Below are 47,080 nucleotides of genomic sequence, written 5' to 3'. Positions count from 1 at the left end.
GGGGGGGGGGGGTGGGGGGGGGGGGGGGGGGGGCGGGGGGGGGGGGGGGGGGGGGGGGGGGGGGGGGGGGGGGGGGGGGGGGGGGGGGCCAGGTGGGGATGGTGATGGTGCGGGACTCGGTGCGGGACTGTTCGGCGGCGGCGAGGATGCCGACCACCTCGCGGCCGAAGCGCACGTCGCAGCGGTGGTCCCGGGTGCCCGACGCGATCTCCTCCAGCAACTGGTCGATCGCCACCCGGAAGGCGTCGGCCGCCGCGCCCTCCCCGGCCGGTACGGTCTCGATCCCGTTCTCCCCGTAGAACGTGAAGTCCCGGGTGACCGCCTCGACCGGTGCGTCCAGGGTCAGCGAGGCGCTGCTGGTGGCGCCCCCGTCGTGGGTGAGCAGCAGGTGGACGATCCCGCTGGGCCCGTCCATCGCGGCGACCCGGGTCACCCGACCCAGCACCGGCAGGATGATCGAGAGCGCGTGGGGGCCGATGTCCCACAGGGCGCCGTGCTCCCGGCGCCACGTCGAAGCGCCGTACGGGTTGCCCGGCTGGTAGATCGAGGCGAAGAACGTGGCGCGGGCGTGCTGCCACCCGCCCGCCGCGGCGGTCGCCGCGAGGAAGCCGGTCACGTTGGCGTGGAAACGCTGGGTGAAGAAGACCACCGAGGCGACCCCGGCAGCGCCCGCCGCGGCGACCACGCGGTCGGCGTCGGCGACCGTCAGGGCCAGGGGCTTGTCCAGCAGCAGGTGCCGACCGGCGGAGGCGGCTCGGGCCGCGATGTCGGCCTGAACGTCCGGCGGAAGGGCCACCGCGACGGCGTCGCAGGCGTCGATCAGCGTGTCGACGTCGTCGTACGCCGGCACGCCGTACCGGTCCGCCAGCACCTCCGCCTTCGCCCGGTCCCGCCCCCAGACGCCGGCCAGCTCGGTCCCCGGATGCGCGTCCAGCCCCGCGCCGTGCGTCTCCATCGCCCAGTGCCCGGTACCGAACAGCCCGAACCGCACCACGTGGAACCCCCACCCGTCGTCACCTCACGGGACCTGTCCGCGGGCCCCCGGGTCACGCTATCCGGCCCTCCGGCCGCCCGCCCGCGACACCACCGGTGCTGGCGGGCTCCGGACGCCGACCGGAGCCGGGCGGCGCGCGGACCCGGCGGTGACGGGTGTACTACGCGGGTTAGTAGAGTGTGCCGGTGACCGAAGCGAGCGCCGGACGGCGTCGATGACCAGCGCGGCAGCGGCCGGCTCCCCGGTGGACGGGCTCCTCGCGACCCTCTCGATCGTGCTGTCGCTCCTGGTGGCGGCGTGGGCCCTGGTGGCGACGCTGCGGCACCGCGCGCCGGACCGGGTGCAGTTCGCCGGTCTGACGGCGCTGGAGGTCGTCCTGCTCGGTCTCGCGGTGCTGGCCCTGGTCACGCTGGGCGGCGGAGACCGCCCCGACGAACCGGGGGCGTTCTTCGGCTACCTGGTGACGTTGGTGTGCCTGCCGCCGCTGGCCTGGGTGCTGGCCCGGATGGAGCCGACCCGCTGGGGATCGGCGATCGTCTGCGCGGTCTGCCTGGTCACGCCGGTGGTCGTGGTCCGGCTTCAGCAGACCTGGGAGGTGCTCGGTGGCTGAGCGGGTACGGGTACCGGAGCGGAGCCGCACCAACGCCGGCCCGGGTCGGCTGCTGATCGCCGTCTACATCCTGTTCGCCATCGCCGCCACCTCCCGCGCCGGCCTCCAGATCGCCACGAGGTTCGGCGAGGCTCCGGTGGCGTACACCCTCTCGGCGCTGGCGGCGCTGATCTACATCGTGGCGGCGGTGGGCCTGGCCCGCGCGGGCGCCGCCGGCCGGCGGGTCGCGCTGGCCTGCTGCACGGTGGAGCTGGTCGGCGTGGTCGGCGTCGGCGTGCTCAGCATCGCCGACCCGGAACTGTTCCCGGACGAGACGGTGTGGTCCGGGTTCGGCAGCGGGTACGGCTACATCCCGCTGGTCCTTCCGATCCTCGGCCTCGCCTGGCTCTGGCGCACCCGCACCTGACCCACCCCGGGCGACTGCGCCTGTCGCGGCCCCGTCACGCCGCGCGGTCAGCGGGAATGGCCACTGTTTCAGGGAAACAGTGGCCATTCCTCGGGCTGAGGTGGGTGAGGCGCGGCGCTTACGGTGGGCGCGGCGCGCGGATGGGACGGGGGTCAGTCCTTCGGGCCGCCGGCGACGTAGATGACCTGGCCGGAGACGAACGACGCGCCCTCGCTGGCCAGGAACGAGATGGTGTGCGCGACGTCTTCCGGGCGGCCGGGCCGGCGGACCGGGATCTCGGCGGCGGCGTGCTGCTGGAGCGCCTCGAAGTCCACCTTCATCCGGGCGGCGGTGGCGGCGGTCATGTCGGTGACGATGAAGCCCGGCGCGACCGCGTTGACGGTCACCCCGAACGGGCCCAGCTCGATGGCCAGCGTCTTGGTGAAACCCTGGAGGCCGGCCTTGGCGGCCGAGTAGTTGGCCTGCCCCCGGTTGCCCAGCGCGGAGGTGCTGGACAGGTTGACGATCCGGCCCCACTTCCGCTCGACCATGTGCTTCTGCGCGGCCTGGCTGAACAGGAAGGCCCCGCGCAGGTGCACGCCCAGGACCGTGTCCCAGTCGCCGTCGGTCATCTTGAACAGCAGATTGTCCCGGAGCACCCCGGCGTTGTTGACCAGCACGGTCGGCCCGCCCAGCTCGGCGGCGACCCGCTCCACGGCGGCCTCGACCTGCGCCCGGTCGGCCACGTCGGCGCCGACGCCGAGCGCCCGACCGCCGGCGGCGGCGATCGCGTCCACCGTCTCCTTGGTCGCCGACTCCTCGATGTCGACCACCGCGACGGCCAGGCCGTCGGCGGCCAGCCGCCGGGCGGTGGCCGCCCCGATGCCCCGCGCCGCACCGGTCACGATCGCGACGCGCTGCTCCTCCGACATACCTACCTCCCGGTAACTTGGCTGGATCGCCACACCCTAACCCACCTACCGGCCGCCTTCGATCCTCAGCAGTGCCGGCCCCGGCAGAGGCGGATCCAGCGGTAGCCGTAGCCGGCGACCTTGACCCGGTCGAACTTGCCGATGTCGTCGTAGTTGCGGTCGCTGAGCACGTCGATCGGGAAGTCCGCCTCGGCCTCCAGCATGCTCAGGTCCACCTCGGCGTCGGTGGTGCCCAGGTTGTGCACGAAGACCATCGTCCCGGTCGGTCCGTCGGCCCGGTGCGCGAGCACGCCCGGGGGCAGCGGCACGTCGATGTGGGTGGTGGAGCCCGAGCCGACCTCCGGGGCCTCCCGGAGCGTACGGATCATGCGCTCGAACCAGGCGAGCAGGGACTTCGAGTCGCGCCGCTGGGCGGTGACGTTGACCTTCTCGTAGCTGAAGTCACCCTTGTCGATGACCGGCCGCACCAGCTTCTCCGGGTCGGCGTCGGAGAAGCCCGCGTTCGGCTGGTACGACCACTGCATCGGGGTACGGATCGCCTCCCGGCCGGGCAGCGACAGGTCCTCGCCCATGCCGATCTCCTCGCCGTAGCGCAGCACCGGCGTGCCGCGCAGCGAGAACTGCAGGGCGTACGCCAGCTCGATGCGGCGGCGGTCGTTGCCGAGCATCGGGGCGAGCCGGCGGCGGATGCCCCGATCGTAGATGCGCATGTTCTCGTCCGGGCCGAACTGCGCGTACACCTCGTTGCGCTGCTCGGCGGTGAGCCGGGACAGGTCGATCTCGTCGTGGTTGCGCAGGAAGGTGGCCCACTGGCCGCCCTCGGGCAACGCCGGGGTGTCCCGCAGCGCCTCGATCACCGGTTCCGGGTCCTGCCGGGCCAGGGCCAGCATCAGCCGGCCGTTGAGCATGAAGTCGAAGAGCATGTGCACCCGGTTGGCCGACCCGCCGCTGTCACCGAAGAACGTCGGGAGCTGGTCGGGCTCGACGTTGGCCTCGGCGAGCAGCATCGCGTCGCCCCGACGCCACTGCACGTGCTGGCGCAGCTCGGTGAGGAACTCGAAGTCCTTGGGCGAGTTGGGGTTGCCCGGTTCGGTCTGCTCGATGATGAACGGCACCGCGTCCATCCGGAACCCGGAGACGCCCAGCTGGAGCCAGAACGACATGATCTTCTTGACCTCGGCGCGGACCGCCGGGTTGGTCATGTTCAGGTCCGGCTGGAACTTGTAGAACCGGTGGTAGAACCACGCCTTCGCGGTGCGGTCGTAGGTCCAGGTCTCGTGCTGCTCGCCGGGGAACACCATGCCCTGGTGGCGGTCGTCCGGCTCGTGGTCGGTCCAGACGTACCAGTCCCGGTACGGCGAGTCGGGCGACGAGCGGGCGGACTGGAACCACGGGTGCTGGTCGGACGTGTGGTTCACGACCAGGTCGATGATCACCCGGATGCCCCGGTTCTGGGCCTGGTGCAGCAGCTCGGCGAAGTCGCCGAGGGTGCCGAAGCGCGGGTCGACGTTGTAGAAGTCGGTCGCGTCGTACCCGTCGTCCCGGTTCGGCGAGGGGTGGATCGGGTGCAGCCAGAGGCAGGTCACCCCCAGCCGGGCCAGGTAGTCCAGCCGGCCGATGAGGCCACGGATGTCACCCACCCCGTCGCCGTCGGAGTCCGCGTACGTGTCGATGTCGAGGCAGTAGACGACCGCCTCCGAGTACCACCTGTCACCCATGCCTGCCTAATGTCTCCGATCGCCGCCGTGGGCAAACGTGAGCGGCGCGAACATCCGGCTGCGGTGTAAGTGGTGCGGGACCGGGTACCACTGTCCGATCCCCGGCCGCCCGCTGTCCGATCCCCGGCCGCCGCCCACGGAAGGACGACCATGGCAGTAGCGCAGGACGTCGACCCCCAGCAGTTCACCGGGCTCACCGGTTGGGTGGCCGACGTCATCGAGGCGCTCGGCCCGGTCGGGGTGGCACTGCTGGTCGCCCTGGAGAGCGTCATCCCGCCGATCCCCAGCGAGATCGTGCTGGCGATGGCGGGCTACCTCGCCTCCGAGGGCCGGTTCAACGTCGTGCTGATCGTGGTCGCCGCGACGGTCGGGTCGCTGGTCGGGGCGCTGCTGCTCTACTGGCTCGGCGCCGGCCTCGGCGAGGACCGGCTGAAGCGCTGGCTGGACCGGCTGCCGCTGGTGGACACCGACGACCTGGAGAAGGCGGACCGCTGGTTCGAGCGGCACGGCCGCTGGGCGGTGCTGTTCGGCCGGCTGGTGCCGGTGGTGCGCAGCCTGGTGTCCATCCCGGCCGGGGCGAACCGGATGCCGATGGGCGAGTTCGTCCTCTTCACCACGCTGGGCAGCGGCGTGTGGAACAGCCTGATCGTCGGTCTCGGCTACGCGCTCGGCTCCCGGTGGAAGGACGTCGACCGGTACAGCAGCTGGTTCAACTACGCCATCTTCGCCATCTTCGGCTTCATGATCGTCAGTTGGGCGATCAAGAAGGTGCGGCGTCGCCGGGCGCGGCGGGACCGCGAGCCGGTGTCCGCCGGCCGCTGACGGGCCGCGCACCCACCGACGGGGGTACGCGGCCCGCCGCGCCGGTCAGGGCAGGGTGTCCAGGTGCGGGCCGACGGTACGGGCGAAGCCGTTGCCGTTGCTCACGTCCCAGTTCACCGACCAGGTCATCGCACCGCGCAGCCCCGGGTAGGTGCGCGGCGGGCGGAAGCTGCCGCAGTTGGTGCCCCGGGTCAGGCAGTCCAGCGCGGCGTTGACCACGCTGGGCGCGACGATGCCGCCACCGGCCGCGCCCGGACCGGCCGGCAGGCCGAGCCCGACCTGGTCGGGGCGCAGCCCCGCCTCCAGTTGGATGCAGGCCAGCGCGACGATGAAGTTCACCGTCCCCTGGCCGTACGCGGCGTTCTGGTCGCAGCCGAGCATCGCCCCCGAGTTGTAGAACTGGGTGTTGACCACGGTCAGGATGTCCTTGATGTCCAACGCCAGCTTGAAGTAGCTGGTGGTCGGGTTCTGCATGTCGATGGTCTGCGGTGCCATCGCGATGATCAGGCGGGAGCCGACCTTGGCCCGCAACGAGCGCAGCGCCTGCCCCATGTAGGTCGGGTTCAGGCCGTTCTCCAGGTCGATGTCGACGCCGTCGAACCCGTAGCGCTGGATCAGGGCGTACACCGAATCGCTGAAGGCGGTCGCGGACGCCGCGTCGTTGACCGCGACCCGGCCGGTCTCGCCGCCGACCGAGATGATCACCTTCTTGCCCCGGCTCTGCAGGGTGCGGACGTCGGCGGAGAAGTCCGCGTCGGTGTAGCCGCCGAGCGCGCTGGACAGCCCCGGGTCGACCGCGAAGGCGACCGCGCCGGGGGTGGCGGTGGCGTCGGCGAACGCCACCGCGACCACGTCGTACTCGGCCGGGGTGTCCCGCAGCCGCAACTCCACCGCGGGGTTGTCGAAGTTGTGCCAGTAGCCGGTGAGGATGTGTTTCGGCAGTCCGGTGACCGGCGGCGGGCTGGTCGGGGGCGGGGTGGTCGGCGGTGCCGTGGTGGGCGGTGGCGTGGTCGGCGGTGGCGTGGTCGGTGGTGCGGTGGTGGGCGGCGGCGTGCTGGGGGTGGTGCCGCCACCGCAGGCGGCCCCGTTGAGTCGACAGTTCGTCGGGGAGCCGGGTCCACTCGCGATGAAGCCGAAGGAGACCGAGGCGCCCGGCGCGACGGAGCCGTTCCACGACCGGTTGGTGAACGTGTACCGCTGGCCGGACGAGGTCAGCAGCGCGTCCCAGTACGTCCCGACCGACGTGCCGGCGGGCAGGTCGAACGTGAGGCTCCAGCCGTTGATCGTGCTGGTTCCGCCGTTGGTGACGGTGTACTTCCCCTCCCACCCGCTGCCCCAGTCGGAGGTCTTGACGAAGGTCGCGCTCGGGCCGGCCGCGTACGCCGGCATCGCCACCCAGGCCGCCCCGAGGGCGGCGGTCAGCACGGTGACCAGGGACAGGACAAGGAATCTGGAACGCTTCATGCGGCCCTCCCCACCGGGACGTCATCCACGGACGTCGACGTTCCACTTATTATTAAGACTGTTAACTGTTGTGTCCAGGGCTGTGCGAGCGGCTGTTAAGAAGGGCCCCTTCTACAACGCGAGGCGTTAAGAGGGGGCCCTTCCTTGCACCTCAGCGGCGGAAGCTGAACCAGTTGACGTTGACGAAGTCGTTCGGCTGACCACTGGAGAAGGTCAGGTAGACCGTCCGGCGACCGGTCGGACCCGCGACGTTGCCGGGCACCGAACGCCAGCTCTGCCAGCCCCCGGTGTTCGCGATGGCGAAGCTGCCGATCGGCGGGCTGGTGGGGCTGTCCAACCGCACCTCCACCAGGCCACTCACGCCACTGGCCGCACCCGAGGCCACCCGGGCGACGAAGTCCCGCGGCGGCGTGGCGCCGAACTCGACGTTGTCGAAGCGCGCCCAGTCACCGTTGCGCAGCGCACCGATGTTCTGCCCGCCCTCGGCGCACGCCTCGACCAGCACCCCGTTCTGGGCGTTGAACGACTCGGCCTGGATGGTCGTGTACGCGTCCCGCACGCCGCCCGGCGGCGGGGTCGTCGGCGGTGGGGTCGTCGGCGGTGGGGTGGTGCCGCCACCCCGGTTGTAGACGGCGACGTAGTCGACCAGCATCGGCCGGCCGGGCACGGTCGCCGCCGTGGGTGTGGCACTGCCGGCCACCCCGTTCGGGAACGCCCCGCCCATCGCCACGTTGAGCAGGAGGAAGTAGCCGGCGTGGTTGGTCATCTGCGACCAGTACGGCTCGCCGATCCGGGACTGGCTCACCGTGTGGTAGAGCTGCCCGTCGACGTACCACCGCAGTTGCTGGGGGCTGATCGAGGCGTCCCACTCGAAGCGGTAGGTGTGGAACGCCGACTGGCAGGTGCTGCCGGGGCAGGCCCGGGAGGCGCCGATGCCGTTGAACTCGTCGCACGGGCCGCCGGGGGCGACGCCGCAGTGCAGCACCCCCCAGACCGAGTTGATCCCGTTGACGTTCTCCATCACGTCGAACTCGCCGATGCCCGGCCAGTTCTGGTAGTTGCCCCGGTACGGCGCACCCAGTGCCCAGAAGGCCGGCCAGTAGCCGGGCGCCTGGGCGCCGGTGACGTTGGGCATCTGGATCCGGCCCTCGATCGCCAGCACACCGCCGGCTGCCGGCTTGAAGTTGCTGCGGACGGTCTCGATCCGGGCGGACGTCCACCGACCCGAGCCGTCGCGCAGCGGCGTGATCCGCAGGTTGCCGCCGCCGTCGTGGCTGACGTTGGCCGTGCTGGCCGTGTAGGTCTGGATCTCACCCGTACCCCAGTTGGGCGGGCCACCCGGATAGCTGGTGCCGGTGTCGATGATCCAGTTCGCGGCGGACGGCAGCGTGCCGGCCGCGCCGGTGAAGTCGTCGCTCCACACCAGACTCCAGCCCGGAGCCGGCGCCGGCACTGCGGCGTCGGCGGTCGCGGTGACCCCGGCCAGGGCGGTGGTGGTGACGGTGAGCAGGGCGAGCGCCAGCGGAAGCCGGCGTCGGGCAGGCGGGGCGGCGGATGCCGCCGGTGCAGTTCGCATGGACGTGCCTCTCTGCGGGAACGGAGCGAGAGAGCGCTCTCTCACGAGTTGTACGTGCCGTCAACACAGTTGTCAACGTCGATGCGCCTCCACGCCGCCGGGCGTCACCAGGGGACGGCGCAGCACCACCTGCTCCAGCGCCGACCAGGCGGTGGTGGTGACCAGGTAGATCACCGCCGCCAGCGGCAGCACCAGCGCCACCAGCACGGTCACGTACGGCAGCAGGGGCAGCAACCGACCGACGGTTGCCGCACCCGGCCCCTCGATCGGCGTGCCGGCCACCGTCCCCGTCGCGGCCGCCGCGCGCCGCATCCGCCGCGACGTCCACCAGGCCAGGGCGAGCAGCACCGACAGCAGCACCCCGAACAGCGCCACCACCGGCACGCTCAGACCGTCGGCGAGGTGGTGGCCCAGCGCCACCCCGGCCAGTCGCTCGTCGAGCAGCCCCGTGCCGCCGTCGGCGGTGGTGAAGAGCCGGTACAGCACCAGCAGGACCGGTGCTTGCAACAGCAGCGGAAGGCAGCCGGCCACCGGGTTCGCGCCGGCGGACCGGTAGAGGGCGAAGAGTTCCGACTGGAGGCGGGCCGGGTCGTCCGCGTACCGCCGCTGGAGCTCGGCGACCTGGGGGGCGAGCGCCGCGCGACGCCGCTCCCCGCGGGCCTGCGCGACGCTGAGCGGTGCGATGAGCAACCGCACGGCCACGGTGAGGACGACGATCGCCGCGGCGGTGGCCGCGCCACCGGCCACCGGGGCCAGCAGGTCGGTGAGCCAGGAGAGCGCGGCGCCGGCGGCGCCGACGGCGTCGTGCAGTGGTGCGAAGGCGAGCATGGTGAACCCCTCGTTCCGATTCCGGAAGCGCCCCGGCGACGACACGCGTCGCGAGCGCGGATGACGGCGGAATCGGCCGCGCGCGGAGCTACGCGGCCGAGGGATGCGCCCCGGGGGCTCGCGGGCGGGGCCGGCCAGGCGCGTCCGGGTCGACCTGGCGGGGCACGCGGCGACGCCGCACCCACGCCCGCAGCCTGCTCGCGCGCCGCTCCGCGCGGGGGGCGAGGCCGGCGGCGGCCAGGTGAACCGCGAGCAGGGCGGCAACCAGCACCAGCGCCACGCCGGCGAGGAGATCGGCCGGGCGGTCCGCGAACACGATCAGCTGGGTGAGCGTCCCCGCCCACAACCCCAGCATCAACCCCGGCACTCCCGGCACGGCTTCAGGCTAGGCCGCGGTGTCACGTCACGCACCGTGATCCCGACACGCCGACGCCGCGTTTCCCGGCGTCGCCACGGTGGGTAACCACCGGGAAGCCCGGAGCGGACGGTCCGCGACCGGCGAGGAACGGACGGTGATGGCGATGACCGGCCAGGTGGCGGAGGCGCCCGACGTGGCAGCCGAACGGGCCGACCTGCTGACCGTGGGTGTGGAGGAGGAGTTCCTCCTCGTCGACCCGCACACCGGTGCCGCGGTACCCGCCGTCGACCTGGTGATGGAGCAGGTTCCGGCCGAGCTGCGCGGGCAGGTCGAGCGCGAGTTCCAGACCAGCCAGATCGAGATCGGCAGCCCGCCCGGGCTGGAGCTCAGCTCGATCCGGCACTCCCTCGGGGTGCTGCGCACCGCGCTGGCTGACGCCGCCGAGCGGGCCGGCGTACGCCTGCTGGCCATCGGCACCGGCCCGGTGGACGGTCCGGTGCCGCCGGTGGTCGACAAGCCCCGCTTCGACCGGATGATCGAGCGGTTCCGGCTGCTGGTACCCGGTCCCGGCAACAACGGCATGCACGTGCACGTGGGCGTGCCCGACCCGGAGACCGGCGTGCAGGTGCTCAACCACGTCCGGCCCTGGCTGCCGGTGCTGCACGCGGTCACCACCAACTCCCCGTTCTCCGCCGGGGAGGACACCGGCTACGCCAGCTGGCGGTCGGTGGAGTGGGAGCGCTGGCCGTCGGTGGCGCCGACGCCGTTCCTGGAGTCGCACGAGCACTACGAGCGGTTGATCCGGCAGCTCATCGCCAGTGGCGTGATGCTCGACGAGGGGATGCTCTACTGGTACGCGCGGTTGTCCGCGAAGTATCCGACGGTGGAGATCCGGATCGGCGACGTCTGCCCCTCCGTCGACGACGCGGTGCTGGTGGCCGCCCTGGTCCGGGGCATGGTCGCCACCGCGATGGACGACATCACCGCCGGCCGACCCCGCCTGCGCACCGACCACCACCTGCTGGTCGCCGCGCACTGGCGGGCCGCGCACGACGGGCTGGAGGGCAACGGCGTCGACCTCAACGACGGGGAGCTGCGGCCGGCGTGGGACCTGCTCGACCAGCTCGTCGAGCGGCTCAGCCCGGCACTGGAACGGCACGGCGACCTCGCCGCGGTGACCGACCTGCTGGGCGAGCTGCGCCGGCACGGCACCGGCGCCGCCCGGCAGCGGGCCGTCTTCGCCCGTACCGGCAGCCTGGTCGACGTGGTCGCGGACGTGGCGCGACAGACCCGCGGCTGATCTTCTCCGTGGCAGGATGGTGGACGTGGCGCAACGACTGATCGTCGTCGGCGGCGACGCCGCCGGAATGGCGGCGGCGTCGCAGGCCCGACGCCGCCGTGACCGGCGGGACCTGGAGATCGTCGCGTTCGAGCGGGGACACTTCACGTCCTACTCGGCCTGCGGCATTCCCTACTGGATCAGCGGCCTGGTGCCCGACCGGGACCAACTGATCGCCCGCGATCCGGAGACCTTCCGGACCGACTTCGACATCGACGTCCGGCTGCGGCACGAGGTCACCGGCATCGACCTGGACCGGCGCGAGGTCGTCGCCCGGGACCTGGCCGGCGGCGGCGAGGTCCGCGAACGGTTCGACACCCTGATGTACGCCACCGGTGCCGTCCCGATCAAGCCGGACTGGGCGCACACCGACGCGGGTGGCGTCTTCGGCATCCAGACCCTGAACGACGGGGCCGCGCTGCGCGACTGGCTGGAGGCCGAGCCGAAGCCCCGGCGGGCGGTGGTGGTCGGCGGCGGCTACATCGGCGTCGAGATGGCGGAGGCGCTGATCCAGCGCGGGCTCACCGTCACCCTCGTCGAGAAGGCCGCCCAGCCGATGTCCACCGTCGACGAGGACATGGCCGAACTGGTCGTCGGCGCGATGCGGGGCCTGGGCATCACCGTGCGCGCCGGCCTGTCGGTGACCGGCCTGGAGCAGCGCGACGGCCGGGTGTCCGCCGTGGTCACCGCCGAGGGGCCGATCCCCACCGACGTGGTCGTCCTCGGGCTCGGCGTACGCCCCAACGTCGCCCTCGCCGAGGCGGCCGGGATACCGCTCGGACCCAGCGGCGCGATCCGGGTGGACCGGCGGATGCGGGTGCCCGGCGTCGAGGACGTCTGGGCCGCCGGGGACTGCGTCGAGTGCCTGCACCGGGTCAGCGGCATGCCGGTGCACATCCCGCTGGGCACCCACGCCAACAAGCAGGGGCGGGTCGCCGGCATCAACATCGGCGGCGGGTACGCCACCTTCGCCGGGGTGATCGGCACCGCCGTGACCAAGGTGTGCGAGCTGGAGGTGGGACGCACCGGTCTGCGCGAGCGGGACGCCGCCGCCGCCGGCTTCGAGTTCGTCTCGGTGATCAGCGAGTCGACCAGCCGGGCCGGCTACTACCCGGGGGCCCGCCCGATGACCGTGAAGCTGCTCGCCGAGAAGCCCAGCGGTCGGCTCCTCGGCGCGCAGATCGTCGGCTGGTCGGAGGCGGCGAAGCGGATCGACACCCTGGCCGTGGCGCTGTGGAACGGCATGACGGTGGACGACATGACCGCCCTCGACCTGGGCTACGCCCCGCCGTACGCCCCGGTGTGGGATCCGGTGCTCATCGCCGCCCGCAAGGCCGTCGACGCCCTCGCCGCCCTCGGTCGCTGACCGGCGTCTCACTGTCGGGTGCAGGTGTTGTCGTCCACGGGACAACAGACGCACCCGCGGCGCGGTGCGGGATGATCAGCCCGCCTGGCAGGTGGGGCACCAGTAGAGGTTGCGTCCGGCCAGCTCACCACGGCTGACCTCGGTGCCGCAGACGTGGCAGGGCGCACCCGGCCGGCGGTAGACGTACACCTCCCCGCCGTGCCGGTCGACCCGCGCCGCGCGGCCGGTCACCTCCGGTGAGTGGACGTCGCGGACGGTGTCGATCCGACCTCGCGCCACCCCGACCCGCATCAGCGCCACCAGGTCCGCCCACAGCTCCGCCCACTCCGCCCGGCCGAGGTCCCGACCGGGCAGCAACGGCGGCAGGCCCGCCCGGAACAGGGCCTCGGTGACGAAGATCAACCCCGTGCCCGCCACCACCGACTGGTCGAGCAGCAGCGCCGCGAGCGGGGTCACGCTGCGGGAGATCCGGGCGTACGCCCGTTCGGGATCCGCGTCCGCGCGCAACGGGTCCGGGCCGAGTCGCGCCCGCAGTGCCGCCACCTCGGGCGGGGTGAGCAGCTCGCAGGCCGTGGGGCCGCGCAGGTCCAGCCAGTGCCGGTCGCTGGTGAGCCGGAGCCGCACCTGACCGACCGGCTCCGGTGGTTCACCTGCCCCGTCGGCGAACTTCCCGTACAACCCGAGGTGCACGTGCAGGGTCACCTCGCCGGCGTAGTGGTGCAGCAGGTGCTTCCCGTACGCCTCGGTCCCGTCGAGCACGCTGCCGGTCAGCCGCGCGGCCCCCTCGGCGAAGCGGCCCTGCGGGCTGGCGGCGTGCATCTTGTCGCCGACGAACAACTCGGCGTGCCGGGCCGCCAGGCGGTGGATGGTGTGTCCCTCTGGCACGGGTGCCAAGCATAGACACCGGTGGTCAGAAGTGCCGACTGGCCTGCGAGAACGTGACCGCCGTCAATCGCTGGCCAGACCTGGCATCTCGTGCCGATGTGGGGCCGATGTGGGGCCGGGGTCGAGGATGGGTCCACTTCCGTCGCGCGCTTGGTTCGGCCAGGTAGGGCCAGGTACGCTCGGTGCCAGCAACGCCCCGAGGCTCTGGGACTGCCCTCGGCATGCTGACCTCCCCGCACGGCGGGACGGAACAGCGGCATGAGGCACCGGCACGTCAGAGCCCGCTCGGTTGAGCCGCACCGGGATAGAACGCGGAGAGCACCGACGGGGACAACTGTCGTCACCATGCGTGGCGGGAGGAGTCCTTACGTCGGTGCTTTTGTCGTCTCTGGACTCCTCTCTGCCGGAGAGGGGCAAGCGTTGAGCAACTGGCATTCGTCGAAGGCGGTTGCCGATCGGCTGGGCATCAGCATTCGATCCGTCCGCAGGCTCGTGGACCGTGGCGAGCTGCGTAAGGCCAAGATCGGCGGACTCGTGAAGATCCACGAGGAAGACGTAGCCGCATTCGAAGCGCGCATCCGCCAGAGCTGAAGTCGCAACGGGCCGCCGGTCACGAATCGGCGGCCCCACCCCTCCCAAGAATCGACCGTCCGAAATGGACTGAGGGCTCATATGCTGTGGTGGCCAATACGGACAACACGGACAAGGAGCGCGTAATGGCACGAGGATTCAACACGGCGTCGGACGTCGTCACGCGGAGCGGGGACGGCACCGACCTTGCCACCATGTACCGCGAGGTCACGGAGGCCCTGCGGCTGTACAACGGCCAGCGGGACACCCTGCGCGGCCTGCTGAGCTACAACGTGACCACGGCCAGCGAGGACGTCATCCAGGCGATCTACTCCGAGGTCTTCGAGGAGGCCAGCGAGTACGGCGTGCCGGTGGGCATGCGCCCGGACGCGACGCCCCTGAAGCTGGGCTTCAACTTCAAGGACTTCGACACGGCCACCCGGTACACCTGGAAGTTCCTGCGGGACGCCAGCGCCGAGCAGATCCGCAACGTGCTCGACACGGTGATGGAGGCGGACAACCGGCAGGTCTTCGAAGCGGTGCTCGGGGCGCTGCTGAACAACGCCGAGCGCGTCAACCCGGAGGGCATGGCGGTCCGTCCGCTGTACAACGGGGACGGCACCGTGCCGCCGATCTTCGAGGGCCAGACCTTCGACGGCACGCACACCCACTACATCACCAGCGGCGCGGCCACGTTCGACGGGGTGGACCTGGCGGCGCTCATCAGCAAGGTCCGCGAGCACGGGTACGGCGCGGACGGCAGCCAACTGCTCGCCCTGGTCAACCCGCAGGAGGCGGAGGAGGTGCGCGGGTTCCGCGTGGGCGCTGACTCGCCCTGGGACTTCATCGCCGGGGAGAGCGCACCCGCCTACCTGACCGACCAGACGATCGTCGGCGACACCCCGCCCGCGCAGTACGGTCGGCTCGCGCTAATCGGAGGTTTCGGGCCTGCGTACGTGGCCGAGACGCACCTGATGCCCGCCGGTTACGTGCTGGTCGTCGCCAGCGACGGAGCCAACGGCACCCGCAACCCGGTCGGCTTCCGCCAGCACCCGCGCTCGGAGTACCAGGGTCTCCGCAGCATCCCCGGCCCGAGCCCGGACTACCCGCTCCAGCACAGCTACTACCAGCGGTCGTTCGGCACGGGCGTCCGGCACCGGGGCGCGGCAGCCGTCATGCAGGTGACGACGAACGTCAACTACGCCACCCCGGTCAAGTACGCGCGGGTCGTGGCCTGACATGGACGCGATCTCCACGGAGACCCACCGAGCCAGCCTGCGCGCGGCGATGGACGGGGACCTCGCGGCGAAGCGGTGGGCGCTGTGCGCCTACCCCACCAACGGACTCGCCAACCATGACCGGCGGGTGGATGAGCTGATCCGGGCTGCGCTGCACGGCGGGGCCGAGGCCGGGGAGTACCCGCCGGACGAACGCCTCTGGGGTCAGTCGTACCTGCTCGTCACCGGGACTCAGGTGCGGCTCGACCCTGCCGCCAAGCCAGCCGACCAGACCGACGCCACGGCGTTGGACGCGGTGATCCGGTCGGTGGCCACGGACGGCGACAAGTGCGACCGCTGCCGCAGCCTCGCCGCTCCGGTGGTGGCCTGGCTGCCCGTGCCCGCTCCTCCGCAGATCGTGGCGCTGGCGCTGTGCGGCGGGTGCGTGGCTGCCCTGGATCGGGCGGTCAAGCCGCTGCACTTCATCTTCACCCGCCCCACGCCGGACCACCCGGAGGACCGATGAACACCGAGACGACCGCCGACGTCCTGGCCCGAGCCAAGGTCGCGGCTGGCTGGCCCACCGTGGCCGACCTGGAAGAGGAATACGGCGTGCGCGGCCGGTACATCCGGCGCGCCATCGCCTCCAAGGAGCTGAACGCCTTCCGGCTCAACGTCCTGAGGGTTGACCCGGCGAGTTGGGCCGCCTGGCTCGCCAGTCGTCAGAAGTAGTCGCAATCGTCGGCGGGCCGGTTCCTGGGATGGGAAGACCGGCCCGCCGACGCGGAAGGAAGGTGCAAGATGGCCATCGCTGCCACGGCAAGCCTACCAACCTGCGCCCGGGATATACGCAGGATGAATCGTACTCACGGCGTCGTCGCATTGGCGCTGACCAGCGCAGGGCCGCTCAGCCGGGCCGCCGAACAACTGCGCCGGGACTACCGGGCCAAGTGTGTCTATCGGCCTGGCAGCCTTCTGGGCCTGCCGCACGGGCGCGTCTGGCCGCTGGCCGATGTGCGCCGCTGGGCTGCGAGCAACTGGTACGGGGCGCACGGCGATGATGTCGCGGCTGTGCTGCCCTATGTGGATGAGGCGCTATCCCGCCTGCTTGACGATCCCGACAACTGTCTGCTTCTCGTGCCATTGCCGCGCGCTAATAAATGACCGCCGGATGAGGGCTGCGGGCTCTGTAGCTTATTTAGCGGCAAATGTCCATTGAGGGAGAAGCAATGGCGGAAATCGAATTGACCGAACAGGAGCGGGCGGCGCTGAGCGCGCTTGGTCGCGCCGGGGCTCGTAAGCGCTGGGAGAGGGCCACCCCGGAGGAGCGCGCGGCGCAGGGTCGCGCTCTAGCTGAGGGTCGGCGCAGGGCTCGCGCGTCGCGCGAATTAGCCGGCCGCGATGCCCGCGAATAGCGAGAGGGGCGGCTGGCGGGCCGCCCCTACTCGGAAGGAAGAAGGTATCCGTGACACACGCTAGCACCCCTCGGCAACGGGCCAGCGGTCCAATCCCGCTGGCCCGGCCCACTCCCGCCCGGCTCATCAAGCGGCGCGGCCGACTGTTGGAGTTCGTCTGCGCGTATGACTTCCACAACCAGTACGGCGAGCTAATCTTTCAGAAGCTGCGGTACCGCCTGGTCGAAGGCGACGGCCGCGACAAGGAACTGTTCTACCGACAGCCACGTGGGGAGCGGTCGTGGTCGCCACGCAAGCCGTGGAACGCCGACGCGTACCTGTACCGGCTGCCGGACGTGCTGCGCGCCGTGCGGCAGGGGCGCGCGGTCTGGTGGGTGGAAGGCGAGAAGGACGCCGACGTAGCGCGTCAGCACGGGCTCATCGCCACCAGCCACCACGGCGGCGCAGGGAAGGTCTATCCCGAACAGTGCCGCTGGCTCATGGGTGCGGCGTACGTGTACGTGGTGGCGGACCGGGACATCCCCGGCTACTACGACGCGGCCTGCCGGTTGGACGGGCTGATGCAGTACGCCGGGCTCGCACGCGAACAGATCAAGGTCCTCCGCAGCCCTGCCGGTAACGACCTGGCCGACCACTACGCGGCCGGGCTCGGGCGGCGTGACTGGCGAGTGGTCAACGAGCAGCGGTTACGCGAGCAGGCAGCGCAGTACAGCGCGCAGATTGCCGCGCAGCACGGCTACGGCTGGATCGGTGCGCTGTGACCGCGCCCATCACTCCGAAGACCGACGGCCGGGTCAGGGCTCGCAAGCTGCGGCAGACCGCGCTGGAACAACTGGAGGCGCGGGAGTGGGCGCGGCGGAAGCACGAAGAGAAGAGAGCCGATGCGGAGTTCATCCCGCCGGACTCGGGCGGCACGCTGGCCGAGATGCTGGCCAAGCCGCAGGAGCCTTTGCAGTACACGATCAAGGAGCTACACCCGCGCGGCGGTAACGGGCTGATCGCGGCACAGTACAAGGTCGGCAAGACGACGCTCATCCTCAACCTGGCTCGCAGTTGGGCGGATGACGAACCGTTCCTGGACGAGTTCGAGATGAGCACGGATGGCGGCAACCTGGCCATCTTCAACTACGAGCTGACCGAACAGCAGTTCTTGGACTACGCCCGGCCGCTGGGCATCCGTCATCCCGAGCGTGTCTGCGTGTTGCACCTGCGCGGCAAGCGGTTCGATCTGCGCAGCCCTCGGGCGTTCGACTGGGCGGCGGACTGGCTGGCTGAGCGGGACTGCACCGGGCTGATCCTGGACCCGTTCGGCGCGGCTGCCCGTCTGCGCAACGAGAACGACAACAGCGAAGCCCGCATGTGGTTGCTCGACTGCGTGGACCCGCTCAAGGAGGCGTCGGGCGTCGTGGATCTGTGGCTGCCCGCCCACACGGGGCGCGGCGAGGCTGAGGAAGGCGGCGAGCACGTACGCGGCGCGAGCTCGGTGGACGACTGGGCTGATGTGCGTTGGCTGTACACGAAGCAGTTCGAGGTCAAGGAAGACGGTCGCAAGCACGGGCAGCGGTACCTACGGGCGGACGGCCGGGGCGTCGGGTTGGCCGAGCGGCAGATTGGGTTCTCCCCGGAAGACAACTCGCTGCACGTCGCCGCGATGGTTGGCCGCGCGCAGGGGCGGACCGACGGATTGGTGTCCAGCGTGGTTGCCCTCGTCGAGGCGAACCCCGGCATCAACAGCGGCAAGCTCCGCGAGCGGCTGCCCGGTGACACGAAGTACAAGAACCAAGCCATCCAGAAGGCGGTTGAGCTCGACCTGATCCGCGTGGAGCCGGGCAAGAACAACACCAAGCATCACTATCCGGCGGAATTGAAGCCGGGAGAAAGACGCCTCTTCCCCTAGCTTGTCTGGTTTGTCTGGCCCGTCTGCACACCAGACAGACAAGCCACCGCAAGCCTGTCTGTCTGTGTCTATACACAGACAGGCTGCGGGCTGGCCTTGGGAAACGAATCGAGGAGATGAGATGACCACCGAACCGAAGCGCAGGCGCGCTCGCCGCCCGCCCGCCGCCCCAGAATCGTCCACCCATGGACGCGACGTCCCCCTAGACACCAAGGGCCGGGAGATGTGTACCGATCATCAGAACGTGGCCAAGGAGCAGCCGTGCCCGACCTGCGGCAAGTGTCACGCTCACAGCTCCCAGACCGGCGACCCGTGCCGTAAGGCTGCTGTCCCCGGCACCGGCGTCTGCGTGTCCCACGGCGCGAGCGCAGCCAACGTCCGCAAGGCAGCCGCGCGGCGACTGCTGGAACTCGTCGACCCCGCTCTTTCTGCGCTCGGGGAGATTGTCCGAAGCACGCCGAAGGACTCCGACCGGACACGGGCGGCAACGGCCATCCTCGACCGCGCCGGCCTCGGTCCAAGCTCCAAGGTCGAAGTGGAGACGCCGAAGTGGGAAGGCGTCTTCGCCTACGTGGTCAACGGCGAGGGCGACGAGGTGCCGCCCTGGCGACACGACCGCTACGCGCAGCACGACGAGGACGACCCCGACGAGTAGACCGGCGTCGCGCGATGCGCCGGTAACGCGGACAGGTCACCAACTACGCACGGTAAGGAGAGGCATGGGCCGGGTCGCTCGCCGGTCGGACGCCAAACGGCGACGACGCATCGGACGACACCCGGCCCTGCCTCGCCCACGCCCCGGCCCCACGGCTCCGGCTGCCGCGCTCGCCTGCGGACACGTGACCTACTACGACCCGCCACCGCTGGCCGGTGACCTGGTCTGGTGCCACGGCTGCCGCGCCTATAGCCGCGCGCCGGGAGACGGTGACGACTCGTCCCCGCAGAGTCCTGAACTTTTCTCGCGTTCGTCTGCATGCTGGTCATCGAAGGCGCTCGATGGGAGCGTCAACTACCCGGAAGGGCCAGCCATGCAAGCCACCGCCGCCCCGGCCGCCGAGGCAACCGACCCCATCCCGACCCAGACGCCCGAACCCGCCCCGGTTGCCCCGGTGGCCGACCACACCGTTCCCGCCCCGGCTATGGCCGCTGCGCCGTACGGGCCGGAGCCGCTGACCGAGGAGCCCGCATCGGCTGACCCGGCGCAGGCTGAGGACTCCGCCCCGCCCGCTCCGCCCACGGACGAAGAGGACGAAGAGGACGACGCCGCCGCCCCGAGTCCGCTCGCCGCCGCCTGCGCCGCTGGCACGGTCAAGCTGTACCGCCTGCGGTCCAACGGCACGACCCGCCGGCTGCCGTGGCTGACCGGTGACGCGTTGGAGGTGGCCGAGTGGTACCGGCTGCGCGTCGACCAGGGCGCGACCGTGCGGCAGGTGGCCGAGGAGTGCGGCACCAGCAAGGCCACGGTCCGCCGGGCGCTGACCACCCTGGCGCTCATGGACGAGATCACCGACGGGCTGCATGACGACCTGTACGCGGAGGACGTCACCGAGGTCCTCTTCGGCGCCGAGGACGGGGACGACGCATGAGCGGCATCCCGATGATCGGCTACCGACGCGTCAGCACCGAGGAGCAGGCCGAGGACGGCAACGGCATGGACGCGCAGGGCTACGCCATTCAGCAGGAGGGCGACCGCAACGGCTGGGACCTGACGTGGTTCGGGGACCCCGGCTACAGCGCCAAGGACACCAACCGCCCGGACCTGCGCCGGGCGCTGGCTGCGCTCGACAAGCGGGAGTACGCCGGGATGGTCGTCGCCAAGCTCGACCGCCTGAGCCGCAGCGTCATCGACTTCGCGACGATGGTCGAGCGCGCCCAGAAGCGCAAGTGGAACCTCGTCGTCCTTGATCCGCGGTTCGATCTGTCCACGCCGTACGGCCGGGCGTTCGCCGGGATGGCAGCCGTATGGGCGCAGCTCGAACGCGAGCTGATCGGCCAGCGCACCAGCGAAGGGCTCCAGGCGCTCAAGCGCCAAGGCGTACGGCTCGGCCGACCCCGGCAGTACAGCGCCGACGTGGTGGCCCTGGTCGCCACGCTGGCCGACGTAGAGGGCATGGGGTGCCGCGCCATAGCCGCCGAACTGTCTAGGCGCGCTGTGCCGACCGTGGGCGGTCGCGACTGGCACCCGTCCACCGTGCGGCGGTTGCTGAGCGGTCACCGCCTCGACCTGGTCGCCGCTAGCGCGCTCGAAGCCAGCCAATCGCAGACCGCCGCTTCGCAGACGAAGGAGGAGGGCTGACATGGCCCGGCCGAAGATCAAGCGCACCGCCACGGACGTCCCCGGCGTCCGAAAGGTCATCCGCACGTACCAGGACGGCCGGACCGTGACGAAGTACGAAGCCCGAATCCATGACGCCCTGGGCAAGCTGCGCAACGTCGGCACCTACGACACCAAGCCAGCCGCCCGCGCGGCCATCAATGAGGCGCGGATCGACGTACAGGAGCGGCAGTTCATCCCCAAGAGCGCCGGGGAGGTGCGGTTTGCCGACGTGGCCGAAGCCTGGCTTGCCAGCCCGCACGTACGCGGACTGAAGCCGAGCACGCAGTACGGCTACCGGACGAGGTACGACAAGCACTGCAAGCCGTTGCACGCCGCGCAGGTCGGCCGGATCGGGTACGACGAGCTGAGCCGACTGGTGGGTGAGCTGATGGAAACCTACGCACCCTCCACCGTCCGGCACGTGGTGCACGTGCTGCGCGGCGTGATGGGCCACGCCGTACTGAGCGGCTACATCAAGACGAACCCCGCGCTACAGGTGGCCAAGCCGAAGCTGAGGAGCAGGCGCGTTGAGATCGTCCTACAGCCACCGGACGTGGAGCAGATCGTGACCGCCGTGCCCGACGCGCCGAGCAACCGGCCGGACCGCTGGCGACTGTTGGTCGAGTTGGCCGTAGAGAGCGGCTGCCGAGCGGGTGAGCTCGCAGGGCTGCGCGTGCATCGGCTGGACACCGCCGCGCGGCTGCTCTCCGTGGAGGAGACGAGCCAGGAGATCAAGGGCAAGCTGACCCTCGGCACGCCCAAGAGCAAGGCGGGCGTCCGGGTGGTGGACGACCTGAACGCGGACCTGTGCCGCCGCCTCGCCGCCCACGTCGAGGGGATGGCCCCGGATGACTTCGTCTTCGGGATCGGCGGCACCCCGTACCGGCAGAACGACTTCAACGAGCGCTGTTGGCGTCCCCTGATGCGCTCCCTCGGGATGAAGGGCGTTCGATTCCATGACCTGCGGCACTACCACGCGTCGGCCATGCTGCTGATCACGAACGGGGATGTGCAGTACGTCAGCAAGCGGCTAGGGCACAGCCGCCCGTCGATCACATTGGACGTGTATGGGCATGTCCTCGACCACGCCCGGCGCGACGTGTCGGCCGCCTTCGCCGCCCTGCGCGCCGAAGCACGCCAGCGGGCAGCCACGGCCGAGCCGGCACCCGCTCAGCCCGCAGCGTCGGCTACAGCGGGCGGCGTCGTTGACCTGGCCGCGTACCGCAAGCGCCGGGCGGTCTAACGTTTTCGTTGAGAAAAATTTAGAAGTTCGTTAAAGTCTTCCCACAAGTTGAGGAGGCTCGATGGAGAACGATGCGGTGGCCAAGACTCTGGACATCCGGCTGTGGATCGACCTGACGGGCGGCGGGAACGCGAGCGAGGCGCGGATGCGGCGGGTCGTCAACAAGGTGCGGCAGGCGGCGCTAGACGCGCTAGAGGAGGAGACGCTAACCCCGCAGGGGGTGGGCGGCGACTGGGCGCTGAACTACACGAGAGCATGGGACGACATCGCGCCTCCCAAGGGGAGAGGCAGGCGGCTTCAGTGACCCGAACCGGGCGCAGCGGTCGCGCGTAACGGTCGATTCGGGGCCGCCTGCCAGTGGGGTAGGCGGCCCCGATTGCGTTCAGCGCAGCCCGTGCCGCACCTGGCCCACGAAGGCCGACCAAGCGTCAGGGCCGAACGTGAGCACTGGCCCGGTCTTGTCCTTGCTGTCCCGTACGCCCACGACGCCACGCAGGTTATCGGCCACCTCGACGCAGTTGCCGCCGCTCCCGCCGCTGCGGGTGCTCTTGCGCCAGACGGCACCGGCAAGGTCACTCATGATTGCTCCTCGATGATCGTCTTGATCATTTTCTCTGATTCTGCCTCATCCGACGCGAGTGCTTCCAGGTCAGACCAGACGTGGACGTACGCGGCCACTTCGGCCGGCTTGTCCAGGTACAGCGCGCCGGTGATGTTCTCAAGGTAGACGGTAGTCGGCTCAGTCGATGCCCGGCCGAACGCCTGCGGGAAGTCCAGGAGGACGAAGGTACCCGTCTCGCTGGCCAGCGGCGGACCGGCAGCCAGCGGGAGGACGCGCAGGCTCACGTTCGGCAGCGCAGCTACGTCGAGCAGGTGCCGCAACTGCCCGGCCATCGCCAGCCGATCCGGGATGGTGCGCCGCAGCACGGCTTCGCTCAGGACCACTCGCAGCGTGGGCGCACTGGGCAGCCGCCGCACGAGGATGTTTTGCCGCTGTAACCGCACCTCCACAAGCTTCTCCCGCTCCTCCCCGCTCATGGTTGGAGCCTTCCGGCGGAATAGCTCGGTAGCGTACTCGCGAGTCTGGAGAAGTCCAGGGATTAACTCGGCGTCGTAATGGCGCAGCACGGAGGCCGACGATTCTAGCCCGACGTATAACGAGAACCACGAAGGGACGACATCACCGTACGAGTGCCACCAACCCTTAGCGCGAGTCTCCTTCGCGAGGCCGGTGATGATCGCCTTCATGTCCTCCGATACTCGGTACAGCTCGCACATCACGCGGGCATCCACCACTCGGACCGGCACCAACCCCTTCTCGATGCGCCAGACCTTCTGCCGGGAGCAGTCCAGCCCCTCGGCTGCGGTGTCGAGTGAAACGGAAGCGTCCTCGCGTAGCTGCGTGAGGAGTCTTCCGAGCTGACGGCGGGGGACGGTGGACCCGCTTGTTTCATCCGTCATGCAACATCACCGCGCCCCTCCTGCAACAGCCGATGTTTCTTCCCGCACATATTTCTCTTCCATTCCTCGCGCGTCAATGCGGCACGAGAATAGAGCGCCATCGAGCGTTGCGCAAGGTGCCGACCGTGTCACATGCTGTCAACCACCGCACGGTCATAAGCGGCGTCAGGAATGGCGCTGACAATAGCCCGCTGTCTCGCTCACTGCGGAATTGTGCGTGGGCGGGGCGGCGCTATTTCTCGGGAGGACGCCCCGATGCGCGTGACGTACGACGAGTATCTGATGGCTGCCGCGCTGACGCTGGCCCGTCGGCACCGGCCGATCTGGAGTTGGGCGCGCTGGCGCAGGGTGTGCCGTTGCGGCGCGGAACTGCCCTGCCGAGCCCGCCACCGAATCCCGATCAACCGTGGGCACTGGCCCGGCGGTGAGGCATGACCACGCACGGGCCGGTACTGCCGGTCTGGACGTGCGGCGGCTGCTCCCTGCCCTGGCCCTGCCCCACGCGACGACAGGAGTTGCGCGCCGAGTTCGACGGGGCACCTGAATCTCTGACGATCTACATGGGCTCGTACTTTGCGTGGGCCGCTGAGGATCTGGCATGGGTAGCGGCCGGGTCGTTGCACGCGCGATTCCTCGGATGGACACGGTGACGACACCGAAGCCCGGCGACTTGGTGCACGTGACGCGCGCGGCCAGTGTCCAGTTCATCAGGCCGATCATGTGCCGGGTGATCCGGGTGCTCGACTGGATCACCTATGACGGGTGGTGCTGGCTCGACGTGTACGAGTTGAACGCGGCGGGCGACGCGGTGGCCCGACGGTCGATCTTCGTGCAGCCGGTCGGCCTGCGGGTGCAGCGCCCCGCGCCCACGCCACGCAAGCCGACGCGGTCGGCTGCCATCCCGAACGTGCGCCAAGATCGCCGCCCCGCCGGGGTGCCGGCCACCCCGCAGCGCCGGGCGAGCCCTGGTCGGCGTACGGCTGGCCACGGCTGAGCACGGGTGGCCAATGTGGGTCCGAGGTGGGGCCGGGTGCGGTCAGCGGTTACGGTCAACGGCCGTTTCTCCTGCTAGACAGCCGGTTGTCGGTCCGCATACCGCCTTCTACAGACGGATGGTGTGTCCCTCTGGCACGCCGGCAACGGTAGCCCGGCCTCCGGGTCACCGCCCCCGACGGTCCACCCGGTCCGTCACCGGGTGTCGCGGAGGTCGCGGATGGGTACCTCAACCGTGTCACGCGTCGGCGCCACCCGCTGGACGGCCGCCAACGCATTTACCAGGAGGTGTGTTGTGGTCAGGATTCCTTCCCTCTTGCGCCGGTCGGAGCCGGCGCCGAACGACGACGTGGACGCCCGTACCCGCGCGGACGAGGCCGACCGGGCCGACCAGACCGGCCGGGCCGATGACACCGGCCGGGCCGACGACACCGGGCGGATCGACCCGCCGACGGTGACGGGTCGCGACGACGAGCAGACGACGTACCGCAGCGGTGCGGCCACCGCGACCGAGGGCAGCGCCGAGGAGCGGGCGGCCCGGCGGGCCGCCGTCGCCCGTGCGGCCACCGCCCGCCCGGACGGGGACGTCCGTCGGCAGCCGAAGGCCACCGACCCGCACGACCCGATGACGGAGCGCACCCTCGACGGCCGCACCGCCGACCTCGACCGGGACGCCGCCGCGGCCCGGGTTACCGCGCCCGAACGGCCCCGGGCACCCGAGCCCGCCGTGGACCGGGACGGCGACGGCGTGGACGACCGCGACGGTACGGCGGTGCCCGCGACCGGCCGTACGCCGGCACCGGTCGTCGACCGGGACGGTGACGGCGTCGACGACCGCGTCGAGCGGCCCGCCGTCGTCGGCCCGAAGCCCCGGGCCAGCCTGCTGGCCACCCTCGGCCTGGTCATCGGCGTGGCCGGCGCGCTCTTCGTGCTCACCGGCGCCCTCGCCGGGTACGGCATCGCACTCGGCGCTCTCGGCGCGGTGCTGGCCGTGCTGGGCCTGAGGGCGACCCGCCGTCGGCACATCGCCGGCAAGACCGACGCGTTGCTCGGCATCGCCGCCGGCCTCGGTGCGGTGGTCCTCGGCGTGCTGGCCATGACCGGCCAGTTCGACTGGCCCACCACCGACGGCGACTGGGTGGCCCGGCTCCGCGAGTGGCTCGACTCACAGTTTGTGGACCGCTTCTAGCGGGCACTGTTCGGCTCGCCGGCGATGCGCCGGCGAGCGCCGGTGGTTCACCGGCGACCAGCCCGACCAGTCTGGTGGTTCACCAGCCGGGCGCACATCCTTTCGGGGGCGGCGGTTCGCCGCCCCCGAAGTGCGTCCGCGCCCCGCGTCCCCCGGAGTCCGTCGGTACCCCTTCCTCGCGGTGGAACGGCGGGCGGGACACCGGACGCAACGAAACGTCGCGCCACACCTGCCAGACGCAACGATCGGCTGGCTTCCGCAAGTTCCGGCGGTGGATCCCTCCGCCAGGGGCGCATAACGTTGAGCAACGGCGCCAGCCCGCAGGCCGAAGGTGGCCGGGCGCGCCCGACCCCTGGGAGCAGGACAATGACGATGGACGCCACCAGCCAGCGCTTTCTGATGTGCCGGCCGACGTACTTCGCCGTCGACTACGCGATCAACCCGTGGATGGACCCGGCCGCGCCGGTCGACGCCGACCTGGCGATCCGGCAGTGGGAGCGGCTGCGCGAGATCTACCGGGAACTGGGCCACACCGTCGAGGAGATCGCTCCGGTGCCCGGCCTGCCCGACATGGTGTTCGCCGCGAACGGCGGCACGGTGATCGACGACCGGGCGATGGCGGTGCAGTTCCGGGACCCGCAGCGGGCCGACGAGGCACCCGCCTACCGGGCGTGGTTCGAGGCCGCCGGCTTCGAGATGTACGACCCGAAGCACGTCAACGAGGGCGAGGGCGACGTCCTGCTGGCCGGTGACCACCTGCTCGCCGGCACCGGCTTCCGCACCGCGCACGCCTCGCACGCGCAGTTGCAGGAGGTCTTCGGCTACCCGGTGATCACCATGCAGCTGGTCGACCCGCGCTTCTACCACCTGGACACCGCGTTGACGGTGCTCGACGAGCGGACCGTGGCGTACCTGCCGGAGGCGTTCTCGCCGGGCAGCCAGGCGGTGCTGCGCCGGCTCTTCCCGGACGCGGTGCACGCCACCATGGCCGACGCCGAGGTGCTGGGCCTGAACGCGGTCAGCGACGGCCGGCACGTGGTGCTGCCGGCGCAGGCCACCGACCTGGCCGCGAAGCTGCGCGACCGGGGCTACCAGACCATCGGCGTCGACCTGTCCGAGCTGCGTAAGGCCGGCGGCGGCCCGAAGTGCTGCACGTTGCGACTCCGTCAGGGAAAGGCGAGCAAGTGATCGAGGACATGCTGCGGACGCCGGGTGCGGTCCGGGACGCGGAACGGTGGACCGCGCACAACTACCACCCGTTGCCCGTGGTGGTCGCCTCCGCCGAGGGATCCTGGGTGACCGACGTGGACGGCCGTCGCTACCTCGACTGCCTCGCCGGTTACTCGGCGCTGAACTTCGGCCACCGGCATCCCACCCTGATCCAGGCCGCCCACGAGCAGCTGGACAAGCTGACGCTGACCAGCCGGGCGTTCGTCCACGACCAGTTCGCCGACTTCTGCCGGGAACTGGCCGCGCTGTGCGGCAAGGACCTGGTGCTGCCGATGAACACCGGCGCCGAGGCGGTGGAGACCGGCATCAAGGTGGCCCGCAAGTGGGGCTACCAGGTCAAGGGCGTCGCACCGGGCCAGGCCAACATCGTGGTCGCGGAGGGCAACTTCCACGGGCGTACGACCACCATCGTCAGCTTCTCCACCGACGAGGACGCGCGGGCCGACTTCGGGCCGTACACGCCGGGCTTCACCGTGGTCCCCTACGGCGACCTCGCGGCGCTGGAGGCGGCGATCGACGAGAACACCGTCGCGGTGCTGCTCGAACCGATCCAGGGTGAGCAGGGCGTGGTGCTGCCGCCGGAGGGTTACCTGCCGGGCGTACGCCGGGTCTGCACCGAGCGGAACGTGCTGTTCGTCGCCGACGAGATCCAGTCCGGTCTGGGCCGGACCGGTCGCACGTTCGCGTGTGACCACGAGGGTGTCGTGCCGGACATGTACCTGCTGGGCAAGGCGCTCGGCGGCGGCATCGTGCCGGTGTCCGCGGTGGCCGCGAACGCCGACGTGCTGGGCGTGCTCAAGCCCGGCCAGCACGGCTCCACGTTCGGCGGCAACCCGCTGGCCTGCGCGGTGGCGACCGAGGTGGTCCGGCTGCTGGCCACCGGCGAGTTCCAGCGCCGGTCCGCCGAGCTGGGCGAGCGGCTGGACGCCGGTCTCCGGGCGTTGGTCGGCAAGGGACTGGTGGCCGTCCGGGTGCGCGGGCTGTGGGCGGGCCTGGACATCGACCCGGCGCTGATGAGCGGTCGCCAGGCGTGCGAGCGGCTGATGGAGCGGGGGGTGCTGGCCAAGGACACCCACGGTTCGACCATCCGACTCGCCCCGCCGCTGGTGATCACCGAGGCGGAGATCGACCACGCGGTGGCGCAGCTCGCCGCCGTGCTGGCCGGCTGAGGAGTCGTACACCCGAAAGGGCGCCGGGACCGTCGGTCCCGGCGCCCGCTCGCGTCGCGCGCCCTCAGCGGGGCAGGCGCATGGCCATGGTGGGTGCCTCGGCCATCACCGAGGCCGGGGTGTACGGCGCGCCCGCCGGGAGGTCGTCGGGCCGGCCGATCTGCACGCCCGGGTACAGCTCGACCATGTCGCCCTGACCGAGGACCCGGGACTGCTGCGGCGCCAGCGGGATGCGGTCCGCCTCCGCCATCGAGCCGCCCGGCCGGAAGCCCGAGCCGTTGGTGCTGACGTCGGTCACCACGATCTCGCTCCGGCCGGCGGCGGTCGCCCGCCGCAGCTCGCACCGCACGTGGCCGCGGCTGATCCAGCGGCGGGCCTCGTCGTTGAGCCACTGACCGAGCATGATGCCGCCGTCCTCCTCGGGTGCCCGGCCGATCGTCACCGGCTGCTCCTCGGTGAGCACGAACCGGCGCCGGATCAGGCCGCCGATGCGCACCGCGAGCACCTCGGCGTGGGGCCGGGGCCCCTGGTCGCCCAGCCGGGTGCCGTGCCGGGGGCAGGTCGGCGCTCCCTGACGCAGGGTCGGCGGCGGTTGTGCGGCCGGGCTGCGTTCGACGACCTGGGCCAGGTCGGCGAAGGCGCCACCGCCGCCACCACCGCCGAAGAGGGCGCACCCGGACTCGGGGCACCGCCAGTGGCGGGTGAGGAGCTTGACGCCGGCCGGCGACCGTTGCCCGGCGACCGGGCTGTTCCCGCCGCCGACGTGGGCGATGAAGACCGGTCCGCCGGCTCCCGGAACCGGGGCGACGACGCGGCCGGGCTGGTCGGTCACCCACGGGTAACGGCCGCGCAGGCCGTCGAACCGGGCCCGGGTGAGCACCGGCAGGCCGAGCAGGTCGGCCACCTCCAGCATCCGGTCCCCGGGATTGTCGAGCACCTCGACCAGGCCGTCGTCGGCCCAGCGCCGCACCACCATGCGTTCGTTGGACGTCAGGTCGGCGTCGGAGAGCAGCGCGCGGTGCACCACCGCGTAGACCGGAACGCTGTCCTCCTCCAGTTGGCGGGCCAACGCGTCGATCACCATGCCGAGCCGCAGCAGGCTCGCCGGCCGACCGCCGTCGATGTCCTGGTAGCGGATCACCTCGGCCAGGTCGAGAACCGCGCGGGCCAGCGACGGGTCGGTGCAGACCCGACCCTCGATGGCGTCCAGCACCTTGCTGATCTCGAATCTCATCGAGCGCTCCCCACCACATCCTCGATCCGACGTGCCAGACCCTACCGGGGGGTACCGGCACCGCGCCTACCAGCGCTGGCGTGCCGACCCGGTCGGCTCGCCGGAGGTCGGCCGCGATAACCGGACGCGCGGCCGGAACGGGGTGGCTAGGCTGGCCCCCGGCCCGGCTCCGACCGATCGGTGTCGATTCGGCCGCCCCCTCACGAGGAGCAGACATCCCATGATCCATCGACGGCTGGCGACCACGGGGGTCGCGCTCGTCGCCGCACTCGGTCTCGGACTCACCGGTTGCGGCACCACGACCGACGCCGGCCCTGGCGGTGACGCCGCGGCACCGACCAGCACCGCCCCGGCGGACGCGCTCGGCGAACTGACCGCCGCCGCTCAGCAGCTCAACAAGCAGAGCATGCGGGTGACGATGACCTCGGCCCTGCTCAACGGATCCGGCACCATGGACCCGGCGACGAAGACCTCCGACATGACGCTCGACATGGGCACCCTGGGGAAGTTCCAGGTGCTCTCCACCGGTGACGACGTCTACCTGAAGATGAGCGGCGGGCTGCTCGCCCAGCAGTCCTCGTCGGACAAGTGGATGCACCTGGACATGCGCAAGGTCAGCAAGGACAGCCCGTTCAACTTCATGCCCGACGGGGACCCGGGCGGGGTCAACAAGCTGGTGAACAGCGTCGTCGCGGTGGAGCGGACGGCGGCGGGCGGTTACGCCGGCACGCTCGACTACACCAGGACGATGGCGGACGACAAGGACATCGCCGCGTTCGGCGACAAGGCGAAGGCCGTCCCGTTCACCGCCACGGTCGACGCCGAGGGCCGGCTCACCGAACTGGTCGTCGACACCAGCACCCTGGTGGAGAGCTTCGGCAAGATGAGCACCCGGTACGCGGACTTCGGCACCCCGGTGACGGTGCGGACGCCGCCGGCGAGTGAGGTCCAGGAGATGCCGACCGAACTTCTGGACACCTTCGCCGGCTGAGCGACCACGCCCGATCGGGCGGTGACCCCGCGCTCGCCGGGGTCACCGCCCGCGCAGCGGTCGCCCCACCTCGTGCAGGTGCGCCAACGCCTGCCGGTACGAGTCGATCAGCCCGGTCTCCGCGTACGGGACGCCCTGCTCCGCGCAGTAGGCCCGCACGATCGGCCGGGCCCGGCGGAGGTTCCCCCGGGGCATGTTCGGGAAGAGGTGGTGCTCGATCTGGAGGTTGAGCCCGCCGAGCGCGGCGTCGACGAACCGGCTGCCCCGGACATTGCGGGCGGTGAGCACCTGCTTGCGCAGGAAGTCCAGGTCGTCGTCGCCGTCCGGCATCGGCATGCCCTTGTGGTTCGGGGCGAACGCGCACCCCATGTAGAGCCCCCACAGCCCCTGGTGCACGGCGGCGAAGGCCAGCGCCTTCAGCGGCGACATGGTCACCAGCAGCACCCCCGCGTACGCCCCGGTGTGCACGACCAGCAGCAGCGCCTCGACGGCCCGGTGCCGCATCGGCGTCACGAACCCGCCGCCCGGTGCCCGGCCGAACACCGCCCGCAGGCTCGCCACGTGCAGGTTGAGGCCCTCCAGCAGCAGCATCGGGAAGAAGAACCACGCCTGCCGGCGGGCCACCCACCGGCCGAGGCCGCGGGTCGCGCTCGCCTGCTCGTACGTCCAGACCAGCGCGCCCGCCCCCACGTCCGGGTCGGAGTCGGCGTGGTTCGGGTTGGCGTGGTGCCGGTTGTGCTTGTCCACCCACCAGCCGTAGCTGAGCCCGACGGCCAGGTTGCCGGCGACCAGGCCGACCAGTTCACTGGGCCCGCGTCGGCGGAACATCTGCCGGTGCCCGGCGTCGTGTCCGAGGAACGCGACCTGGGTGGTGGCCACGGCCAGCACCGCGGCCAGGCCGACCTGCAGCCACGAGTCGCCGACCTGGACGACCACCGCCCAGACGGCGAGCCAGACGCCGAAGGTGAGGACGATCCGGGTCAGGTACCGACCCGGTCGGCGGGTCAGCAGCCCGGCGGCGCGGATTCGGCGGGACAGCTCGGAGTAGTCGCTCCCGCGTCGTGCCGGAGGCTCCGCCACCAGTGAACGTGTCATGCCCGACTCCCGGTCCTTGGCCCTCGGCGCGCCACCCGGCACGCTCCGTAACCGAAGTTACCCATTGTCCGGGCGGATAATGATCCAGCTCACCCCCGAACTCCGCGTAGGGTTCGCCCTACCGTCAGCCCATCCGGCCGACGGCCGCCCGCAGCCGGGTCAGGTCCCGCCGCCGCCGCTCGTAGGTCGCGGCCAGCCCGATCAACGCCAGGCCGCCCAGCGCCAGAAAGATCCACCGGGGCAGCAGGTCCCAGCCCCGGGCCAGTTCGTACAGCGCGAGCGGGGCGAGCGTGACGCTGCCCAGGACCACCGGGGCCTGCCAGCGGCGGGTCGACCCGAGCAGCACCGTCCCCAGCGCGGCGGTGCCGAGCAGCAGCCGTCGCCACGGCTGCGCGTCGGGCGCCCCCAGCACCAACGCGAGGCTGGGCAGCAGCGCGGCGGCGAGTCCCGGCCCGAGCGCCAGCCAGCTGGTCAGCCCGGGTCGGGTCCGCAGCGCCACCAGGCCCGCCGCGAGTGCCAGGGTCGCCGCCGGCACGGTGTACGCCTCCAGCAGCGTCACGCCGCCGGCCACCAGCAGCAGCCAGGCGCCGAACAGCTCGCTGCCCCCGGCGACCGCGACGAACGCCCAGCGCCGACCGGCCGGTTCGGCCCGGCGCAGCGCCCGTACCGCCACGGCGGCGCCCCACAGGACGCAGACCGTCGCCGCGTACCGGGTGGCGTCGACCGTGAGCAGGAGGGCGAGCAGGGCCACCGCCTGCGCGGCGGCGTCCAGCGCCCGGGCCACCGGCGGGCCGACCCGGGGCGCGAGGACGGCCGCCACGGCCATCGTGAGGGCGGCCACGGCCAGCACCCCGAACGCCGCCCCCCTCGGCGGCAGGCCGGCGGCCAGCCCGGCGGTGACCGCGAACCCGGTCGCCGCGCCGACCGCGACGAGGCAGCCGGCGAGCCGCACCCCGGCCGACCGGCCGGCCGCGACGGTGGTCACCGCCGCCGCCAGCAGGAGCCCCAGGGCGGCGAGGGTGCCGGACCGGGTCGCCGTGGCGCCGAGCAGCCCGGAGGCGGCGAAGGTCAGTCCGAGCGCCGCCGCGACCGGGCCGAGCGGCGGCCGGGGTGCGGCGAACACGGTGGCCAGCACCGCGCCGACCCCGACCAGGAGTGTCCCGGCCGGCACCACCGGCCAGGGCGCGCCCGCGGCCGTCAGGAGCACCGGCACCGCCAGCGCCGCGAACACCGTCGCCACGGCGGCCGGGGCGGTCACCTCCCGCGTCTGCCCCACCGGTCCGTCGGTCCGGCCGGCGGCACCGACGTCGGCGCGTGCGGTACGGCCGGCCAGCCCGATCACCGTCGCGGCGAGCGCCAGGGCCAGCAGGGCCACCCCCGGCGGCCACCCACCCGGCGTGGACACCGGCGCCGGCGCACCGGACCAGGGCGACGGCACCCGGCCGTACGGGGCGACCAGCGCCACCACCGTCGCCGGCGCGGCGGCGACCGACGTCACCACCAGCAACCCGGTCCCGATCACCCGCAGCGGACCGCTCCGCCGCGCGGCCGCCTCACCGAGGGCGACCACCAGCACCGCCACCGCGCCGTAGAGCACCGCCGGTTCGTCCGCCGGTGCGAGCAGCACGGCACCGGCCACCACCGGCACCGCCACGGCGAGTGCGGACGCCGCGTACCCGGTCAGGTCCGGCCAGTGCCGGCGGACCGCCCACAGGCCGACCGGCAGCAGCGCGACGACGATCAGCGCGGCCCGCGCCTGCCACCAGGCCGGCGACCCGGCGGCGAAGGTGGCGACGGCGGTGACCGCCGGCACCGCGAGCAGCGCGGCGGCGAGCGCCACCCCACCCACCGCGCGCTGGCCGGCGCTGCCCCGGCGGCCGGCGGCGGCGACCGCCACCCCGACGGCCAGCACCACCGCGAGCGCCGCCAGCAACCCGGCCGGGTCGGCCAGCGCCACCAGCAGGCCGTGGCCCAGCAGCGCCGCGCCGGCGACCGCCGCCGCGCCCACCCGCCACCGGTCCGCGGGGCGGACGACCGCCACCCCCAGCAGCGCCGCCCCCACCACCAGGTCGACGGCGACCACCGCCGGCCACGGCGTGGCACCCAGGGCGGGCAGTGCGAACGCGGTCAGCGCACCCCCCAGCACCGCCACCACCGGTCGGACCGGCCGGGGCAGCAGCAACCCGCAGGCCACCGCCGACAGGGCCACCGCGACCGGAAGCTGCCAACCCCACCCGAGCGCCGGACCGGCGGCGGCGCCCCGCCACGGCGGCAGCGACCGGCCGAGCACCGCGACGGCCAGTCCGACCGTGGTCAACGTGCTGACCAGCGCCGACCCGCCCGCCACGACCAGCGCCCCCACCCTGGGACCGGCCCGCCACCCGGCCGGGACCAGCCCCACCGCTCCGGCCGCCGCCACCGCGACCAGCCCCGCCGAGAGCAGCACCAGCGACGGCGTCGTCGCGCCCGCCGGCCGGACGAGCGCCGCCGCCAGCACCGGCACCAGCAGACCGCCGGCCGCCTCCCGCATCGGCCCCGTTCCGACGAGCAGCGCCGCGCCGAACAACGTCGACGCGACCAGCAGCAGTGGCACCCCGGCCAGGAGCGGCGTGCCGCCCGCCCGGCCCGCCGCGAGCGGCACCAGCGCGCAGGCCGCCGCCGCGACGAGCGCGGCGGCGAACCCGAGCCACGCCACCGCCCGGCCGGCCGCGATCCCCGCGCTGTCCCCCCGGCCGCGCAGCACGGCCAGCACCGCGAGGTCGACCAGCGCCACCCCGACCAGCGCCACCGTCCAGCCGGCCGCCCCCGGCCGCGCCTCCACGGCCAGCAGCGGCAGCACCGGCTGCGCCAGGATCAGCGCCGCGCACCACGGCCCGGTCAGCCGGGTGAGCCGGGCGTACCCGGCCGCGACCGCCGCGCCGGCCCCCCCGACCAGCGCGACGTACCGCGTGCCGGGCCACCCGGCCACCCCGCCCAGGTCCACCGTCCAGGCGGCGTACCCGTCGAGGAGCACCAGCAGCAGCCCCACCGCGGCGATGGTCTCCGCGGTGCCCCGCAGGCTCCGCCGCAGCAGCGGCAGCGGCACGGCGAGGAAGAGGGCGGTGAAGGCGAGCAGGATCAGCGCCCGGCCGGCGAGCCCCACGCTCGCCCAGGCCACCGCCGTGAAGACCACGGCGGCGGTGCCGAGCAACAGTCCCCCGAGGACGAACAGCAGGCCCTGCACGGTCCGGGTCGAGGTCTCCGCGCCGCCGGCCGCCGCCGAGCCGGCCGGCGGGGGCGCAGGGGCCGCATGCGCCGCCGGGCCCGGAATCCGCACCGGCACCGGGACCGGCGCGGGGAACTCCGCCCGCACCGCGGCGGCCACCTCCGCGCGGTGCCGCCGGGCGGCGTTCAACCGGTCGATCAGTGCCACGTACGTCCGCCGGGCCCGCTCGACCTCCCCGGTCAACACACCGATCTCCCGGTCGAGAGCAAGCACCTCGGCCGCGGGCGGGTACGGCGGACGGCCGCAGCCGGAGCAGCCACGGCCGAGGTCAGCGGGGGCGCCGCAGGCGGGACAGGGGTAGGCCGAGTTCTCCACGCGGTCATCCTCGGGCCTCGAGAATCACCCGACCAGAGTGCGCGTACCTAGGCTGGGGCCGCGCCCTCGGGTCGGGCATGATCGGATACGGCTGGGCAGCATCCGTACCGGCGTGTCGAGTGGGTCAGGCGTATCCGATCATGAACGGGTCAGGCCCGGGTGTGCTCGTGCACCCAGGCGGTGTAGTCCGGGTTGCCACTGTCCACCCGGGTCACCAGGACCTCCGGCACCTCGTACGGGTGGTTGGCCCGGATCTGCTCCACCAGGGCGGCCACCCGGTCCGGGGCGGTCTTGAACCGCACCTCCCACTCGGTGCTGGTCTCCATGTTCGACTGCCACCAGTAGGTGCTGTCCACCTGGCCGCCCACCTGTGCGCAGGCGGCGAGCCGCCCGGCGACCGCCGCCGCCGCCAGCACGTCGGCCACCGACCGCGCGTCCACCACCGTCGTCACGACGCAGATCTGGTCCACGCCCGCACCCTACGCGGCGTTCTGGCGATTGGCCGCGATCCACTCGTCGATCCGACCCCACCAGTCGAAGAGCCAGTCGATGCGCTCCTGCCGGCCGGTGGGTACGTCCTCCGGCGGCACCGACCAGAACCGCATCACGATCCGCTTGTCCATCGGCAGCTCACGCCACACGTCGGCGACGGTGAGCAGCCTGTCCAACCCGGTGTGGGCCACGAAGATGACCCCGGCGTCGGGTGCCGCGTCCAGGGCGGCGAGCAGCCCACCGGGCTGCGGGGCGAGCACGTGCCGCATCCGTTCGGCACGCCGCGCCATGCGTTCCAGACCGCGCGACCGCAGCCGGGCGATCGCCCGGACGCGGCGCTTCGGGGTGAAGTTGCCGCCCTCCGGGAAGATCACGAACGCGTCGTCGTCGTCCAGCCCGGTGGCGAGGTGCCCGATCTGCTCGGTCACCGAGCCCTTGCCGTCCGGACCCGGCGCGAGGAAACGGGTCGGCAGCCGGTTGAGCAGCACGTCGATCGCCGGATCCCACTGGAGGCTGTCCTTCAGCACGATCCGCGGTTCCCGCCGGAACCAGTTGACCAGCGCGTGGATCAGGATGAACGAGTCACCCGGGCCGGCGTGCCGGCAGAGCACCAGCTCCGGCCGTCCGGGCAGCGCGGTGTCCGGGTCGGTGCCGACCACGTCGATGCGCAGCCGCAGCGTCCACCGGGACTGCCAGAACAGCACCCGCAGGAACCAGCCGGCCAGCACGTAGTGCGCCCGCTGGAAGGCCGGCGAGCGTACCCGCCAGCCGAAACCGGCGGCGACCCAGAGGACGAACAGCGCGAGCAGCGCCGCCGCGTCCCAGATCAGGTAGACGGCGGCGAGCCAGAGCACCCGCAGCGGTCGCAGGTGCCCGGGCACGAACGGGGAGGCGACCAACGCCAGCAGCACCCACACCGGGACGGTCGTCACCACCGTCACGGCGAGCAGCACCACCCCGGGGGCGAGGACCAGCCGACGCAGCCACCGTGGAGGCAGCGGCATCAGTGGTCCAGCTGCGCGAGGTAGTGCCGGGAGGCGGTGTAGGCGCGGCTGATCCGGCGGCCCACCGCCGCCATGTCCCGGTAGGCCCAGGGCGTGTCGTCGCGCGGTTCCAGGCCACCGGTCGGCAGCACGTGCACCTCCACCCCGTCGGGCAGCGCGGCCAGCTCCCGGGCGAACCGGTGCCGGCGGGCGATCTCGAACGCGACCTGGGCGATCTCCCACGGCCGCTTGGGCGGGGTCAGCGCCCTCTCGATCCGACCCACCTGGAGTACGAAGATGCGCTCCGCGCCGACGGCGACCGCCTCGCCGATCGGGATCGAGTTGACGATCCCTCCGTCGATGTAGTGCAGGTCCCCGATCCGGGCCGGCGGCAGCAGGCCCGGCACGGAGGCGCTGGCCAGTACGGCCGGGACCAGCGGCCCGGTGTCGAACCAGTGCTCGGCGGCGCGCTCGATGTTGGCCGCGCAGCAGCGGAACGGCACCCGCAGGTCGGCGAAGGTGGTCTCCGCGCCCAGCTCGTTCTCCAACAGCCTGCGCAACGGGCGGGGCGAGTGCAGGTGGGTACGGGCGGCGAACCGCCGCACCTGCCGGGCCACCGAGTCGCCGTACACCTCGCTCGCCTCCGGCGAGGCCCAGAGCCGCACCAGGCGGTCGGTCACCGCCTCGGTGGGGTCGGCGGCGACCAGCGCGCCGTTGACCGCGCCGATCGACGTGCCGATCACCAGGTCGGGCCGGATCCCGGCGCGGAACAGGGCACGCAGCATGCCCACCTCGACCGCGCCGAGGACGCCGCCGCCCCCGAGCACGAACGCCACCGGTCCCCGCCCCATGCCGTTCATCCTGGCACGGCGACGCCGCCGACCGCTTCGCTGGTGGGGCCGGGGGCCGTTGACACGGCGGAAACAGTCGCGCAACCTGATAGCGCTCCCACCCCGAGGCAGGTGCGATCCGTGAAGCCAGCGCTGCGTCCCGGCCGGTTGCTGGCCGACAGGTACCGGCTCGTCGACCAGATCGGCGCGGGAGGGATGTCGGTGATCTGGCGGGCCCGGGACGAGGTGCTCGACCGCAACGTGGCGTTGAAGGTGCTCGCACCGTCGCTCGCCGCCGACGCCCGCTTCCGGGACATGGTCCGCGCCGAGGCCCGGTCCGCCGCCAAGCTGGTCCACCCGCACGTGACCTCGGTGCACGACTACGGCGAGACGCTCGCCTCCGACGGCACCATCATGTCGTTCGTGGTGATGGAGCTGCTCGCCGGCGAGGAGCTGGAGCTGCGGCTCACCGAGGGCCCGTTGCCGTGGCCGGAGGCGGTGCAGACCGGTGCGCAGGTGGCCGACGCGCTGGCCGCGGCGCACCGGCTGGGCATCGTGCACCGGGACATCACCCCGTCCAACGTGATGATGACGCCGGGTGGGGCGAAGGTCCTCGACTTCGGCATCGCCACCCGGATCGGCGCGCCCGACGAGGACGAGGACGGCGAGACCTTCGGCACCCCGGCGTACGTGGCGCCGGAGCGGCTCGACGGCGCGCCGGCGCAGCCGGCCACCGACGTCTACTCGCTGGGCGTGCTGCTGCACGAGGCGCTGACCGGCCGGGTGCCGTACCCGGCGGACACCTGGGAACAGCTGAGCGCGACGCTCGCCCGGAGCGGGCCGCCGGCACCGGTCGAGGTGCCCGGCCTGCCGCCCGAGGTGGCCGGGATCTGCCTGCGCTGCCTGTCCCGCGACCCGGCCGCCCGGCCGACCGCCCGCCAGGTCGCCACCGCGCTGCGCGAGCAACTGCTCCCGGCCGACCCGCGCACCTGCACGACGCGCACGGCCACCCTCCCGCTGTCGGCGCGGGCCACGCCGACCGACGCGGCCGGCACCGCAGCGACCGACGCGGCGGGCACCACAGCGGTGCCGGCCGGTCCGGTGGCGACGCTGGGTCGGGCAACCCCGCCGGAGACCGCCGGCCGGCCACCGGGTGAAGGTCCGGACGGGGCCGCCGGACCGGACCGACGTCGCCTGCCGCGACCGGTTCTGGTGCTGACGGTCGTGCTGGTGGCGCTGGCGATCGGTGCCGCACTGCTGGTGCCCGGTCTGCGCCGGGACGACCCGGACCGGGGCGACGCCCTGCCGACCGCCGAGCCGTTCCCGACGCCCACCGCCACCACCGGCCCGACGGGCGGCACGCCGCCGTCCGCCGGTACCGCCACCCCGCCACCCCCGCCCACCTCCCGACCATCCACAGGGGACACCCTGGTGGCGGCGGCGAACCGGCTCGACGGCCTGATCGGCGCCGGACTGGACGACGGCGAGATCCGCTCCGACGTCGGCCTCGACCTGCGCAACGAGTTGCGCAACCTCACCGAGGCCGCCCGTGCCGGGCGCGGTGACGTGCCGGCCCGGGTGGACCGGCTGCGGGAGAAGGTCCGGATCCGCCTCGGCGAGGGCGCGATCAGCGAGGCGTACGCCCGCCGCCTCGACGACGCCGTCGCGGACCTCGGCCAGGCCCAGCTCTGAGCCGGTGCCCGCGCCGGCGACCGGCACCGGCGGCCGGGCGCGGGCTCAGCGGAAGGCCACCCGCACCGGCTCGCGGGACCGGGCCGGGCGCACGACGCCGGCGGTGAACCGCCGGTACACGGCCTCGTAGCCGATCGCGGTCCGGCAGGTGGAGAAGTTCTCCTCCACGTGCGTGACGCACGCCGCCGGATCCAGGCGGTCCGCCGCCCGCAACGCCCCGGGCAGATCGTCGGCGGTGGCGCAGACCAGCCCGGTCACACCGGGGCGGACCAGCTCCGGCACCGCGCCCCGGTTGAGCGCGACCACCGGGGTGCCGGTCGCCATCGCCTCCAGCATCACCATCCCGAACGGCTCCTCCCACTGGATCGGCATGACCAGGCAGCGGGCGTCGATCAGCAGCCGCAGCGCGGTGGCCCGGTCGGCGTCCCGCACGACGGTGACGTCCTCGTCGAGCATCGGCCGGATCACCTGCTCGAAGTAGCGCCGCTCGGCCGGCTCGTTGCACTTGCCGGCCAGCACCAGCGGCAGCCCGGCGGCCCGGCAGGCGCGGATCGCCAGGTCCGGCCCCTTGTCCGGGCTGAACCGGGCCAGCCACAGCACCGGCCCTCGGCCGGGCATGCTCTTGCGGGGGATGCCGGTGGTGTCCAGGGCGTTGTGCACCGTACCCACCCAGGGCAGCCGGGGATTGAGCCGGCGCTGCGCGTGCGAGATCGCGACCAGCCCGACCCCGTGGTCGGTGTCGCTGAGCACCGTTCCGTACTCACCGACCGGATTGCCGTGCACGGTCGCCACCGTCGGCACCGCCCGGCGGCCGGCGACCAGCGGGCCGATCGTGGTGTGGTCGTGGACCACGTCGAAGTCGGCCGCGTCGACCAGGTGGTTGACCTGAGCCAGGTGGGCCAGCTCGGGCAGCGACTCGCCGAGCCGGTCGTACTGGAGATCGCCGACGGTGGCGACGAAGTCACCGGCGGTGCCGTGGTCCCGCCCGGCACCGAAGAGGGTCACCGCGTGGCCACGCGTCACGAGCGCGTCCACCAGTCCGGCGACCAGTTGCTCCAGCCCGCCGTAACCCGGCGGGGGCACCGACAGCCAGGGTGGGACCACCATCGCGATCCGCAGCGGCCGCTCCGCCGAGCGGTCGTCCGGAAGCTGCACGGCCACGGGCCCCTCCCCCTCACGCAGTCCCACCGGAGTCGCCGGGTCCGGCAGACACCCGCCCCGGTGGTCGGCAGCGGGTTCCCGGTGGCGGCACCGCTACACCCGCCCGGCGCTCAGCCGCCGACCAGCAGCTCGTCCCGCACCGCCCGCACCCCCGCGCCGGACCACGCGATCCGCTCCGCCTGGTCCCGCTCCCACCACGAGCGGACCACACCCCGCAGCACCACCGTGTCACCGTCGACCTCGACGGTGACCCGCTCGGTGCCGATGCCGCGCCGCAACGCGCGCTGCACCTCCCGCCGGGTGCCCTCCCGGTCGGTCGGGGCGGCCGGCCGGACCTCCACCAGGTTCGTCACCCCGCGTACGCCGGCCAGCCGGCGCAGGTCACTCTCGGCCGTCCGTCGCTGCCAGCCGAACTCGACCTCACCACGGAGCGTCACCCATCCGTTGGCGACCGTGACGTCCAGCCGCTCGGCGGGCACGAAGCTGTCCCACTCCCACGCGCGGCCGGCGGCGAGCGCGACGTCGGAGTCGGTCCGGCCGGCCTCGCCGGGCAGGCGCACCTCGACGTCGTCGGCGACCGCCCGCACCCCGCGTACGCGCTGCGCGCAGCGGACCGCCGCCCATCTGCGCGCGTATTCGTCCACCCAGCCGGTGAGGGTCACCACGCCGGCGTGCACGACCACGCCGATCTGGTTCGGTCCCACCCGGGGGTCCCAGGCCAGTTCGTCCTGCACGTCCCGCTGGATCCGCTCGTCCGTCCGCACGGCGGTGCTCATCTCGCGCCCCTCCCCCGTCGCTGCCTGTGGTGAGGCTGCACCCGGATCGGGTGACGGCGGCTCACCCGATCCGGGTGAACCGCCGTCGAGGAGAGTGAGCGGCGGGTGGTGGAGCCAACCCCCTTGGCTCCACCACCCGCCGCCGGAGGGAGGAGAAAAGCTCTGGTCTACCGGTCAGGACTCGGCGAGCGTCACGGTCACGGTGGACTCGGCGCCGTTGCGCTTGTAGGTCACCTCGACCCGGTCACCCACCTTGCCGGCCTGCACCGCGCCGACGAGGTCGTCGGAGTCGTTGACCACCTTGTCGCCGAAGCGGGTGATCACGTCGCCACGCTGGAGCCCGGCCTTCTCCGCGGCGCTGCCCGACGTGACGGCGCCGACCAGCGCGCCACCGCCCTCGGCGGCGTTCACGCTGACGCCGAGCGTCGGGTGGCTGACCTTCTCGCCCCGCTGCAACTTCTCGGCCACGTCCTTGGCCTTGTTGCTCGGGATCGCGAAGCCGACGCCGATGTTGCCGGTGCCGCCCTGGCCGTCGGTGGCGATGGCGGTGTTGATGCCGATCACCTCGCCACGGGTGTTGACCAGCGCGCCGCCGGAGTTGCCGGGGTTGATCGGGGCGTCGGTCTGGAGCAGCCCGGCGATCGACGTCGCGCCCTGCTGCGGGTTCTGCTGGCTGCCGGCCCGGATGGTGCGGTCCCGGGCGCTGAGGATGCCGGCGGTCACCGACCCCTGCAGGCCCAGCGGGCTGCCCAGGGCGAGCACCTGGTCGCCCACCTGCATGGCGTCGCTGTCACCGAGGGTGGCTGGCTGGAGGTCGCTCACGCCGGAGACCTGCACCACCGCGAGGTCGGTCTTCGGGTCGGCGCCGATGATCCGAGCCTGCGCGTTCCGGCCGTCGGCGAAGATCACCCGAACGGTGTCACCGCCGGCCGAGGCGATGACGTGGTTGTTGGTCAGCACGTAACCGTTCGCGCTGAGCACCACGCCGGATCCCTCACCGTTGCCGGTGCTGATCGAGACCACGCTGGGCTGCACCTTCGCGGCGATCCGGGGCAGATCCGCGCCGTCGATGACCGGCGCGGCGGAGTAGGTGCGGGTGACACCCGAGCCACCGTCCACGGCCAGCGCGAGCGCACCGCCGGCGACGCCGGAGCCGAGCATCAGGGCGAACACCGCGACACCCGCGCCGACGAACTTGGCGATCCGGCCGGGCCGGGGGTCGTGCGGACGGGCCTGCTGCGCCCAGGGCGGCAGCGACTGGCCCGGCTGGTACTGCTGGCCCGGGTGGTACTGCTGACCCGGGTGGTGGGGTGGGCCGGGCTGGTGCGGCTGACCGTGGCCCGGCTGGCCGGCGCCACTCCAACCGGCCTGCGGACCGGGATACCACGCGCCACCCGGCCACCGGCCGGCCTGCGGCTGGCCCGGCTGGCCGTACGGGTGGGGCTGCCCCGGCTGCGGGTGTCCGGAGACCGGGTACGGCGGTGCGGACGGGCTGGTGGCGGGCGCGCCCGGCCCGTCGCCGGGTCGCGCCGCGCCGGCGGTCGGGGCGACCTCGGGCGTACCCGGGAAGACGTCCTGGACCGGGCGGACCTCGGCGGTCCGGGCCGGATCGGTGGTCTCGCCGTCGGGGGCGGCGGTGGCGGAGTCGGACTGCGCGCGCTCGACGCGGTGCAGCTCGGCGGTGGGGTGCGACGGCTCGGCGTCGGAGGGGGCCGGCCGGCGCTGCGGGTCGGACTCGTACTCGGTCATGGGACCACTCTCTCTCCCGCCACTGCGATCCGCCTGGAACCTGCCTGTAGGTTTTCTGAAAGTCATTCCCCGTCGTCGAGGGCGGGCTCGGGGGCCAGCGGAAGCCGGACCCGGAACGTCGCACCCCCGCCCGGCGTTCCGGTCACCTCGACGGTGCCGTGGTGGGCGGCGACGATCGCGGCGACGATCGCCAGGCCCAGGCCGGTGCCGGTGTTGCCGTCGGCCCGCCGGGTCCGGGCGGCGTCCGCCCGGTAGAAGCGCTCGAACACGCGTTCCGCCTGTTCCGGGGAGAGCCCCTGCCCGGTGTCGGCCACCTCCACCACCGCGACGTCGCCCGGCTCGGTACGCAGCCGCAGGGTCACCGCGGCGTCCGGTGGGGTGTGCGTGAGCGCGTTGGTCATCAGGTTGCCGATCACCTGGCGCAGGCGGGCGTCGTCACCGTGCACCACGAGCGTTCCCGAGCCCGGCTCGATGTCCAGCTCGATCGGCCGGTCCGGCGCCACCACCCGGGCCGCCGCCACCGCGTCCCCGGCCAGCACCGGCAGTTCCACCGGGCCGAGCGTCACCGGCCGCTCCCGGTCCAGTCGGGCCAGCAGCAGCAGGTCCTCCACCAGCAGACCCATCCGGGCGGCCTCGTCCTCGATCCGGCGCAGCAGGTCGGCGGTCTTCTCCGGAGCCCGGGCCGCACCCTGCCGGTACAGCTCGGCGAAGCCCCGGATGGTGGTCAGCGGGGTCCGCAGCTCGTGCGAGGCGTCCGCGACGAACTGCCGCATCCGCTCCTCGGACCGCCGGGCCCGCGCCTCGGAGGCCAGGGCGGAGTCGGCCGCGTCCCGGGCGGCGGCCTCGGCGGAGCGCGCCGCGGCCTCGGAGGCGGCGCGGGCGGTGAAGGCGGCCTCGATCTGGTTGAGCATCGCGTTCAGCGCCCGGGAGAGCCGACCCAGCTCCGAGGTGGGGCAGTCGGCATTCTGCTCCGGATCGGGCACCCGTCGGCTCAGGTCCCCGCCGGCGATGGCGGCGGCGGTCTGTTCGATCTCCACCAGCGGCTTGAGGCTGGTCCGCACGATCGCCGCCCCGATCGAGGCGAGCAGGACCAGCGCGGCGCCGCCCACCAGCAGGTCGATCCAGACCAGGCGCTTGACGGCGAGGTCGACGTCGGTGAGGTTCTGCCCCATCGCGGCCAGTTGCCCGCCGGGCAGTTCGATGTAGAGCATCCGCCAGCGGGTGCCGCCGTTGCGAGAGGTGACCGTGAAGGGGGTGTCCCCCACCAACTCCCGGAATCCCGCCTCGGTCTCCGGCCACGGCGGTAGGTCCAGGGTGTCGAGATTCGGGTTGGAGTAGCCGCCACCGACCTGGCCGTTGCGCACGGTGAGCACCACGTAGTCGCTGGGCAGGCCGAACGTGACGAACTGGCCGGGACGGAGCTGGGTGACCAGGCTGCTCACCGTGCTGGTGGCCGTGGTCAACTCGTCGTCGACCTGGTCGACCAGGTAGTTGCGCAGCAGAACGGCGGTCAGCGAACTGATCACCAGCAGGGCGGCGGCAACCAGGGTGAGGACCGACGCGACCAGCTTGACCCGGAGTGGGACTCCGCGCAGCTTGACCTTCGCCTGCTCGACCGGGATCACGCCGCGGGCTTGCGCAGGACGTAGCCGACCCCACGCAGGGTGTGGATCAGCCGGGGTGGGGTGTTGTCCACCTTGCGCCGCAGGTAGGAGATGTACGACTCGACGATGTTGTCGTCGCCCCGGAAGTCGTAGTTCCAGACGTGGTCGAGGATCTGCGCCTTGGACAGCACCCGGTTGGCGTTCAGCATCAGGTAACGCAGCAGCTTGAACTCCGTCGGGGAGAGCTGCACCCGCTGGCCGGCCCGGTGCACCTCGTGGGTCTCCTCGTCCAGCTCCAGGTCGGCGAAGGTGAGCCGGGACGGCGTGGTCTCGCCGCTGCTGGTACGGCGCAGCACCGCCCGGATCCGGGCGGTCAGCTCCTCCAGGCTGAACGGCTTGGTGACGTAGTCGTCGCCGCCGAGGGTCAGCCCGCGGATCTTGTCGTCGGTCGCGTCCCGCGCGGTCAGGAACACCACCGGCGTACGGGTGCCGCCCTCGCGGAGCATCCGGATGACCTCGAAGCCGTCCAGGTCGGGCAGCATCACGTCGAGCACCACCAGGTCGGGTCGGTGGTCCTTGGCGGCGTTGAGCGCGGCGCTGCCGCTGGTCGCGGTCGCCACGTCGAACCCCGCGAACCGGAGACTCGCGGACAGGAGTTCGAGGATGTTGGGATCGTCCTCGACGACGAGCAGTCGCGCCTCGGTCTGGGTAGCGGCCATGGGCCCATCATCCGCGCTCTCGCTGCGCTCGTGCTGGGCGGTCGCTGGAAAGAACCTGTGAGCCGTCCGGACCCGGATCAGCGCAGCAACCGCCGCAGGCCGTCCAGCGCGCCGTCCAACAGCCGGATCGCGGTCCGTACCTGTGAGTCGGTGAGCCGGCGGGCCCGGACCAGCGCGCCCACCTCGGCGCTGAACCCGGCGAGCCGGCGGTCGAACTCGGCCAGCAACGGCCCCTCGGTCGTCCGGGCGGGACCCGGCGGGCCCGTCGGCGGCGGGCCGGACGACGCGGCCGGACGCGTACGCCGGGTCGGGCGGGTCGCCTCCCGCAGCTCCCGTCGGAGGTCGCGGACCGAGCCGTGCGCCTCGCCACCGAGCTCACCGGCCAGGACGGAGAGATCGTGCACCGAGGCGGCGATGTCCGACTCCAGCGTGCCCAACTCGCCGGCCCGCTGCCGCAACTCGGCCCGGCCGGCGTCGGTGATCTCGTAGACCTTCCGGCCACCGGCGGCGGTGTGGGTGACCAGCCCGTCGCTCTCCAGGCGTTGCAGCCGGGGGTAGATGGTGCCGGCGCTGGGCGCGTACAGGCCGAGGAAGCGCTCCTGGAGCAGGCGGATCAGCTCGTAGCCGTGCCGGGGCCCGTCGTCGAGGAGCCTGAGCAGGTAGAGCCGCAACCGCCCGTGACCGAAGACGGTGGTCACGGCAGCGTGCCCGCCGGGCGGTGGTCGACCGTCCAGTGCGTCATCGGGCTCCCTCGGCGGCGGGCGCGACCGGGGCGCGTCCGCCGCGAGGACACTAACGCGATACATCGCGATACGACAAGGTCACGCAGCCAGGCCCAGCTCCCGGACGGCTGCGGCGGACTCGCCGGTCGGACCGGGCACCGAGGGCGGACCGGCCGGGGCGGCCGCGAGGCGGGGCGGCGACGGCACCAGATGCACCGCGGCCTCCGCGGCGCGGGCGAGGACCCGCCGGTCGGCGTTCCGGGCGGGATACAGGGTCGCGGTGACGGTCACCTCGACCACCAGCCGCCGGGTGCCCAGCACCCGCCGCACCGACCGCCACAGGTTCTCCTCGCCGAGGAAGGCCGCCGCCGTCGTGCCGGCGCCGGTGGCCGCGCAGCGGTACCCGATCCGCAGCGGCACCACCGGGGCACCCGCGTCGACGGCGGCCTGGAAGACCGCCGGCCGGAAACCACCGCCGGGCCGGCAGCCACCGTCGCCGCACCAGGTCGTCCCCTCCGGGAAGACCGCCACCGACCGGCCGGCCCGCAGCGCCGCGGCCACCCGCGCCACGGTGTCCGGCAGGTCCCGCGGCCGAGCCCGGTCGACGAAGAGGGTGCCCGCCGCGCCGGCGAGCCGGCCGAGCAGCGGCCAGCCACGTACCTCGCTCTTGGCCACCATCGCGGCCGGCGCGACCGCCAGCACGGCGAGCACGTCCAGCCAGGACTCGTGGTTGGCGACCAGCAGTGCGCGTCGCCGGGGTGGCCGGCCCCGGACCACCAGCCGGACACCGGCGGCGCGGGCCGTGCGCCGGGCCCAGCCGCGTACCGCCGCCTGCCGCTCGCCGGTCGGCAGGACCGGCAGCAGCACCGCCAGGACGGCACCGGCGACGAGCATGCCGAGCAGCGCGACCAGCCGCCGGGCCCGCACGGCGGCCGGCACGCCGGGCACCACGCCGGGCGACGGGAGGCAGGCCGGGCCGCACCCGGAGACCGGCCGCCAGAGGTCGTACGCGGTCACCGCCCCGTCCCGCCCAGGAAGTGCCGCAGGTAGCGCGGGTTCATCCGGTCCAGGGAGAACAGCACGTAGAAGTCGGCGGTGCCGAAGTCCGGGTCGTACGCCGGCTCGCCGCCGATCCACGCGCCCAGCCGCAGGTAGCCACGCAGCAGCGGCGGGACGAGCGCCCGGCCCGGCGCGCCGCCGACGGCGGTGTCCGCGCCCGGCACGCCCGGCTGGGCGAACCAGGGCCGCAGCGGGCGCAGCCGCAGCGGCGGCGGCGTAAGGTGCCGCTCCCGCGTCATGGCCCACACCTCGGCGGCGGCCCGGCCCCCGTCGGCGACCGGCACCGAGGCGCAGCCGCCGAGCCAGCGGGAGCCGCGCAGGTGCAGGTAGCGGGTGATCCCGGCCCACATCAGGTTGATCACCGCACCGGAGCGGTGGTCCGGGTGCACGCAGGACCGGCCGGCCTCGACCAGGT

Annotated in this window: 46 protein-coding genes and 1 pseudogene (1 of these 47 only partly in view); 23 read left to right on the top strand and 24 right to left on the bottom strand. The window is 72.7% G+C overall.

The annotated features are described in order from the left end of the window. Window positions 1-94 precede the first annotated feature (94 nt). Window positions 95-994: pseudogene (locus D7223_RS28105) on the bottom strand (Gfo/Idh/MocA family protein); the annotation flags it as partial. A 214-nt stretch (window positions 995-1,208) separates the two neighbouring features. Here D7223_RS28105 and D7223_RS28100 point away from each other — a divergent pair. Next, window positions 1,209-1,604: a hypothetical protein gene (locus tag D7223_RS28100; protein ID WP_120731833.1), complete on the top strand. Its 396-nt coding sequence runs from the start codon at window positions 1,209-1,211 to the stop codon at window positions 1,602-1,604. Further along, window positions 1,597-2,010 (top strand): hypothetical protein, encoded by a 414-nt coding sequence (locus D7223_RS28095; protein WP_120731832.1) that lies wholly within the window; start codon window positions 1,597-1,599, stop codon window positions 2,008-2,010. Before D7223_RS28100 ends, D7223_RS28095 begins: the two co-directional genes overlap by 8 nt. A 152-nt stretch (window positions 2,011-2,162) precedes the next feature. Here D7223_RS28095 and fabG read toward each other — a convergent pair whose 3' ends face one another. Both fabG and D7223_RS28085 read right to left on the bottom strand, forming a co-directional pair. Then, complete coding sequence (fabG, locus tag D7223_RS28090) at window positions 2,163-2,921, bottom strand: 3-oxoacyl-ACP reductase FabG (protein ID WP_120731829.1); 759 nt, start codon at window positions 2,919-2,921, stop codon at window positions 2,163-2,165. Between the two features lie 65 nt (window positions 2,922-2,986). Then, window positions 2,987-4,639: an alpha-amylase family protein gene (locus D7223_RS28085; RefSeq protein ID WP_120731827.1), complete on the bottom strand. Its 1,653-nt coding sequence runs from the start codon at window positions 4,637-4,639 to the stop codon at window positions 2,987-2,989. Window positions 4,640-4,789: 150 nt separating this feature from the next. On the opposite strand from D7223_RS28085, the gene D7223_RS28080 reads away from it, so the two are divergent. Then, a complete protein-coding gene (locus D7223_RS28080) occupies window positions 4,790-5,461 on the top strand; it encodes a DedA family protein (RefSeq protein ID WP_120731825.1) in 672 nt (223 codons plus the stop codon). Window positions 5,462-5,506: 45 nt separating this feature from the next. Here the strand turns inward: D7223_RS28080 and D7223_RS28075 are convergent, their stop codons facing one another. The 4 genes from D7223_RS28075 to D7223_RS28060 all read right to left on the bottom strand — a co-directional run bounded on the left by D7223_RS28075 (window position 5,507) and on the right by D7223_RS28060 (window position 9,705). Further along, window positions 5,507-6,925, bottom strand: a complete 1,419-nt coding sequence (locus tag D7223_RS28075) for a chitinase (protein WP_120731823.1) — start codon at window positions 6,923-6,925, stop codon at window positions 5,507-5,509. A 151-nt stretch (window positions 6,926-7,076) separates the two neighbouring features. Then, complete coding sequence (locus D7223_RS28070; protein ID WP_120731821.1) at window positions 7,077-8,501, bottom strand: carbohydrate-binding protein; 1,425 nt, start codon at window positions 8,499-8,501, stop codon at window positions 7,077-7,079. A gap of 72 nt (window positions 8,502-8,573) precedes the next feature. Continuing rightward, a complete protein-coding gene (locus D7223_RS28065; protein ID WP_120731819.1) occupies window positions 8,574-9,329 on the bottom strand; it encodes a YidC/Oxa1 family membrane protein insertase in 756 nt (251 codons plus the stop codon). Between the two features lie 88 nt (window positions 9,330-9,417). Continuing rightward, window positions 9,418-9,705, bottom strand: coding sequence for a DUF6412 domain-containing protein (locus D7223_RS28060; RefSeq protein ID WP_238162259.1), 288 nt, complete (start codon window positions 9,703-9,705; stop codon window positions 9,418-9,420). A 145-nt stretch (window positions 9,706-9,850) separates the two neighbouring features. Here D7223_RS28060 and D7223_RS28055 point away from each other — a divergent pair, with 145 nt between their 5' ends. Further along, complete coding sequence (locus tag D7223_RS28055) at window positions 9,851-10,987, top strand: carboxylate-amine ligase (RefSeq protein WP_420330350.1); 1,137 nt, start codon at window positions 9,851-9,853, stop codon at window positions 10,985-10,987. A 25-nt stretch (window positions 10,988-11,012) separates the two neighbouring features. After that, the gene (locus D7223_RS28050) at window positions 11,013-12,392 is read left to right on the top strand and encodes an FAD-dependent oxidoreductase (protein WP_120731867.1); all 1,380 of its coding nucleotides are present in this window, start codon (window positions 11,013-11,015) and stop codon (window positions 12,390-12,392) included. Window positions 12,393-12,467: 75 nt separating this feature from the next. Here D7223_RS28050 and D7223_RS28045 read toward each other — a convergent pair whose 3' ends face one another. Continuing rightward, window positions 12,468-13,277 (bottom strand): Fpg/Nei family DNA glycosylase, encoded by an 810-nt coding sequence (locus D7223_RS28045; protein WP_120731817.1) that lies wholly within the window; start codon window positions 13,275-13,277, stop codon window positions 12,468-12,470. 420 nt (window positions 13,278-13,697) lie between these two features. Here D7223_RS28045 and D7223_RS32890 point away from each other — a divergent pair, with 420 nt between their 5' ends. From D7223_RS32890 to D7223_RS27995, 12 genes are all read left to right on the top strand, one after another. After that, window positions 13,698-13,868 (top strand): helix-turn-helix domain-containing protein, encoded by a 171-nt coding sequence (locus tag D7223_RS32890; RefSeq protein WP_158610941.1) that lies wholly within the window; start codon window positions 13,698-13,700, stop codon window positions 13,866-13,868. 125 nt (window positions 13,869-13,993) lie between these two features. Beyond that, on the top strand, window positions 13,994-15,085 hold the full coding sequence (locus tag D7223_RS28035) for a hypothetical protein (protein ID WP_120731813.1): 1,092 nt from the start codon (window positions 13,994-13,996) through the stop codon (window positions 15,083-15,085). 1 nt (window position 15,086) lies between these two features. Next, window positions 15,087-15,590 carry a hypothetical protein gene (locus D7223_RS28030; protein ID WP_120731811.1) on the top strand — a complete coding sequence of 168 codons (504 nt, stop codon included), beginning with the start codon at window positions 15,087-15,089 and terminating at the stop codon, window positions 15,588-15,590. Further along, window positions 15,587-15,796 (top strand): hypothetical protein, encoded by a 210-nt coding sequence (locus tag D7223_RS28025; protein WP_120731809.1) that lies wholly within the window; start codon window positions 15,587-15,589, stop codon window positions 15,794-15,796. The genes D7223_RS28030 and D7223_RS28025 overlap by 4 nt, the downstream gene beginning before the upstream one ends. Window positions 15,797-15,865: 69 nt before the next feature. After that, window positions 15,866-16,228: a PH domain-containing protein gene (locus tag D7223_RS32605; RefSeq protein WP_147252689.1), complete on the top strand. Its 363-nt coding sequence runs from the start codon at window positions 15,866-15,868 to the stop codon at window positions 16,226-16,228. Window positions 16,229-16,529: 301 nt separating this feature from the next. Continuing rightward, window positions 16,530-17,240 carry a hypothetical protein gene (locus tag D7223_RS28020; RefSeq protein ID WP_147252688.1) on the top strand — a complete coding sequence of 237 codons (711 nt, stop codon included), beginning with the start codon at window positions 16,530-16,532 and terminating at the stop codon, window positions 17,238-17,240. Further along, window positions 17,237-18,376, top strand: a complete 1,140-nt coding sequence (locus D7223_RS28015; RefSeq protein WP_120731805.1) for an AAA family ATPase — start codon at window positions 17,237-17,239, stop codon at window positions 18,374-18,376. The genes D7223_RS28020 and D7223_RS28015 overlap by 4 nt, the downstream gene beginning before the upstream one ends. A 121-nt stretch (window positions 18,377-18,497) precedes the next feature. Further along, entirely contained in the window at window positions 18,498-19,031 is a 534-nt protein-coding gene (locus D7223_RS32600; protein WP_147252687.1) for a hypothetical protein, read from the top strand. Between the two features lie 373 nt (window positions 19,032-19,404). After that, window positions 19,405-19,962, top strand: coding sequence for a helix-turn-helix domain-containing protein (locus tag D7223_RS28010; RefSeq protein ID WP_120731803.1), 558 nt, complete (start codon window positions 19,405-19,407; stop codon window positions 19,960-19,962). Beyond that, a complete protein-coding gene (locus tag D7223_RS28005; protein WP_120731801.1) occupies window positions 19,959-20,672 on the top strand; it encodes a recombinase family protein in 714 nt (237 codons plus the stop codon). The genes D7223_RS28010 and D7223_RS28005 overlap by 4 nt, the downstream gene beginning before the upstream one ends. A gap of 1 nt (window position 20,673) precedes the next feature. Further along, window positions 20,674-21,936 carry a tyrosine-type recombinase/integrase gene (locus tag D7223_RS28000; protein WP_120731799.1) on the top strand — a complete coding sequence of 421 codons (1,263 nt, stop codon included), beginning with the start codon at window positions 20,674-20,676 and terminating at the stop codon, window positions 21,934-21,936. Window positions 21,937-21,997: 61 nt separating this feature from the next. Beyond that, the gene (locus tag D7223_RS27995; RefSeq protein ID WP_120731796.1) at window positions 21,998-22,240 is read left to right on the top strand and encodes a hypothetical protein; all 243 of its coding nucleotides are present in this window, start codon (window positions 21,998-22,000) and stop codon (window positions 22,238-22,240) included. Window positions 22,241-22,318: 78 nt separating this feature from the next. On the opposite strand, the gene D7223_RS27990 is transcribed toward D7223_RS27995, so the two are convergent. Both D7223_RS27990 and D7223_RS27985 read right to left on the bottom strand, forming a co-directional pair. Next, on the bottom strand, window positions 22,319-22,516 hold the full coding sequence (locus D7223_RS27990; protein ID WP_120731794.1) for a DUF397 domain-containing protein: 198 nt from the start codon (window positions 22,514-22,516) through the stop codon (window positions 22,319-22,321). Then, window positions 22,513-23,397 carry a helix-turn-helix domain-containing protein gene (locus D7223_RS27985; protein ID WP_120731792.1) on the bottom strand — a complete coding sequence of 295 codons (885 nt, stop codon included), beginning with the start codon at window positions 23,395-23,397 and terminating at the stop codon, window positions 22,513-22,515. The genes D7223_RS27990 and D7223_RS27985 overlap by 4 nt, the downstream gene beginning before the upstream one ends. 637 nt (window positions 23,398-24,034) lie before the next feature. On the opposite strand from D7223_RS27985, the gene D7223_RS27970 reads away from it, so the two are divergent. From D7223_RS27970 to rocD, 4 genes are all read left to right on the top strand, one after another. Beyond that, the gene (locus D7223_RS27970; protein WP_120731786.1) at window positions 24,035-24,391 is read left to right on the top strand and encodes a hypothetical protein; all 357 of its coding nucleotides are present in this window, start codon (window positions 24,035-24,037) and stop codon (window positions 24,389-24,391) included. Between the two features lie 315 nt (window positions 24,392-24,706). Continuing rightward, on the top strand, window positions 24,707-25,579 hold the full coding sequence (locus tag D7223_RS27965) for a DMT family transporter (protein ID WP_238162258.1): 873 nt from the start codon (window positions 24,707-24,709) through the stop codon (window positions 25,577-25,579). 372 nt (window positions 25,580-25,951) lie between these two features. Continuing rightward, window positions 25,952-26,767 carry a dimethylargininase gene (gene ddaH, locus D7223_RS27960; protein WP_186832446.1) on the top strand — a complete coding sequence of 272 codons (816 nt, stop codon included), beginning with the start codon at window positions 25,952-25,954 and terminating at the stop codon, window positions 26,765-26,767. Further along, the gene (rocD, locus tag D7223_RS27955) at window positions 26,764-27,978 is read left to right on the top strand and encodes an ornithine--oxo-acid transaminase (protein WP_186832350.1); all 1,215 of its coding nucleotides are present in this window, start codon (window positions 26,764-26,766) and stop codon (window positions 27,976-27,978) included. Before ddaH ends, rocD begins: the two co-directional genes overlap by 4 nt. A gap of 64 nt (window positions 27,979-28,042) precedes the next feature. On the opposite strand, the gene D7223_RS27950 is transcribed toward rocD, so the two are convergent. Then, window positions 28,043-29,212 carry an FHA domain-containing protein gene (locus D7223_RS27950; protein WP_120731782.1) on the bottom strand — a complete coding sequence of 390 codons (1,170 nt, stop codon included), beginning with the start codon at window positions 29,210-29,212 and terminating at the stop codon, window positions 28,043-28,045. Window positions 29,213-29,432: 220 nt separating this feature from the next. On the opposite strand from D7223_RS27950, the gene D7223_RS27945 reads away from it, so the two are divergent. Further along, a complete protein-coding gene (locus tag D7223_RS27945; protein ID WP_120731779.1) occupies window positions 29,433-30,203 on the top strand; it encodes a hypothetical protein in 771 nt (256 codons plus the stop codon). A gap of 42 nt (window positions 30,204-30,245) precedes the next feature. Here D7223_RS27945 and D7223_RS27940 read toward each other — a convergent pair whose 3' ends face one another. The 5 genes from D7223_RS27940 to D7223_RS27920 all read right to left on the bottom strand — a co-directional run bounded on the left by D7223_RS27940 (window position 30,246) and on the right by D7223_RS27920 (window position 37,204). Continuing rightward, a complete protein-coding gene (locus tag D7223_RS27940) occupies window positions 30,246-31,298 on the bottom strand; it encodes a fatty acid desaturase family protein (RefSeq protein ID WP_120731777.1) in 1,053 nt (350 codons plus the stop codon). Window positions 31,299-31,422: 124 nt separating this feature from the next. After that, on the bottom strand, window positions 31,423-34,878 hold the full coding sequence (locus D7223_RS27935) for an SCO7613 C-terminal domain-containing membrane protein (RefSeq protein WP_120731775.1): 3,456 nt from the start codon (window positions 34,876-34,878) through the stop codon (window positions 31,423-31,425). A 149-nt stretch (window positions 34,879-35,027) separates the two neighbouring features. Then, complete coding sequence (cutA, locus tag D7223_RS27930) at window positions 35,028-35,348, bottom strand: divalent-cation tolerance protein CutA (RefSeq protein WP_120731773.1); 321 nt, start codon at window positions 35,346-35,348, stop codon at window positions 35,028-35,030. A 9-nt stretch (window positions 35,349-35,357) separates the two neighbouring features. Continuing rightward, entirely contained in the window at window positions 35,358-36,374 is a 1,017-nt protein-coding gene (locus D7223_RS27925; RefSeq protein WP_120731771.1) for a 1-acyl-sn-glycerol-3-phosphate acyltransferase, read from the bottom strand. After that, window positions 36,374-37,204 (bottom strand): patatin-like phospholipase family protein, encoded by an 831-nt coding sequence (locus tag D7223_RS27920; protein ID WP_120731769.1) that lies wholly within the window; start codon window positions 37,202-37,204, stop codon window positions 36,374-36,376. Before D7223_RS27920 ends, D7223_RS27925 begins: the two co-directional genes overlap by 1 nt. Window positions 37,205-37,324: 120 nt before the next feature. Here D7223_RS27920 and D7223_RS27915 point away from each other — a divergent pair, with 120 nt between their 5' ends. Then, window positions 37,325-38,875 carry a serine/threonine-protein kinase gene (locus D7223_RS27915; RefSeq protein ID WP_120731767.1) on the top strand — a complete coding sequence of 517 codons (1,551 nt, stop codon included), beginning with the start codon at window positions 37,325-37,327 and terminating at the stop codon, window positions 38,873-38,875. Between the two features lie 45 nt (window positions 38,876-38,920). On the opposite strand, the gene D7223_RS27910 is transcribed toward D7223_RS27915, so the two are convergent. From D7223_RS27910 to D7223_RS27875, 8 genes are all read right to left on the bottom strand, one after another. After that, window positions 38,921-39,982, bottom strand: coding sequence for a glycosyltransferase family 4 protein (locus D7223_RS27910; protein ID WP_120731861.1), 1,062 nt, complete (start codon window positions 39,980-39,982; stop codon window positions 38,921-38,923). Window positions 39,983-40,146: 164 nt separating this feature from the next. Next, window positions 40,147-40,812 (bottom strand): BON domain-containing protein, encoded by a 666-nt coding sequence (locus D7223_RS27905; protein WP_120731765.1) that lies wholly within the window; start codon window positions 40,810-40,812, stop codon window positions 40,147-40,149. 174 nt (window positions 40,813-40,986) lie between these two features. After that, a complete protein-coding gene (locus D7223_RS27900; protein ID WP_120731763.1) occupies window positions 40,987-42,561 on the bottom strand; it encodes a trypsin-like peptidase domain-containing protein in 1,575 nt (524 codons plus the stop codon). Between the two features lie 62 nt (window positions 42,562-42,623). Beyond that, window positions 42,624-44,186: a sensor histidine kinase gene (locus D7223_RS27895; protein WP_120731761.1), complete on the bottom strand. Its 1,563-nt coding sequence runs from the start codon at window positions 44,184-44,186 to the stop codon at window positions 42,624-42,626. Next, on the bottom strand, window positions 44,183-44,884 hold the full coding sequence (locus D7223_RS27890; protein WP_120731759.1) for a response regulator transcription factor: 702 nt from the start codon (window positions 44,882-44,884) through the stop codon (window positions 44,183-44,185). The genes D7223_RS27895 and D7223_RS27890 overlap by 4 nt, the downstream gene beginning before the upstream one ends. A gap of 77 nt (window positions 44,885-44,961) precedes the next feature. Continuing rightward, a complete protein-coding gene (locus D7223_RS27885; protein WP_120731758.1) occupies window positions 44,962-45,582 on the bottom strand; it encodes a PadR family transcriptional regulator in 621 nt (206 codons plus the stop codon). A gap of 123 nt (window positions 45,583-45,705) precedes the next feature. Then, window positions 45,706-46,623: a lysophospholipid acyltransferase family protein gene (locus D7223_RS27880; protein WP_120731757.1), complete on the bottom strand. Its 918-nt coding sequence runs from the start codon at window positions 46,621-46,623 to the stop codon at window positions 45,706-45,708. Then, window positions 46,620-47,080 carry the 3' portion of a GNAT family N-acetyltransferase gene (locus D7223_RS27875; protein ID WP_120731755.1) on the bottom strand. 319 nt of this gene lie beyond the right edge of the window, so only the last 461 of its 780 coding nucleotides appear in the window; its start codon lies off the right edge, out of view; the stop codon is at window positions 46,620-46,622. The genes D7223_RS27880 and D7223_RS27875 overlap by 4 nt, the downstream gene beginning before the upstream one ends.

This window comes from Micromonospora endolithica, assembly GCF_003626595.1.
GTDB classification, from domain to species: Bacteria; Actinomycetota; Actinomycetes; order Mycobacteriales; family Micromonosporaceae; genus Micromonospora; species Micromonospora endolithica.
The sequence above is the reverse complement of the archived record's forward strand: the minus strand, read 5'-3'. Positions and strand labels throughout refer to the sequence as shown.

Excerpts from the sequence above, each read along its gene's own strand:
- D7223_RS28100 (WP_120731833.1), top strand. The coding sequence starts at position 1,209 with ATGACCAGCGCGGCAGCGGCCGGCTCCCCGGTGGACGGGCTCCTCGCG.
- fabG (WP_120731829.1), bottom strand. The coding sequence starts at position 2,921 with ATGTCGGAGGAGCAGCGCGTCGCGATCGTGACCGGTGCGGCGCGGGGC.
- D7223_RS28085 (WP_120731827.1), bottom strand. The coding sequence starts at position 4,639 with ATGGGTGACAGGTGGTACTCGGAGGCGGTCGTCTACTGCCTCGACATC.
- D7223_RS28080 (WP_120731825.1), top strand. The coding sequence starts at position 4,790 with ATGGCAGTAGCGCAGGACGTCGACCCCCAGCAGTTCACCGGGCTCACC.
- D7223_RS28075 (WP_120731823.1), bottom strand. The coding sequence starts at position 6,925 with ATGAAGCGTTCCAGATTCCTTGTCCTGTCCCTGGTCACCGTGCTGACC.
- D7223_RS28070 (WP_120731821.1), bottom strand. The coding sequence starts at position 8,501 with ATGCGAACTGCACCGGCGGCATCCGCCGCCCCGCCTGCCCGACGCCGG.
- D7223_RS28065 (WP_120731819.1), bottom strand. The coding sequence starts at position 9,329 with ATGCTCGCCTTCGCACCACTGCACGACGCCGTCGGCGCCGCCGGCGCC.
- D7223_RS28055 (WP_420330350.1), top strand. The coding sequence starts at position 9,851 with ATGACCGGCCAGGTGGCGGAGGCGCCCGACGTGGCAGCCGAACGGGCC.
- D7223_RS28035 (WP_120731813.1), top strand. The coding sequence starts at position 13,994 with ATGGCACGAGGATTCAACACGGCGTCGGACGTCGTCACGCGGAGCGGG.
- D7223_RS28030 (WP_120731811.1), top strand. The coding sequence starts at position 15,087 with ATGGACGCGATCTCCACGGAGACCCACCGAGCCAGCCTGCGCGCGGCG.
- D7223_RS28025 (WP_120731809.1), top strand. The coding sequence starts at position 15,587 with ATGAACACCGAGACGACCGCCGACGTCCTGGCCCGAGCCAAGGTCGCG.
- D7223_RS32605 (WP_147252689.1), top strand. The coding sequence starts at position 15,866 with ATGGCCATCGCTGCCACGGCAAGCCTACCAACCTGCGCCCGGGATATA.
- D7223_RS32600 (WP_147252687.1), top strand. The coding sequence starts at position 18,498 with ATGACCACCGAACCGAAGCGCAGGCGCGCTCGCCGCCCGCCCGCCGCC.
- D7223_RS28010 (WP_120731803.1), top strand. The coding sequence starts at position 19,405 with ATGCAAGCCACCGCCGCCCCGGCCGCCGAGGCAACCGACCCCATCCCG.
- D7223_RS28005 (WP_120731801.1), top strand. The coding sequence starts at position 19,959 with ATGAGCGGCATCCCGATGATCGGCTACCGACGCGTCAGCACCGAGGAG.
- D7223_RS28000 (WP_120731799.1), top strand. The coding sequence starts at position 20,674 with ATGGCCCGGCCGAAGATCAAGCGCACCGCCACGGACGTCCCCGGCGTC.
- D7223_RS27995 (WP_120731796.1), top strand. The coding sequence starts at position 21,998 with ATGGAGAACGATGCGGTGGCCAAGACTCTGGACATCCGGCTGTGGATC.
- D7223_RS27990 (WP_120731794.1), bottom strand. The coding sequence starts at position 22,516 with ATGAGTGACCTTGCCGGTGCCGTCTGGCGCAAGAGCACCCGCAGCGGC.
- D7223_RS27985 (WP_120731792.1), bottom strand. The coding sequence starts at position 23,397 with ATGACGGATGAAACAAGCGGGTCCACCGTCCCCCGCCGTCAGCTCGGA.
- D7223_RS27970 (WP_120731786.1), top strand. The coding sequence starts at position 24,035 with ATGGACACGGTGACGACACCGAAGCCCGGCGACTTGGTGCACGTGACG.
- ddaH (WP_186832446.1), top strand. The coding sequence starts at position 25,952 with ATGGACGCCACCAGCCAGCGCTTTCTGATGTGCCGGCCGACGTACTTC.
- D7223_RS27950 (WP_120731782.1), bottom strand. The coding sequence starts at position 29,212 with ATGAGATTCGAGATCAGCAAGGTGCTGGACGCCATCGAGGGTCGGGTC.
- D7223_RS27945 (WP_120731779.1), top strand. The coding sequence starts at position 29,433 with ATGATCCATCGACGGCTGGCGACCACGGGGGTCGCGCTCGTCGCCGCA.
- D7223_RS27940 (WP_120731777.1), bottom strand. The coding sequence starts at position 31,298 with ATGACACGTTCACTGGTGGCGGAGCCTCCGGCACGACGCGGGAGCGAC.
- D7223_RS27925 (WP_120731771.1), bottom strand. The coding sequence starts at position 36,374 with ATGCCGCTGCCTCCACGGTGGCTGCGTCGGCTGGTCCTCGCCCCCGGG.
- D7223_RS27920 (WP_120731769.1), bottom strand. The coding sequence starts at position 37,204 with ATGGGGCGGGGACCGGTGGCGTTCGTGCTCGGGGGCGGCGGCGTCCTC.
- D7223_RS27910 (WP_120731861.1), bottom strand. The coding sequence starts at position 39,982 with ATGGTGGTCCCACCCTGGCTGTCGGTGCCCCCGCCGGGTTACGGCGGG.
- D7223_RS27905 (WP_120731765.1), bottom strand. The coding sequence starts at position 40,812 with ATGAGCACCGCCGTGCGGACGGACGAGCGGATCCAGCGGGACGTGCAG.
- D7223_RS27900 (WP_120731763.1), bottom strand. The coding sequence starts at position 42,561 with ATGACCGAGTACGAGTCCGACCCGCAGCGCCGGCCGGCCCCCTCCGAC.
- D7223_RS27890 (WP_120731759.1), bottom strand. The coding sequence starts at position 44,884 with ATGGCCGCTACCCAGACCGAGGCGCGACTGCTCGTCGTCGAGGACGAT.